Annotated in this window: 55 protein-coding genes, 2 pseudogenes and 3 riboswitches (1 of these 60 cut by a window edge); of the genes and pseudogenes, 16 read left to right on the top strand and 41 right to left on the bottom strand. The window is 44.5% G+C overall.

Annotated elements, in window-relative coordinates:
- The 7 genes from cbpB to fadH all read right to left on the bottom strand — a co-directional run.
- On the bottom strand, positions 1-167 hold the 5' portion of the coding sequence (cbpB, locus tag K3G25_RS02755; protein WP_003154608.1) for a cyclic-di-AMP-binding protein CbpB. 277 nt of this gene lie to the left of the window's left edge; 167 of the gene's 444 nt are visible here — the first part of the coding sequence; the start codon lies at positions 165-167; its stop codon lies off the left edge, out of view.
- Positions 168-310: 143 nt separating this feature from the next.
- Positions 311-502, bottom strand: a complete 192-nt coding sequence (abbA, locus tag K3G25_RS02750) for an antirepressor AbbA (protein WP_003154609.1) — start codon at positions 500-502, stop codon at positions 311-313.
- A gap of 140 nt (positions 503-642) precedes the next feature.
- Positions 643-1,161 carry a ribonuclease H-like YkuK family protein gene (locus K3G25_RS02745; RefSeq protein ID WP_012117439.1) on the bottom strand — a complete coding sequence of 173 codons (519 nt, stop codon included), beginning with the start codon at positions 1,159-1,161 and terminating at the stop codon, positions 643-645.
- A gap of 122 nt (positions 1,162-1,283) precedes the next feature.
- Positions 1,284-1,523, bottom strand: a complete 240-nt coding sequence (locus K3G25_RS02740; protein WP_003154613.1) for a YkuJ family protein — start codon at positions 1,521-1,523, stop codon at positions 1,284-1,286.
- 442 nt (positions 1,524-1,965) lie between these two features.
- Complete coding sequence (locus tag K3G25_RS02735) at positions 1,966-3,186, bottom strand: EAL domain-containing protein (protein ID WP_014417611.1); 1,221 nt, start codon at positions 3,184-3,186, stop codon at positions 1,966-1,968.
- A 132-nt stretch (positions 3,187-3,318) separates the two neighbouring features.
- Positions 3,319-3,873, bottom strand: a complete 555-nt coding sequence (locus K3G25_RS02730; protein ID WP_154817639.1) for a hypothetical protein — start codon at positions 3,871-3,873, stop codon at positions 3,319-3,321.
- Between the two features lie 113 nt (positions 3,874-3,986).
- Positions 3,987-4,751, bottom strand: coding sequence for a 2,4-dienoyl-CoA reductase (gene fadH, locus K3G25_RS02725; protein WP_003154618.1), 765 nt, complete (start codon positions 4,749-4,751; stop codon positions 3,987-3,989).
- Positions 4,752-4,894: 143 nt separating this feature from the next.
- Between fadH and K3G25_RS02720 the strand changes: the two genes are divergently transcribed.
- The 4 genes from K3G25_RS02720 to K3G25_RS02705 all read left to right on the top strand — a co-directional run bounded on the left by K3G25_RS02720 (position 4,895) and on the right by K3G25_RS02705 (position 8,282).
- Positions 4,895-5,758 carry a metallophosphoesterase gene (locus K3G25_RS02720; protein ID WP_232489574.1) on the top strand — a complete coding sequence of 288 codons (864 nt, stop codon included), beginning with the start codon at positions 4,895-4,897 and terminating at the stop codon, positions 5,756-5,758.
- 74 nt (positions 5,759-5,832) lie between these two features.
- Positions 5,833-6,327, top strand: a complete 495-nt coding sequence (locus K3G25_RS02715; RefSeq protein WP_088056573.1) for a L,D-transpeptidase family protein — start codon at positions 5,833-5,835, stop codon at positions 6,325-6,327.
- Positions 6,328-6,402: 75 nt separating this feature from the next.
- Positions 6,403-7,695, top strand: coding sequence for an MFS transporter (locus tag K3G25_RS02710; RefSeq protein ID WP_014417606.1), 1,293 nt, complete (start codon positions 6,403-6,405; stop codon positions 7,693-7,695).
- A 122-nt stretch (positions 7,696-7,817) separates the two neighbouring features.
- A complete protein-coding gene (locus K3G25_RS02705) occupies positions 7,818-8,282 on the top strand; it encodes a YkyB family protein (RefSeq protein ID WP_014417605.1) in 465 nt (154 codons plus the stop codon).
- 42 nt (positions 8,283-8,324) lie between these two features.
- Here K3G25_RS02705 and cheV read toward each other — a convergent pair whose 3' ends face one another.
- Positions 8,325-9,236 (bottom strand): chemotaxis protein CheV, encoded by a 912-nt coding sequence (gene cheV, locus K3G25_RS02700; RefSeq protein WP_232489573.1) that lies wholly within the window; start codon positions 9,234-9,236, stop codon positions 8,325-8,327.
- Positions 9,237-9,424: 188 nt separating this feature from the next.
- Between cheV and K3G25_RS02695 the strand changes: the two genes are divergently transcribed.
- Complete coding sequence (locus K3G25_RS02695) at positions 9,425-9,586, top strand: hypothetical protein (RefSeq protein ID WP_007409608.1); 162 nt, start codon at positions 9,425-9,427, stop codon at positions 9,584-9,586.
- Between the two features lie 200 nt (positions 9,587-9,786).
- Positions 9,787-11,000, top strand: a pseudogene (locus K3G25_RS02690) (aminotransferase A).
- On the opposite strand, the gene K3G25_RS02685 reads toward K3G25_RS02690, so the two are convergent.
- Together K3G25_RS02685 and K3G25_RS02680 are read right to left on the bottom strand one after the other, a co-directional pair.
- Entirely contained in the window at positions 10,981-12,801 is a 1,821-nt protein-coding gene (locus K3G25_RS02685) for a PAS domain-containing protein (RefSeq protein WP_232489572.1), read from the bottom strand. The pseudogene K3G25_RS02690 and the gene K3G25_RS02685 overlap by 20 nt on opposite strands.
- A 177-nt stretch (positions 12,802-12,978) precedes the next feature.
- The gene (locus K3G25_RS02680; protein ID WP_232489571.1) at positions 12,979-15,111 is read right to left on the bottom strand and encodes a peptidoglycan D,D-transpeptidase FtsI family protein; all 2,133 of its coding nucleotides are present in this window, start codon (positions 15,109-15,111) and stop codon (positions 12,979-12,981) included.
- Positions 15,112-15,447: 336 nt separating this feature from the next.
- Here K3G25_RS02680 and K3G25_RS02675 point away from each other — a divergent pair, with 336 nt between their 5' ends.
- On the top strand, positions 15,448-16,224 hold the full coding sequence (locus K3G25_RS02675; protein WP_061862140.1) for a CAP domain-containing protein: 777 nt from the start codon (positions 15,448-15,450) through the stop codon (positions 16,222-16,224).
- Between the two features lie 35 nt (positions 16,225-16,259).
- Here K3G25_RS02675 and K3G25_RS02670 read toward each other — a convergent pair whose 3' ends face one another.
- The 9 genes from K3G25_RS02670 to K3G25_RS02630 form a co-directional block, all read right to left on the bottom strand.
- Positions 16,260-17,126: an NAD(P)-dependent oxidoreductase gene (locus K3G25_RS02670; RefSeq protein WP_108654833.1), complete on the bottom strand. Its 867-nt coding sequence runs from the start codon at positions 17,124-17,126 to the stop codon at positions 16,260-16,262.
- 81 nt (positions 17,127-17,207) lie between these two features.
- On the bottom strand, positions 17,208-19,175 hold the full coding sequence (locus K3G25_RS02665) for a methyl-accepting chemotaxis protein (protein WP_109567368.1): 1,968 nt from the start codon (positions 19,173-19,175) through the stop codon (positions 17,208-17,210).
- Positions 19,176-19,301: 126 nt separating this feature from the next.
- Positions 19,302-20,330, bottom strand: a complete 1,029-nt coding sequence (gene splB, locus K3G25_RS02660; protein WP_003154644.1) for a spore photoproduct lyase — start codon at positions 20,328-20,330, stop codon at positions 19,302-19,304.
- Between the two features lie 84 nt (positions 20,331-20,414).
- Positions 20,415-20,654, bottom strand: coding sequence for a splAB operon transcriptional regulator SplA (locus K3G25_RS02655; protein WP_003154646.1), 240 nt, complete (start codon positions 20,652-20,654; stop codon positions 20,415-20,417).
- 87 nt (positions 20,655-20,741) lie between these two features.
- On the bottom strand, positions 20,742-22,457 hold the full coding sequence (gene ptsP / locus K3G25_RS02650; RefSeq protein ID WP_100261745.1) for a phosphoenolpyruvate--protein phosphotransferase: 1,716 nt from the start codon (positions 22,455-22,457) through the stop codon (positions 20,742-20,744).
- Positions 22,457-22,723 carry a phosphocarrier protein HPr gene (locus K3G25_RS02645; protein WP_003154654.1) on the bottom strand — a complete coding sequence of 89 codons (267 nt, stop codon included), beginning with the start codon at positions 22,721-22,723 and terminating at the stop codon, positions 22,457-22,459. The genes ptsP and K3G25_RS02645 overlap by 1 nt, the downstream gene beginning before the upstream one ends.
- Before the next feature lie 96 nt (positions 22,724-22,819).
- The gene (ptsG, locus tag K3G25_RS02640) at positions 22,820-24,916 is read right to left on the bottom strand and encodes a glucose-specific PTS transporter subunit IIBC (protein WP_007409599.1); all 2,097 of its coding nucleotides are present in this window, start codon (positions 24,914-24,916) and stop codon (positions 22,820-22,822) included.
- Between the two features lie 231 nt (positions 24,917-25,147).
- Positions 25,148-26,014 (bottom strand): glucose PTS transporter transcription antiterminator GlcT, encoded by an 867-nt coding sequence (glcT, locus tag K3G25_RS02635; protein ID WP_012117426.1) that lies wholly within the window; start codon positions 26,012-26,014, stop codon positions 25,148-25,150.
- Positions 26,015-26,064: 50 nt separating this feature from the next.
- Positions 26,065-27,030, bottom strand: a complete 966-nt coding sequence (locus K3G25_RS02630) for a LacI family DNA-binding transcriptional regulator (RefSeq protein ID WP_015417354.1) — start codon at positions 27,028-27,030, stop codon at positions 26,065-26,067.
- Positions 27,031-27,129: 99 nt separating this feature from the next.
- Between K3G25_RS02630 and K3G25_RS20695 the strand changes: the two genes are divergently transcribed.
- A complete protein-coding gene (locus K3G25_RS20695; RefSeq protein WP_014721086.1) occupies positions 27,130-27,255 on the top strand; it encodes a hypothetical protein in 126 nt (41 codons plus the stop codon).
- A 57-nt stretch (positions 27,256-27,312) separates the two neighbouring features.
- On the opposite strand, the gene K3G25_RS02625 is transcribed toward K3G25_RS20695, so the two are convergent.
- The 6 genes from K3G25_RS02625 to K3G25_RS02600 all read right to left on the bottom strand — a co-directional run bounded on the left by K3G25_RS02625 (position 27,313) and on the right by K3G25_RS02600 (position 33,783).
- Entirely contained in the window at positions 27,313-28,407 is a 1,095-nt protein-coding gene (locus tag K3G25_RS02625; protein WP_232489570.1) for a M24 family metallopeptidase, read from the bottom strand.
- 113 nt (positions 28,408-28,520) lie between these two features.
- Positions 28,521-30,434 (bottom strand): heavy metal translocating P-type ATPase, encoded by a 1,914-nt coding sequence (locus K3G25_RS02620; protein WP_232489569.1) that lies wholly within the window; start codon positions 30,432-30,434, stop codon positions 28,521-28,523.
- A 242-nt stretch (positions 30,435-30,676) separates the two neighbouring features.
- Positions 30,677-31,171 (bottom strand): endospore biogenesis thiol-disulfide oxidoreductase StoA, encoded by a 495-nt coding sequence (gene stoA, locus K3G25_RS02615; protein ID WP_061862136.1) that lies wholly within the window; start codon positions 31,169-31,171, stop codon positions 30,677-30,679.
- Between the two features lie 62 nt (positions 31,172-31,233).
- Positions 31,234-32,574, bottom strand: a complete 1,341-nt coding sequence (locus K3G25_RS02610; protein WP_003154663.1) for a polysaccharide biosynthesis protein — start codon at positions 32,572-32,574, stop codon at positions 31,234-31,236.
- 115 nt (positions 32,575-32,689) lie between these two features.
- The gene (locus K3G25_RS02605) at positions 32,690-33,313 is read right to left on the bottom strand and encodes a cell wall hydrolase (RefSeq protein ID WP_014417591.1); all 624 of its coding nucleotides are present in this window, start codon (positions 33,311-33,313) and stop codon (positions 32,690-32,692) included.
- Positions 33,314-33,588: 275 nt separating this feature from the next.
- Entirely contained in the window at positions 33,589-33,783 is a 195-nt protein-coding gene (locus K3G25_RS02600; RefSeq protein ID WP_179156011.1) for a hypothetical protein, read from the bottom strand.
- A 163-nt stretch (positions 33,784-33,946) separates the two neighbouring features.
- On the opposite strand from K3G25_RS02600, the gene K3G25_RS02595 reads away from it, so the two are divergent.
- The gene (locus K3G25_RS02595) at positions 33,947-34,132 is read left to right on the top strand and encodes a YkvS family protein (protein WP_003154669.1); all 186 of its coding nucleotides are present in this window, start codon (positions 33,947-33,949) and stop codon (positions 34,130-34,132) included.
- A 71-nt stretch (positions 34,133-34,203) separates the two neighbouring features.
- Here the strand turns inward: K3G25_RS02595 and K3G25_RS02590 are convergent, their stop codons facing one another.
- Positions 34,204-34,479 (bottom strand): DUF3219 family protein, encoded by a 276-nt coding sequence (locus tag K3G25_RS02590; RefSeq protein WP_014417589.1) that lies wholly within the window; start codon positions 34,477-34,479, stop codon positions 34,204-34,206.
- 698 nt (positions 34,480-35,177) lie between these two features.
- On the opposite strand from K3G25_RS02590, the gene K3G25_RS02585 reads away from it, so the two are divergent.
- Positions 35,178-36,932 carry an AIPR family protein gene (locus K3G25_RS02585; protein WP_017417662.1) on the top strand — a complete coding sequence of 585 codons (1,755 nt, stop codon included), beginning with the start codon at positions 35,178-35,180 and terminating at the stop codon, positions 36,930-36,932.
- 1,187 nt (positions 36,933-38,119) lie between these two features.
- On the opposite strand, the pseudogene K3G25_RS02580 reads toward K3G25_RS02585, so the two are convergent.
- Positions 38,120-38,332: pseudogene (locus K3G25_RS02580) on the bottom strand (7-cyano-7-deazaguanine reductase); the annotation flags it as partial.
- A 136-nt stretch (positions 38,333-38,468) separates the two neighbouring features.
- Complete coding sequence (locus K3G25_RS02575; protein WP_182072644.1) at positions 38,469-39,215, bottom strand: SDR family NAD(P)-dependent oxidoreductase; 747 nt, start codon at positions 39,213-39,215, stop codon at positions 38,469-38,471.
- Between the two features lie 168 nt (positions 39,216-39,383).
- Between K3G25_RS02575 and K3G25_RS02570 the strand changes: the two genes are divergently transcribed.
- Positions 39,384-39,740 carry a winged helix-turn-helix transcriptional regulator gene (locus K3G25_RS02570; RefSeq protein ID WP_003245808.1) on the top strand — a complete coding sequence of 119 codons (357 nt, stop codon included), beginning with the start codon at positions 39,384-39,386 and terminating at the stop codon, positions 39,738-39,740.
- 288 nt (positions 39,741-40,028) lie between these two features.
- Here K3G25_RS02570 and queF read toward each other — a convergent pair whose 3' ends face one another.
- From queF to K3G25_RS02540, 6 genes are all read right to left on the bottom strand, one after another.
- A complete protein-coding gene (gene queF, locus K3G25_RS02565; protein WP_003154673.1) occupies positions 40,029-40,523 on the bottom strand; it encodes a preQ(1) synthase in 495 nt (164 codons plus the stop codon).
- Between the two features lie 17 nt (positions 40,524-40,540).
- A complete protein-coding gene (gene queE / locus K3G25_RS02560; RefSeq protein ID WP_029974820.1) occupies positions 40,541-41,272 on the bottom strand; it encodes a 7-carboxy-7-deazaguanine synthase QueE in 732 nt (243 codons plus the stop codon).
- Positions 41,265-41,705: a 6-carboxytetrahydropterin synthase QueD gene (queD, locus tag K3G25_RS02555; protein ID WP_007611020.1), complete on the bottom strand. Its 441-nt coding sequence runs from the start codon at positions 41,703-41,705 to the stop codon at positions 41,265-41,267. The genes queE and queD overlap by 8 nt, the downstream gene beginning before the upstream one ends.
- A complete protein-coding gene (gene queC, locus K3G25_RS02550) occupies positions 41,706-42,365 on the bottom strand; it encodes a 7-cyano-7-deazaguanine synthase QueC (protein ID WP_003154679.1) in 660 nt (219 codons plus the stop codon).
- A 96-nt stretch (positions 42,366-42,461) separates the two neighbouring features.
- A riboswitch (PreQ1 riboswitch) is annotated at positions 42,462-42,506 on the bottom strand.
- 108 nt (positions 42,507-42,614) lie between these two features.
- Positions 42,615-43,736: a hypothetical protein gene (locus tag K3G25_RS02545; protein WP_159354079.1), complete on the bottom strand. Its 1,122-nt coding sequence runs from the start codon at positions 43,734-43,736 to the stop codon at positions 42,615-42,617.
- Between the two features lie 97 nt (positions 43,737-43,833).
- A complete protein-coding gene (locus tag K3G25_RS02540; protein WP_205160651.1) occupies positions 43,834-44,871 on the bottom strand; it encodes a YkvI family membrane protein in 1,038 nt (345 codons plus the stop codon).
- A 400-nt stretch (positions 44,872-45,271) separates the two neighbouring features.
- Here K3G25_RS02540 and clpE point away from each other — a divergent pair, with 400 nt between their 5' ends.
- From clpE to motB, 3 genes are all read left to right on the top strand, one after another.
- Entirely contained in the window at positions 45,272-47,368 is a 2,097-nt protein-coding gene (gene clpE / locus K3G25_RS02535) for an ATP-dependent protease ATP-binding subunit ClpE (protein WP_017417653.1), read from the top strand.
- Between the two features lie 169 nt (positions 47,369-47,537).
- Positions 47,538-48,353 (top strand): flagellar motor stator protein MotA, encoded by an 816-nt coding sequence (gene motA / locus K3G25_RS02530; protein WP_007408461.1) that lies wholly within the window; start codon positions 47,538-47,540, stop codon positions 48,351-48,353.
- Entirely contained in the window at positions 48,325-49,110 is a 786-nt protein-coding gene (gene motB, locus K3G25_RS02525; protein ID WP_017417652.1) for a flagellar motor protein MotB, read from the top strand. The genes motA and motB overlap by 29 nt, the downstream gene beginning before the upstream one ends.
- Before the next feature lie 35 nt (positions 49,111-49,145).
- Here motB and K3G25_RS02520 read toward each other — a convergent pair whose 3' ends face one another.
- Complete coding sequence (locus K3G25_RS02520; protein ID WP_003154686.1) at positions 49,146-49,592, bottom strand: MarR family transcriptional regulator MhqR; 447 nt, start codon at positions 49,590-49,592, stop codon at positions 49,146-49,148.
- A gap of 198 nt (positions 49,593-49,790) precedes the next feature.
- On the opposite strand from K3G25_RS02520, the gene K3G25_RS02515 reads away from it, so the two are divergent.
- Complete coding sequence (locus K3G25_RS02515) at positions 49,791-51,308, top strand: sporulation kinase KinD (RefSeq protein ID WP_029974827.1); 1,518 nt, start codon at positions 49,791-49,793, stop codon at positions 51,306-51,308.
- A gap of 210 nt (positions 51,309-51,518) precedes the next feature.
- Here K3G25_RS02515 and K3G25_RS02510 read toward each other — a convergent pair whose 3' ends face one another.
- The 6 genes from K3G25_RS02510 to K3G25_RS02485 form a co-directional block, all read right to left on the bottom strand.
- The gene (locus K3G25_RS02510) at positions 51,519-51,779 is read right to left on the bottom strand and encodes an aspartyl-phosphate phosphatase Spo0E (RefSeq protein WP_003154690.1); all 261 of its coding nucleotides are present in this window, start codon (positions 51,777-51,779) and stop codon (positions 51,519-51,521) included.
- Between the two features lie 279 nt (positions 51,780-52,058).
- Positions 52,059-52,595 carry a 1,2-dihydroxy-3-keto-5-methylthiopentene dioxygenase gene (locus tag K3G25_RS02505; RefSeq protein ID WP_115940842.1) on the bottom strand — a complete coding sequence of 179 codons (537 nt, stop codon included), beginning with the start codon at positions 52,593-52,595 and terminating at the stop codon, positions 52,059-52,061.
- A gap of 15 nt (positions 52,596-52,610) precedes the next feature.
- A complete protein-coding gene (locus K3G25_RS02500; RefSeq protein ID WP_095061345.1) occupies positions 52,611-53,240 on the bottom strand; it encodes a methylthioribulose 1-phosphate dehydratase in 630 nt (209 codons plus the stop codon).
- Positions 53,198-53,902, bottom strand: coding sequence for a 2-hydroxy-3-keto-5-methylthiopentenyl-1-phosphate phosphatase (gene mtnX / locus K3G25_RS02495; protein WP_029974832.1), 705 nt, complete (start codon positions 53,900-53,902; stop codon positions 53,198-53,200). Before mtnX ends, K3G25_RS02500 begins: the two co-directional genes overlap by 43 nt.
- Positions 53,899-55,113 (bottom strand): 2,3-diketo-5-methylthiopentyl-1-phosphate enolase, encoded by a 1,215-nt coding sequence (mtnW, locus tag K3G25_RS02490; protein ID WP_029974834.1) that lies wholly within the window; start codon positions 55,111-55,113, stop codon positions 53,899-53,901. Before mtnW ends, mtnX begins: the two co-directional genes overlap by 4 nt.
- An 81-nt stretch (positions 55,114-55,194) precedes the next feature.
- Positions 55,195-55,294, bottom strand: a riboswitch (SAM riboswitch).
- Between the two features lie 36 nt (positions 55,295-55,330).
- The gene (locus tag K3G25_RS02485) at positions 55,331-56,527 is read right to left on the bottom strand and encodes a pyridoxal phosphate-dependent aminotransferase (protein ID WP_014417575.1); all 1,197 of its coding nucleotides are present in this window, start codon (positions 56,525-56,527) and stop codon (positions 55,331-55,333) included.
- 91 nt (positions 56,528-56,618) lie between these two features.
- On the opposite strand from K3G25_RS02485, the gene K3G25_RS02480 reads away from it, so the two are divergent.
- Complete coding sequence (locus K3G25_RS02480) at positions 56,619-57,398, top strand: carbon-nitrogen family hydrolase (protein WP_029974836.1); 780 nt, start codon at positions 56,619-56,621, stop codon at positions 57,396-57,398.
- Positions 57,399-57,490: 92 nt separating this feature from the next.
- Positions 57,491-57,645, top strand: a riboswitch (SAM riboswitch).
- Positions 57,646-57,671: the final 26 nt, after the last annotated feature.

Here is a 57,671-nt window from a genome sequence, read left to right as displayed (position 1 = left end):
CGGTACGAAGCGTCGAGGACGGGAATGGCGGTATAGCCGGTTTTGGTCAGCACTAAAAGAGCATGCTCAAGGTTGTTACCGACTTGAACGTGCGCCACTTTATCCGCCTCGATCATAAATTGTCCGACTGTTGCATCAAGAAGCTGATCTGATTGTAAGCTAATCATGTCACTTCGACCCCTTTACATTTTTCATCAAAGCATGTATTCCCTATATTGCAATAATATAAACATTATCATTTTTTGTCGAAAAGTTTCCGTCAATAAAAAAGATACTCTTTGCAATCGAGTATCAATTTATAGGCCGCTGATTAATTTTCATTCCGAAAACGGTCATAGAGCGTTACGAGTTTTTTATAAGTGGTTCCATCAACGCTTTTTGACCCTGCTTCTATATCGTTGATTTCGCTGGTCAAAAGCTCAATGGCATATTCTTGATTGATCAGGATATTCAGCAGAAGTTTCTGTTCTTCTTCCGTAAATCGTTCACTGATAAGACTCATACGTAATCAGGCCCCCTATTTTTAACTGAATACCTCTGAAAGCAAGGTGAAATTTGCTTTCAGCTCTACCGCTAGAATAAGTAAACAGAAAAAAATCGTCAACCGCATAATTCGACATTTTGCGGATTCTGTATGAAATATTATTTTGTGTAACGATTGGCATAACTGAATGCTGTGCAGGAATCGGGCTTGATTTTCGCTTCAATGCCCATCGAGGTAATGCGGCCGGTCATTTCTTGTATCAATTCTTTTGTCAGCCCTTTTTGACCGATATCCAGATGCACTTCAAATGAAAGATCCGCCCCTTCATCCGCAAAAGGCAAGAGTAAATCTGTCATTTCCATAAGACGGCCGTCGAGGATATGCGCAGCCATCTCCTGGCTGAACGCGGTTTCCAGCGAAATTTTTTCGCGAAGGCTATGTATCGGTCTTGCAAGATCGTGATTTTTCAAACAGCCCCAAGCTCCCTTGCCTGTACGGTGCAAGTGTATAGCCGTAATAAACTTTGTGAAGTCGCGGTAAACTTGTGAATCAGTCCCTACAGACAGCACGTATGCTGAACGGGGGTCTTTATTGACAAAGCGTTTCAGCCGCTCCGTCACGTCTTGAAAGGTCATCTGTGCCTCAGAAAGATTATAAAACAGAAAAGAATCAGCCATGTACGGACACTCCTCTTTCCAGAGTCTACAACCAAACGAACAAGCACGTTCCTTTGCATAATTTAATAAAGCTCCGCTTGCGGAAGACCGGAAGCTTGGTCAGCCTGAAAAATCAAATCAAATTACTGAAGGAGCTCAAAAATTTCAATAGAAATCATGTCAATGTTATCAAACGGATATGTGTTAGGTTTTTCACCTTTTTGGAAAACCGTCAGTTCAAACGTTTGATTTTTTTCGAAATATTTAACACTGCAAATTTTTTCGCCGTTAACTTCAAAATAACGCTGCATCGGCTCGTTCGCCGCTTCCGCTGTTTCTTGCAGACTTTGCAGCCGCGTGATGATACCCATTAATTGTGACATTCTAAAAAAAGACTCCTTTCAAAAAACAACTTCAAATCAACAAGTATTTATTATAATACAAGTTCTACAGAGCATCATACCATAAAGTAGACCGGGATGGCATTTTCCCGCTGGATTTTCAAAAAGAAATAAACGGGAAAACCGTGTTTTCGAATAGTTTGAAGCTTTTTTCGGAATGTCATACACCTTTCAAAAAAATTTTTCGCTTTTTGAGCCGCCATTGTCAGATGTATGTGAGAAGAAGCCTTTTTATGCGCAGACGGCATAAAAAAACTTGGCGGGGGTAGCGCCAAGTTTTTTCGGATCTTGATCTGATAGAGGGGTTGGGGAACAGAGAGTAACTTCTCTCTATAACTAAATGATAATGATTATCAGTATCATTGTCAATCGTTTTTTAAAACTTTTTCACACTTATAAAAAAAAGCGGCATACAGCAGCCGCTTTAAAGTAACCCGTCCTGTTCATATAAATAAGAGTAAGGCAGATCGATAAATAAATACATATTGTCATCCATCGGGTATGAAAAGGTTCTGATCATCTCACCCGTCTCAATATCACTGTACAGGTCACTGAAAAAACCTTTTCTTGAATTCCGCATCTTCATGATGTTTTCTAAAAAGTACGGACGCCAGCTCCAGTTTTTCTCCATGTATTCAGGCTGATAAAGCCATTCGCCGGACTGCTTGAACACATTTCCCGTCAGCTGATAGCCTTCTTCATCACACATATAAATTCTGAAGCAGCAGTCGGTCAGGTTTTCCGCCAGTTTTTTAATAAACTCATCGTCCGCCTGATGGGTTTTCTTCAGCTCGGAAACTGCCTGATTGACCCGCTTATAAAAATTCTCAGAGTGTTCATATACCGTTTCCAGCTTCTTTTTTTCTCTCGTGATAAATTGCTGAAACTCCGTTTTCAAGCGTGCTTTTAACAGGCTCCGGTCTATAAAATCCCCGCTCGGCGCCTGCAGATAATAGCCTTGAAAAAATCGGCCTCCGTTTCTCCATGCGTACTGGAGCTGGAAATCAGCTTCTATATCTTCATACAGCAGCGCGGCGCCGATTTTTCTCGCCAGCAATGAAATGCTGTACAGCACATGCTCATATGATGGTGACGGCTGAGATACCTTCAGCGCCTGCAAATCTATTTTCAGAAGGTCCGGTGAAAGGAGCGCGATTCTGTCCAGGTTGCTGCTCTCCTTACCTATATTGTCCACCGCGATTTTAATGCCGTATGTACGATAATAGGCAAGCATATGGTACAGCTGTTCAATGTCGCCTTCGAAATTGTGCTCGGTGATCTCAAGCACAATACGGTTCAATTCGATGCCCTGCTCTTCGTATTCTTTCAAAAGCTCAAGAAAGCTTTCGCCGTGGTCAAGCATCAATACATTCGCATCCTGATTGATAAAAATCAACAGATCACGATCAGCTTCTTTAAACCGCTCCAGCGCCTGCCTGATGACTCTGTCATCGACCTCAAGCTTATATTCTTCCGGAATGCCGGAATCTAAGAAAAACGACCCGAGGCTCTCAATCTCCGCATCTGCCAAAATCCGGCCAAGCACTTCGTAGCCTACGACTCTTTGTTCCTCAGCGTTAAAAATCGCTTGGTAATACGGAATGACATCATCAATATTCGTCAGTATATCAAGTGGGTCCAACATGTTATCACCTGCTTCTCTATCTTTGTCTGATTATACACAATTATATCAGCACCACAAATGTTTAGGTTAGGGGAAAAGGAGGCAGTACGGCAGCAGCTTAAAATAAAAGGGGGATATTTTTAAGATCACTCTTCAGACCGGTTCATTAAGGACGTTATTCATTTGTTTCACAATCACAAATAAAAGGATAAATATAAGAGCATTATAACCGGCAGCTGTCCAAAAATAATGGCTCCAATCAGTGCTGTTAAATATCCAATCATCATCATGTTTCAACTGAAAAAAAGTTCCTTTTTTATCTAAAGTGCCAAATGTAAGAGTTGTTAACCCGCCAATACTCTCGGAAACGTCAACTCCATACATTGAACCGGCATGATCAGTATGATTTATTGGCATATACGTATAATCAGATAAAATTGTTTCCGCCAGCTTGGTTGGCAGAGACACATATAATACAGCCGATGTATCTCCGAGCCCACTCAAATACTCCCTGGCTTTAATACATTTCGTTTCATCAGGAAAATCTATGTGATATAGCTTTTCAAATCTGATTATTTCATCAGATGTAAGATTGGTATTTTGATAATACTCCGGAGTAAAAGCACAAATAATAAAGTACCAAATATTAAAGATGATAGCTAAACTGCTTACAAATAGTACAACGAACCATTTTAATAATTTCTTCAATTAACCGCCCCTTAATCTTTCAAAATTATATCATAATTTTGAATAGAAAATAAAACAAGCGAACGGCGGCTTTAACGTTCGCTTGTTTTGCAAAATCATCAATATCTGAAAAATTAAAACGGATAAGGATTCAGCCATTGTCCCCCGTCCATTGTGATACAATCCCCGTTTATATAGGACGCTTCATCAGATAGCAAAAACGCTGCCAACGCGGCGATTTCTTCCGGTGTGCCCAGCCGGCCGAGCGGCACACTGTTCATAGTGCGGGACACCGCTTTTTCCGATTCAAACAGCTTCTCCGCACCGCCTGTCCGTTCAATCGGGCCGGGGGCTATCGCGTTTGTGCGGATGCCGTATTTGCTCCCCCATTCAACGGCCAGCGTTCTTGTCAGTGACAATACCCCCGCTTTGGCTGCAGCGGAATGAACGACACCCGCTCCCGCTCCCCATGCGTATGTAGCGGCCATATTTAAGATGACGCCCTTCTGCTCCTGCTCGATCCAATGCCTTGCCGCGGCTTGGCTGCAGAAAAATGTGCCGTTTAAAACAATCTCAATAACAGCTTTCCATCCATTGGGCGTCAGCTTCTCTGCCGGGCAAATAAAGTTGCCGGCCGCATTGTTAATCAGCGCATCGAGCCGGCCAAAGACTTTTTTCGCTTCTGTAATCATGTCTGAAGCGGCGGAATCAGAACGGACATCCATTTGAAAACAGGCGACCTGCCCCTCAAAGGTCTCAATTTCTTTTTTTGTTTCCTCAAGTGCTTCATGGTTCCTCCCTGTCACCATGACGTGCCATCCTAATTCAGCCTGTTTTTTCGCCATTGCTTTTCCCATGCCGCTTGAACCGCCTGTAATGATTACCGCTTTCTTATCCATAACAAACCCACCCCTTTTATTGAATGAATAATCATTCATAATTTTATCACAGATGTCTTTCCGCGTCATTACATGCTGAGAAGGGATTTTTCAGCCAAGCTGATGATATAATAGAAAAACTCTGACAAAGGTTGGTTTTACATATGGAGAAAATGACCAGAAGAACATTTTTAAAAAGAGGATTCGGTGTTTTGGGTGCAGCTCTTGCAACGGCTTGCGGAGGTTACGGCTATGCCCGGTATATTGAACCGCGCATGATTGAGATCACCCGGCATACAATCACCAACCGCCTGATCCCCCGCAGCTTTGACAATTTTAAAATCGTTCAATTCAGCGATACGCACCTCAGTGATGTGTTTACATCCGGTGACATGAATAAAGCAGCGGAAAAGATCAATCAGCTGAAACCCGATCTGCTCATCTTTACGGGAGATTTAATTGATAAGCCGCATTTATTTAATGATCACCAGCGTGCACTCGCCGTGCTGCAAAATCTTGAAGCTCCCTTCGGCAAACTTTGTGTTTACGGAAACCATGACCACGGAGGCTACGGTACGAACACGTACAAGGCTCTGATGGAAGCTGCTGATTTTCAAGTGTTTCGAAACGGCTATCGTCAGGTGCAGCTGACAGACGGAAGCCGGATTGAACTCGCGTTTTTGGATGATGTAATGCTCGGAAAACCCGATTATGAAGGCACCCTGTCCCGCCTTTCCGAAGATGCGTTTTCCATTTTAATCGTCCACGAGCCTGATGCCGCTCTCGAGATAGGCGGATATCCCGTAAACCTCCAGCTGTCGGGACACACTCACGGCGGCCAGGTCCAGCTCCCGTTTTTCGGCCCTCTCATTACGCCTCCTTACGGAAAAACGTATACCGACGGCATGTATACGCTGCATGACACAGCCGTTTACGTCAATCGCGGGCTCGGTACGACAAGACTGCCGTATCGATTTTTAGCCAGACCGGAAATCACGCTGTTCACATTGAAAACCGAGCAAAAATAAGACTTTTATCCTGATGCACAGACACCCCCTCCGTAATATGTATATGGAAAAGAGCAAAAAGGAGGGTGATGAAACTGCTGACATATCAAGTGAAACAAGGAGAAACCATCTCAAGCATTGCGCAAGACTTCAGAATAAGCACTGCTGCTCTCCTTCAGGCAAATCCCTCAATCCAATCGGTCATATACGCGGGACAGCACATTATCATACCGAATCTTCCTGACCCATCCACCATTCCCTACTCCATCATCGTGTATATCGGAGCGAAGAAACTGGAGTTATACCGCCTTGGCAGGCTCATCCGTACGTACCCCATCGCAGTCGGAAAAATATTGACGACCACGCCGACCGGAGAATTTTACATCGTGAACCGCCAGCCTAAGCCCGGAGGCCCGTTCGGCGCTTATTGGCTCAGCCTCTCTAAAATTCATTACGGCATTCACGGAACAAATAATCCTTCCTCCATCGGCAAAGCGGTATCAAAAGGATGCATCCGGATGTATAATCAGGACGTCACTAAACTTGCCGCTGCCGTTCCTAATGGAACAAGGGTGACTATTATAAGATAGAAAGATCTTATTTGTTAATGGAACGAGCTGATGATAATATATTACAGTGGGACCTTTAGGGTAAGGAGCGTGTTTATGGATATATTTAAAAATCGCAATTTTGTTCGTCTCTTTTTCGCAGCACTCGCTTCTCAAATGGGAACGACTGTAGGTAATATGGCTTTCGCTTTTTACTTGCTGGACCATTTTTCAAATCAGCCGGCATACACGACTTTGGCTGAGCTGATGTATTCACTGCCGACAGTTTTCGTATTTCTGATTGTCGGTGTCGCAGCTGACCGGCTTGACAGGAAAAAGGTCGCAGAGAATTGTGACTGGATCAGAGCCGGACTGACGATCGTATTGTTTGCCGCATTATACACCGGGAGCATCCCTCTCGTGTTCTGTATTTTGTTCATCAGAAGCGCCGTGACCAAGTTCTTTTTCCCGGCGGAAGCCAGCCTTGTACAAGCTATTCTGCCTAAGGAGCATTACGCGAAAGCGGCGGGACTTAACCAGATCCTGTTCAGCATCTTCATGGTATTCGGCGTCGGTATAGGCGCGTTTATGTATAAAACGATCGGTATTCACGGAGCCATTATCCTTGATTTTGTCAGCTTTATTGTATCAGGCTTTCTGATCCGCGCCTGCCGCATTCCGAAAGAAGCCCGTCAGCCGAACGGCCCTTTTAAATGGGGAGATTCGTTTCTGAAAGACTCGGTCGCTGATTTTAAGGAAGGGATCGTATATATTGTTAAAAACAAATTGCTTGCTTCCCTTATTTTCGGCTTTTTTATCTTTGGTTTTGTCAACGGCGGCTTTGCCGTACTGCCGATGTTTACGATGAAATACGGACTTGCGCCTGATCATTACGAATCACATACTTCCATCTTCACCGTCGCACTCGGCTTCGGCCTGCTTGCAGGAAGTGTGATCGGAACGATGATCGCGAAAAAAGTCAAACCGCATCATTTGATGTCGATTCCTATTTTGGCAGCCGGACTGCTCATTTTTGTCCTCGGCTATACGGATAAGCTGTGGATTTATTATGCGGCGGCTTTCGTCCTCGGCATGTGCATCGGCCCTGTCAATATCGCCATCGGCGGCTGGATGCCGAAAATTGTTCATCCGAAAATAATGGGCCGGGTCAGCGGCTGGCAGGACCCTTTTATGATGTTTGCCCAATCGATTACACTCGGACTGGTTGCCCTGTTATTTCCGAAATTCGTTTCCAATATTGATTACCTTTATTACGGCATGGGAATCGTGATTTTAGCGGTATTTGTGTTCTATTTTATCGCTCTTCCGAAATACAGCGCCGAGGCAGCAGAGGTCGATGTGCAGCAATCATTAAAGGCTGATTCCGAAAAACATGCGAATCCTGTCTAATAAAGGAAAAAGATGCGCCCTTTTCATCAGAAAAAGGCGTATTTTTATAATCAATATTTGCATTTCAACGCTAAAAAAGTATAATCTATATATGAACTTGATCAATGCAAAGGAGAGAAATAATGGACGACCACGCTTATTCGAAAGAGCTGCAGCCAACCATCGAGAATCTTTCAAAAGCTGTTTATACTGTGAACCGCCATGCAAAAACCGCCCCCAACCCTAAATACCTTTATCTGCTGAAAAAACGGGCATTACAAAAGCTTGTGAAAGAAGGCAAAGGGAAAAAAATAGGGCTTCACTTTTCAAATAATCCCAGGTTTAGCCAACAGCAGTCAGACGTACTTATCTCTATCGGAGACTACTATTTTCACATGCCTCCAACAAAAGAAGACTTCCGGCATCTTCCGCATTTAGGTACGTTAAATCAATCGTACCGCAATCCTAAAGCACAAATGTCTTTGACAAAAGCGAAAAACGTATTGCAAAAATATGTGGGCTTAAAGGAAAAACCGCTTGCCGCCAACAGGCAGCAGCCCGCTTATCATAAACCCGTATTTAAAAAACTTGGTGAGAGTTATTTTTAATTCCGCCGCAAAAAAGCCGATGCGTCATGCATCGGCTTTTTTCTATTCAATCACGTACGTATCCACTTTTTTAATGAGCTCGCTGATTTCAGGCTTGCTGATCTGTTCATCCGCTCCGACTACTTCGCCCCGGTGGCGCAGGTCGTCCGTAATCAGGGACGAGAAAATCATAATCGGCACATCAGAGCTTTGCGGGTTATCCTTAAGGAGCTTCGTCAAACGATGCCCGTCCATTTTCGGCATCTCAATGTCACTGATAATCATGTCAATATGGTCTGACAGGTTTTCTCCGTTATCCGTCAGTTCCACGACGTAATCATACGCTTCTTTTCCGTTTTCAAACGTAACGATTTCACTGTACCCCGCCTCAGTCAGCTCATCCGTCAAAAGACGCATCAGAAGCGGCGAATCTTCAACGATGATCAGTTTTTTACCCGCCCGTCTTTCATCAAATCCTTCCTGATGGACATGATAAGTCTCAACTCCCGATGCCGATTCAATATCGTAAATGATCTTTTCATAATCAGGCAGAAAGATCATCGTGTCTTCCAGTTTGATGATTCCCGTTAAATGCCGCTCCATGCCCTGGTTCAGGGAAGTCGGCTTTTCAATCGCCTCCCAGGACACCCTGTGGATTTGTGAAACGGAACCGACGTGAAAGACGATTTTCCGTTTGTTGAATTCCGTTACGATATATTTATCGTCTTTTGCTCCTTCGGTATCAACGCCGAAAAAGGAATACAGACTGATGACGGGAAGAATTTCGCCTCTCAGCTTAATCATCCCTTCTACGTCTTTATGAGACTGAGGCACAGATGTGACATCTACCGGCTGAATGATTTCCCGGACTTTCATCACATTTATGCCAAATGTATTGACGCCTACTTCAAATTTGACGATTTCTAATTCGTTTGTGCCTGAATCCAATAAAATATCGTATTGTTGTAAAGACAATTCAATCCCTCGCTATCCGCATTCAGTATTGTACTGTATATATCGGCTGGAAACGGAAAAAGTGAATGTATTCGGTCCAACTGGCCATGAACTCTTTATAAAAAAATGCTTTTTTCTGATATCCCATTGACTTTTTGACATCGAGTGGTAAAATAGTCAAGGATTTTTCAGGAAGAAGGGTGTAATAAATGGGTACAGTAGTCATATTCGACCAAGATCAAATGACGGTGTTAGAAGATATCAGCAAAACGGCTTACCTGCAAATGAAAAAAGAGGCGAAAGAGCGTCCCGACAAGCCCGCTCCATACATCTTATGGCGGGAAGACGTCAGCTTTGAATACGGGTATTAATGACATTCGCCACATATCACAATAGATAGATCATGATACAATGAAGACAATCATTTCAGCTGGTTGTCTTATTTTTTTCTGAAAGAAGGTATGTTTTCACATATCGGACATATACTCGGGATAGTTCAATAAAAAGATGACAAATGCTCAGCTAGTGGTAAAATAGGAGAAACTCAATATATAGTATAAGGTGATGAATTATGGAACATTTGCTTAATCCGAATGTAAAAGAAATTGAAATTTCAGGAATTCGCAAATTCTCAAATCTTGTAGCTCAGCACGACAATGTCATTTCGCTTACGATCGGTCAGCCGGATTTCTTCACGCCGCACCATGTCAAAGCGGCTGCCAAAAAGGCAATCGACGAGAACGCAACGGCGTATACTCCGAACGCGGGCGGACTTGAGCTGAGACAGGCCGTACAGCTTTATATGAAGAAAAAAGCTGACTTGAATTATGAAGCTGAAACTGAAATCATCGTCACAACCGGGGCAAGCCAAGCGATTGACGCGTCTTTGCGGACGATTTTATCTCCGGGCGATGAAGTTATTCTCCCCGGACCGATATATCCGGGCTACGAACCGATCATCCGCATGTCGGGCGCCGTTCCGGTCCATGTGGATACGACGACACACGGATTTAAGCTGACGGCGCGGCTCATTGAAGAATCGCTGACACCAAAAACAAAATGCGTCATTCTTCCTTATCCGTCAAACCCGACCGGAGTGACATTGTCTGAGGAAGAGCTGCAAAACATCGCAGCCGTCCTGAAGGGCAGAAATGTTTTTGTCCTGTCTGATGAGATTTACAGCGAATTAACCTATGACAGACCGCATTATTCGATCGCGTCTTATTTGAGAGACCAGACGATCGTCATCAACGGCCTGTCAAAATCACACAGCATGACGGGCTGGAGAATCGGTTTCATTTTCGCACCGAAAGAAATTGCCAAGCACATCTTAAAAGTTCACCAATACAGTGTGACATGCGCGTCTTCAATCTCTCAGAAAGCGGCTCTTGAAGCGGTGACAAACGGTGTTGATGATGCGCTTATTATGAGAGAACAGTATAAAAAGCGGCTTGACTATGTATATGACCGTCTTGTCTCAATGGGGCTTGACGTCGTAAAGCCGTCAGGCGCATTTTATATCTTCCCTTCCATTAAGTCATTCGGAATGTCATCGTTTGATTTTAGTATGGCTCTTTTAGAGGATGCAGGTGTGGCTCTAGTGCCCGGCAGCTCGTTTTCAAAATTGGGTGAAGGGTATGTGAGGCTGTCATTCGCATATTCACTGGATACATTGAGAGAAGGCTTGGACCGGCTGGAAGCATTTATTTTAAAAACGAGAGAATCCATGCAGACTATTTAAACAACGGCATAACGCCGTTGTTTTTTATTGTTTCGGGAATGTAATATGAAAGGCCGTGCCTCTATCCGGTTTGCTGTCTACTTGGATAGCTCCCTGGTGGTTTTTAATAAGGTTGAATGTGACCATCAGCCCCAGGCCGGTTCCTTTTTCTTTCGTTGTCAAAAACGGTTCGCCTATTCGTTTCAGCACGTTTTCCGGTATCCCGTCACCCTCGTCTTTCACCGTCACATTAACGGAATACTCATCTTCTGTCATAAGAATGTGAACCGTTCCCCCATCCGGCATCGACTCAACGGCATTTTTAATCAGATTGATAAACACCTGTTTCAGCTGATTTTGATCACCGTTAATATACATGCTGTCATGTTCGTAATCCGTTTTGATAAAAATCCCTTTCAGATTTGCCTGCGTCTCTAAAAGAGCGGTCACTTCACTGATAATTTTCTTTAAGTTTACACGCTCTTTCACGGCGTTTTGCTGAGGTTTGGCAAGCATTAAAAGCTCACTTAAAATTAATTCGATTCTGCTCAGTTCAGAAAACACAATTTCAAAGTAATGTTCGTTTTCCTCCATCGTCGGCTTCATGAGCTGTAAAAATCCTTTGATCGCCGTCAGCGGATTGCGGATTTCGTGAGCGATTCCCGCCGCCAGCTGCCCTGCGATAGACAGCTTTTCCGACTTCAGCATTAATTCCTCCGTCTGCTTCCGCTCAGAAATGTCACGCAGAATGACCTGTACGGCCGTTTCTCCGAAAAACGTCGTCGGAATGCAGACCATTTCCGTGTAAATCAGCCGGTTTTTAAAGGTAAACCACGATTGCTTAATAATTTCTGACTCGGTCTTTCGGTTGATAATATTTTGGATCCGCTGTTTCACGCCGTCATGATCACAGGGATGAAGCTGATCATAGACGTTTTTCCCGATTAAATCTTCATATGTTTCAGCCTCAAACAGCGAAATGCCCGACTCATTCATGAATACCCATTTATCATTGTGAATCACGGCGATCGTATCAATTGAATTCTGAATGAGGAGCTGATAACGCTCTCTGCTTTTTTGCAGAATCGTTTGGAATTTTTTCCGTGAAGAAATATCAATCAGAAGCAGCAATTCCGCCCGCTGATTTTTATATGTCGTCGGTGCCGCCTTTACTTCTAAATGAACGGGCGTGCCGTCGAGCCTTCTCCACGTCTGTTCGATCATTCCGACTTCCATTCCTTTTTGCATCCGCACAATTCGGTTTTTCACAATGTCGTGATACTCTTCTTCAATAAACTCATAAGAGCGCCTGCCGATTACCTCGTCTTTGCTTTCGGCTCCCAGCATGGCAAGCATCGCGTTGTTGGCGTATGCGATTGTGCCGTTGATGCTGACATATAAAGGATTCGGCAGCATTTCGACAAGACGCTCGAATTCGCCGTTTCCAGCCGCATCTTCCGACTGTTGTTCTGCCTTTTGCTTCTTTTGTTCATACATATAAGGCCGGCGGGGCGTCTTCTCTTCAAGCACCTTGATTTTGAGGATGATTTCCCGATCCGTCCCCTCCATTTGCGGTGTGACAATTTCCACACCCGCTTCAAGCCATACGATGGTATGATCTTTTTTAATAAGACGAAAGGTGCAAGGCATCAAATGATGCTCATTATAGAAGTAACTTTCAACCAAAAATTGATCTTCTTCATGCAGGAACGTTTTGAGAAATGATCCGATCATCTCTTCCTGAGAATAACTGAAGTACGATATGCAGTTTGCAGAAATATACATAATACGCCCGTTAGACGTCAAAACGGCATGAAGATCGGTTTTCGATTGAAACTGTTTGACATGCTGAGTATCCTGTTCCACAGAATCCCTCCTTTGCATTATACTCGCACTGCAGGCTGGACACGGACTGATATAAAAAGAAATTCCACTAGATTGATTCGCTAAAAAATGAGCATTCTCCTTCTATTCTTATTGTGAACGTCAATTTTCCTGAATGAAAGAAAGGGCGCACGAGATGTTCGGCCGCCCTTTCTTTTGTTATTTTTTATTGTATTTCTTTTCAAGCTCTTTGTAAGCGTCAATTGCTCCTTTGGCAATGTTTTTACTTACATGATCTTTATCATCTCGAACAGACGGAACGACGACGCTGAATGCCACTCGTGGATGTTCTGATGGATAATAGCCGACAAAGGTCAGGTTATACGTGTCTTTCCCCCACCAGTTTTTGTTCGTGCCGTAATAGTGCGTCTGCGCGGTTCCCGTTTTACCGGAAACATCGGCGCCGGACCCCTGGAATGTTGAATAAGCCGTTCCTTGAGGTGAGCTTGTAACCAATTTCATCCCTTTATGAACTTGGTCAAAATCGCTCGGACTGTTATTTACTTTGTTCAAAATTTTAATATCTCGCTGTTCAATCGCTTTTCCAATCTTGTTTTTGCTGTCCGGTTCATGAATGCTTGTGACGATCCGCGGCTGGACGCGATACCCGCCGTTTGCGATGGCTGAAATATATTGAGCCATTTGAAGCGGCGTATACGTATCAAACTGTCCGATCGCAAAGTCAAGCAGCAATCCCCCGACCATTTGCGGATTTGACTGCATGCCCGCTGATTCCTGCGGAAGATCAATCCCGGTCTTCACACCCAGGCCGAATTGGGCGTAGTAGTTGCGCATTTTCTTAATATCGTCTAATCCGGCAGGCAGCGTGCCGTGCGGGACGTAGGTAATGCCCGCGATATGCATGGCCACATGAAACATATATACGTTTGAACTTCTTTGCAGCGCAGTCAGCTCAGTAATGGCTCCCATTTGTGTCCACGATTGTTTTCTCGTTTTGCCTTTAAATACAAGCGGCGCATCGACAAACGTTTTATAATGCGGGAGGCCGCTTTGGTAACCTGCGAGAACAGTCGCTCCTTTAACAGAAGAGCCCATCTCATATTGGGTCGTAAATGCTCCGATCGCAAAATCCTGTGTTTTATTTGTTTCGAGATCGATTCGTTTCCCCGCCATTGAGAGAATGTCCCCGTTGTTCGGGTCCATCATGACGGCAAATCCTCTGTCAACCATATAGTTGCCTGCGGCTCGGCTTCTTCTCAGCTCTTTTTCAATGACTTTTTCGACTTTCGACTGTAGTTCCATATCGAGCGAGAGCTGCAGATCGTAGCCTCTGCTGCCTTCATCGACGGGCTTTTGGCTGACGACCTCACCTTTGCTGTTTTCCACATACTCTACTTTTTCTTTATGCGCGTTTAAATAGTCTTCATACTGATATTCGATGTAGCTTTTTCCCACTCGGTCATTCAGTGAATAGCCTCTTGTGACATAGTAATCTTTCCGTTCGCCCAACAATCCCTGTTCCGGTGTCGTCACACCGCCGAACAGAGAGTACAGTGTTTTGTCGTACGGATATTTCCGCGTCCAGTCATTGATTACGTCAATGCCGGGGAGCTCTTTCAGGTGCTCGGATACGACGGAAACTTCTTCATATGTCAGGTCGCTTTTCGGTTTTTGCTTGTTGTTTTCATGCTCGTCAAGCAGTGAACCGCTGTTTCCGTTTCCGTTCAGCTTATTCGGGTCCATTGATTTGACGACTTGCGGCTGATAGGCGTTGCCGCTTGAAAAACGCGTATAAATCGCCGCGATTTCCAGCTCTTTTTTATCTTTTTTGATCGCATCAATCTCCTGCTTCGGGACGCGTTCAATCTGGCGTTTGTACACTTCTTGGGATTTCAGGCTGTTTTCTGAATCCTTCATAAGCTTTTCCGCCTTCTTCGGATGTGCGGCAAGCCAGTAATCAATGATATTTCGATCCTTCATAAATTCAGTATCAATGTGAATCAGTGCGGCGAGATTTTTTGCCGTTTTCAATTTGTCCTTTGCCGAGGTTTTTGAGGTGGATACATATACAATTTCGGGCACGGCCTGGTTATCAACCGCCACTCTGTTCCGCTTGTCATACATCTTTCCCCGCGGTGTCGGATAATAGGCGGTTTTTGCGTTTGCCTTCTCCGCATCCTGGCGGTGTTTATCCCCTTCGACAATCTGGACGATGCCGAGTTTAAAAATCAGTGCCGTAAAGAGAAGAAAAACAATCAAAAAATAGAGATTCATTCTCAGCGCTCTGTAACGTTTCGTTTTTTTCTTTGGTTCGCGCGCGACTTCAGCCACTTTCTGTTACACCTCTCAAATCATTGAATATATTTACATAAACAGATTTTAATTGTAACATTTTTGTAAAAGTTGTTACAGCGAAAACGGGTAAAAAAAACTGTCAAGATCAAATTATCTTAAAATATATCTAACACTTCAAATAATTTGAAGAGATGTAACGGATTTTTAAAATAAATACAGATCGTTTTTCCTGATATAAAGCCATTTTTCTGTGCTCAATTACAATTATGACAAACGTTTGTTGTCAAAGGAAATGGCTGCCTGCATTATGACAAAAAAGCTGTGATAAGATTTTTCATGTAGAAAAAAACTTCTCTGGGAGGCTATTAACTTATGAAAAAAGCATTTCTCTTATCTGCCGCCGCGGCAGTCAGTTTGATTACATTCGGAGGCATTCAGCAGGCATCTGCCAAAGAGCTGTCATGCCAGCACGTCGTTACCGTGAAAAAAGGAAACACTGTACAGCATCTGACTCTTCAAGAGGCTGTTGAAAAACTACATATGAAAACGAGCGTGAAAAAGCTGAACGTTAAAAATGAGAAAGAACTGACTCATCTGCTGCAAAAACACGCAAAGCATTCTGATATGACAGTTAAAGACGTTCAAAAAGAAACACCGGCAAAAACGGCTCCGACAGCTGCCGAAAAACCGAAAGCCGATCAAAACCAGACGGCTGACAATGCAAAACAGACAGATAACACAAACAACAGCAGCGAGAAAACTCCTTCTTCTGTCAGTGCGTACGAAAAGAAAGTCGTTGAATTGACAAATGCAGAGAGACAAAAGCAAGGCTTAAAACCTCTGCAGATTGATGAAAAATTAAGCAAATCAGCTCACGCAAAATCACAAGATATGAAAGACAAAAACTATTTCGATCACCAAAGCCCTACTTACGGTTCACCGTTTGATATGATGAAGTCTTTCGGAATCACTTATAAAACCGCCGGTGAAAATATCGCCAAAGGACAGCCGACTCCTGAAGCTGTCGTTAAAGCTTGGATGAACAGTGAAGGCCACAGAAAGAACATCATGAATCCTAAGTTCACTCAAATCGGTGTCGGTTACGTAGAATCAGGAAACATCTGGACACAGCAATTTATCGGAAAATAAATAATAAAAAAGATTGCCCCTGCGGGCAATCTTTTTTATTTCACCCAAAGCTTATAAATGCTTTGAGTTCCGCTGTTTTCTTCACCTTGCGCGGAAAGCTTGTCGTATAATGATTTGGCGAGCGCCAATCCGGGCATCTCTTCTCCCATGAGCTCCGCTTCTTCAAGAGCAATTCCCATGTCTTTAATAAAGTGTTTCACGTAGAATCCTGGTGCAAAATCGCCTTTCAGCATACGGGGAGCGAGGTTGGACAATGACCAGCTTCCGGCAGCTCCGGTTGTAATGCTTTTCAGCACTTGTTCCGGGTTCAGACCGGATTTTTCAGCGTAAGCCATCGCTTCAGCCACTCCGACCATTCCCGCTGCAATCGCGATCTGATTGCACATTTTCGTATGCTGGCCGCTGCCAGCCGGCCCTTGATACTGAATGTTTTCCCCCATAACGGAGAAAAGCGGCAGGCATGCTTCAAACGCTTCTTTTTCTCCTCCGGCCATAATGGCAAGCGTTCCGTTCCTCGCGCCGATGTCTCCGCCGGAAACGGGTGCATCCAGGGCGTGAATGGATTTTTCTTTGGCTTTCTCCGCTATCTTCTTCGCCAGAGACGGTTTTGATGTCGTCATGTCAATGACAAACGCCCCTTCTTTTGCATGACGAAGAATGCCGTTTTCGCCGAAATAGATTTCCTCGACATCACTCGGATAGCCGACCATGGTAATAATGATGTCTGCTTTCTCTGAAAGGTCTTTGACCGTCTCCTGCCAGACCGCTCCCTTATTCAGAATCTCTTCCGCTTTTTGTTTCGTCCGCGTGTAGACTAAAACAGGATAGCCCGCTTCTAAAATGTGCGATGCCATACTGTTTCCCATGACGCCCAAACCGATAAATCCGACCGTTTTGTTCACTGCGCTTTCCTCCCCTGATGCGATTCATAATATCATTCTCTCATGTCTATATTACCATATTATAGGCTGATAGAGTCCGCGTTACAAGGTGAATTTAGAAATAGCGCTGATCAGATCTTCGCTTGCGCTCTTTAACATATCAGTCGATTGCTTCACTTTTTCAAGCGTAACGAGCTGTTCATCAGTAGAAGCATTCACTTCTTCCGCCGCTGCCGCAGATTCTTGAGAAATGGCGGAGATGCTTTGAATCGCTTCTTGAATCGCGGCTTGTTCTTCACTCATTTTTTGAATGTCATTGTAAATATGATCTATACCTTGAACGAGAGACTGCATTTCCGTCGTAATCAGATTGAGGACCTCACCCGTTTCATGAATGGCGCTGTTTTGTTCATCATTCATTCTGCTTGCCTCAATCATCGCGTGTGACGCTTCTTTTGTCTCAGATTGAATCAGCCGGACCGTTTCACTGATATGGCCGGAAGAAAGAGCTGATTGTTCAGCAAGCTTGCGGACTTCTTCAGCGACGACGGCAAAGCCTCGTCCGCTTTCTCCCGCTCTAGCGGCTTCAATACTCGCATTCAGCGCCAAGAGATTCGTCTGGTCTGAAATGGCGGATATTGCCGTCACGACTTCTTCTATGTTTTTCGTTTGTTCTTCCAGGTCATTCAGCATTGCCTCTACTTTTTTCGTTTCTGAATTGGCTTCGTTTGACTTCATCAGCAGCTGCCCGAGCGCGTCCAGTCCTTTGTAGCTGGCATCCTCTGAAGATTTTGAGAGTTGTTTTATGCTGCCTGCGCGATCTGCGATTCCTTTTATTTTGACTGAGAGATTTTCTGATTTTTCGTTGATCGTCTCAACCTCTGACGCTTGCTCTGTCGCTCCGGCGGCGACTTCCTCTATCGCTTTTGCGATTTGTCCGCTCGTTTCATTTGTTTCTTGTGAAATGACGGTTAGCTGGTCAGATGTATCAGACACATTTTCTGAGGAGGCCTTAACCTGTTCGACCATCTCTTTCATATTTTCAACCATTTGATTAAAGTCTTTTGTTAACTCGCCTACTTCATCTTTTGATTTCGTCTGGGCGCGGACGGTTAAATCTCCGGCTGAGACTGAATTTGTTTTGGCGATCAGCTGCTGAATCGGCCCGGTTATCGTTTTTGCTAGTAAATAGCTGAGTCCGATCGTAATCACAAGAGCGATCAGTGACATAAAAATGCTCACCGTGTTCATTTTGTCGGCTACTCCCATCAGCTGATCTTTTTCAAACTGCGTTCCGACTTTCCACCCTGTTTCTTTTACCGTTTGGTAGACGACCATGTTCCCCTGCAGCTCTTTGATGCCTTCTTTATCCGTAGTGATGTCTTTTAACGTCTGATCTTCCGAAATATTTTTTCCCTGTTTTTCCGGATGCGCCAGCAGAGAACCGTTTTCATCCGCCAAAAACGCAAATCCTTTATATGGAACCTTTTGCTCGTTGACCATGCTCTGAATGGAGGACAGCTTCAGATCTAAGCTCGCCACTCCGACGACGGTTCCGCTGTTTTGAATGGCTTTTGACGCCGTCACAATCATGTCTCCCGTCACTGCATCTTTATAAGGGTCAGTCCAGACAACTTTATCGGGTTTTTCGGCCGCCATCTTATACCACGTTCTATTTGTCGGATCATAGTCTTTGGCAAAATGTGCCTTTGGATATGTAAACATTTGTTTGTTTGCGGTTCCGACGTACGCAAGCGCGACATATTTGTCATTCCGTCCGATCTGTTTTAACTCATCGTTAAAAAGCCGCGCGGTTTCTTTCTTCCCATCTGATAGAAAAGACCGGGACAATTCACCGCCTGCTAATCTCATTAATACGGTCTCATCATTTTTCAGCTGAAGCTCAATGTTCTGACCGAGTGAATTGGTGACATTCTCTGTCGTACGTTTTGCTTCCTCCGTCATCATCGGCTTTAATGTCAAATATGAAGAAACCGTTAAAAAAACAACCGTTACGATAAGCATTACCGATACAAACACAGCAATTTTGATGTGCATTTTTTTAAACATAACCATCCCCTCCTGAGAGTTATATCGGTCTTTCGGCCAAGAAAATGAATAAACCTTGAAATAAATATCAAAAATTTCCGCCATTTGGCGCAGCAAAAAAAGAGCCGTCATGCCGACAGCTCCGCCTTACGTAAAATATTCGATTTTCGCTTTCGGGAAATAGGTTTCGATATAAGACTCCAGTGTTTCCCTTAAAGCATGCTCTTCGTCTTTTTGGTATATATACTTGCCGATTCCGTAGCGTCCCCATTTGTATCTGCGCTTTTCTTCATCAAGCTCAAGCTTTGTTTTCGGATAGTTCTTCTCAATCACCCGTTTGGCCGGTTTTGTAAAACGGTGCTGGATCAGTTCAAATGTGATGTCATGCCGAACGTCTTCATCAAGCGCCGCATCAAGTTTCTCAAACAGTTCCTTATAGCCTTCCTCCCAGCCATCGTGAATATAAATCGGCGCCACGATGAAACCGAGCGGATAGCCCGCTTTAGCGACTTTGACGGCGGCTTCTATCCGTTTGTCGAGCGGAGAAGTTCCCGGTTCAAAGTTTTTAATGACATAGTCCGCATTGATGCTGAATCTGAACCTAGTCTTTCCGTTATGTTTTGCATCAAGCAAATGATCGACGTGGTGAAATTTAGTCACGAATCTGAGCTGTCCCAATTCGCTTTGTCCGAAATGTTCAATGGCTCTTTTTAATGTATGTGTCAGATGATCGATTCCTACGATATCAGACGTACAAGAGGCTTCAAATCTTGTAAATTCCGGCGCCCGTTCTTTCATATACTCATCAGCCTGATCCAGAATCTCTTCCACATTGACATATGTCCGGATGTAAGGCTTTGACCCCATCGTCGTCTGCAGGTAGCAATAGTGACAATGCCCCATACAGCCCGTCGCAAATGGAATGGCATATTCGGCGGACGGCTTTGAAGAATCGAATTTCAGTGTTTTCCGGACGCCGATTACCAATGTTGATTTCGCGTTCCGGTATTGCTGCAAGTGATTTTTTCCCGGAATATTCCGGACTTGATTATGCGATGTCGTTTCTCTGATCTCAAGCCCCATGTTTTCAAACTTATTCTTCAGCTCTTGTCCTAACGGGTATTCGAGCGCTCTCGGTTCAATATAAACAAGCTGGGGCACAAACGGCTTCAGCATAGACAGACACTCCCTTTACATATTCTCATGTTGTTACTTTCCGTTGAAAAGAGAGTGAATATGCGTTGTAAACATTTCCTTTGATCAATGATATCGGTCTTCTTCAAAAAGCTCGCTGTAAAGCGCTTCCGCTTCCTCATATGTCGAAAAGACCGCGTCATCTTCGGCCAGCGGATGATAGGTTTCGTATAAAAACAGAGACAGTTCTCCCTCATGATACGGGTGATGGACGATCTCCGCCTCTTTAATATGGGCAACATTGGCGGCATGCGGATTGCGGTAAATCACATAGACCGTATCCCCCGCTGCAAATGATTTTGTCATAATAATCCCTCCTGTTGAAAGTTATTGTTCCCCCCTTTTTTCCGAATATGAAAAAAACCAGACGGCTTACACCGTCTGGCTTTTGTATTACTTATTGAATGTTTCTTTAACGAATGCGACAACCTCTTCTGTCGTGCTCATAGACAAGATTGTTTCTTTGAATGATTCAGCTTCTTTTTTAGAAAGCTTGCTGATCTGCGTTCTTGCCGGAAGGATGGATGTAGCGCTCATTGAGAACTCATCTAAGCCTAAGCCGAGAAGAATCGGAATCGCAATTTCGTCTCCCGCCATTTCTCCGCACATGCCGACCCATTTGCCCTCTTTGTGAGCGGCTTCAATAACAAGGGTGACCAGACGGAGAATCGCCGGATTGTATGGCTGATACAGATAAGCTACGCGCTCGTTCATGCGGTCAGCAGCCATCGTGTATTGGATTAAGTCATTTGTTCCGATACTGAAGAAGTCAACTTCTGTGGCAAACTGATCTGCGATAACGGCTGTAGACGGAATCTCTACCATCATACCGACTTCAATATCGTCAGAAACCGCTACGCCGGCTTCAACGAGTTTTTCTTTTTCTTCGAGAAGAATCGCTTTCGCCTGTTTAAACTCGTTTACTGTCGCAATCATCGGGAACATGATTTTTAAGTTTCCGTATGTACTTGCACGAAGCAGCGCACGAAGCTGAGTTCTGAAGATTTCTTGCTCTTCAAGGCAAAGGCGGATGGCTCTGTAGCCTAAGAACGGGTTCATTTCTTTAGGGAGCTGCAGGTAAGGAAGCTCTTTGTCGCCGCCGATATCCAATGTCCGAACGACAACTGATTTTCCTTCCATACGCTCAAGAACCGTTTTATAAGCGTCAAACTGCTCGTCTTCCGTCGGAAGCTGGTCGCGTCCCATGTAAAGGAATTCCGTACGGTAAAGCCCTACAGCTTCTCCTCCGTTTTCAAGAACGCCTTTTACATCATCCGGGGTGCCGATGTTTGCGGCAAGCTCTACATGATAGCCGTCTTTTGAAACAGTCGGTTCATTGACGAGCTTCGCCCACTCAGCTTTTTGCGCCAGGTAAGCACTGTGCTTTTCTTCATATTTCTTTAACGTTTCACTGGAAGGATCGATGATCACATCACCATCGATGCCGTCTACGATTACCGTAACACCGTTTTCAATTGTCCCTGTAGCCGCTTTTGTGCCGACAACAGCCGGAATTTCAAGCGAACGGGCCATGATCGCGGAGTGTGAAGTGCGTCCGCCGATATCAGTTGTAAAACCTTTTACAAACTGGCGGTTTAATTGCGCCGTATCAGACGGTGTTAAATCTTCAGCCACGATAACAACCTCTTCTGAGATCATGCTCGGGTTCGGAATTTCCACGCCCAGCAGGTGCCCCGTCACACGTTTTGTTACGTCACGGATATCCGCCGCACGCTCTTTCATGTACTCGTTATCCATTGATTCAAACATAGTAACGAACATGGAAGCTGTTTCTTTCAGAGCGAATTCAGCATTGACTGAATCTGTGCTGATTTTCTCCTTTACCGGGTTCAACAGCTCAGGATCACTCAGAACTAAAAGGTGCGCGGAGAAAATGTCAGCTTTGTCTTGTCCCAGTTCTTTTAAAGCATGCTCTTTAATTTTTTCAAGCTCTTCTTTAGAACGTACAATCGCTTCATCAAAACGGCTTACTTCAGCCGCAGCATCAGCAATGTTTTTCTTTTCAACCGTTAAGTCCGGCTCTTCAAGCCGGTATGCTTTCGCAATCGCAATTCCGGCTGAAGCGCCTATTCCTTTTAATTCTTGCATTACTCGCCGAGTCCTTCGCTTTTCATTGTTTCTTCTAAAGCGTTAAGAGCATCGTTTTCGTCAGCGCCTGAAGCGGAAATTGTGATTTCAGCGCCTTTAGCGATACCTAGAGACATAACGCCCATGATTGACTTAAGGTTTACTGTTTTGCCGTTATATTCTAAGTTTACGTCAGCATCGTATTTGCTTGCAGTCTGTACAAGAACTGTCGCAGGACGAGCGTGGATTCCGGAATCTGCTGTTACTTTAAATGTTTTTTGTGCCATGATTATCATTCTCCTTTAAATTAAAGCTATTTTACTACACAATATTATATCATACAGCCGTACTTGTCATCTGACAAGCACGGCGTATTTATATGCTTATTTTCCGATTTTCACAATATCTTTTTGTTCCCGTTTTACGGTACCTTCGGCCGAAAGGGAAATCGCTTCACCCTCGGCAAGATTTGTAAAGACAATCGGTGTCATTAATGAAGGAACATGAGGTTTAACCGCTTCAAGATCAACTTCAAGCAGCTTTTGCCCCGGTTCAACCCGGTCACCCTCAGAAACAAAAGAAGTGAATCCTTCGCCTTTCAGGCTGACTGTGTCGATTCCGAAATGAATGAGGATCTCTCTTCCGCCGTCAGACTGAAGGCCGATCGCATGTTTTGTCGGGAAAACATTCAGCACTTTTCCGCGGACAGGCGATACGACGATTCCTTCTTCAGGAAGAATCGCAAAACCGTCACCCATCATTTTTCCTGAGAACACCTGGTCAGGCACATCAGTAATCGGATGGATTTCGCCGGTGATCGGAGAAGCGAACACTTCTTCACCCTGCTCGTTTCGGAGCGGATCTGCGATAACCTCTTCAACCTGCTGGCTGACTTCTTCTTGCGCGGATACTTTCGGTTCAGGGCGCGGCGTGCGTCCGGCGATAATATCCTGCATCTGTGTTTTTAAACCGTCAGAACGCGGGCCGAAAATGGCCTGAATGTTGTTTCCGACTTCAAGAACGCCTGAGGCGCCAAGCTGTTTCAGACGGGCCTTATCCACTTTCTTCTGGTCGTTGACCGTAACGCGGAGTCTCGTGATACAAGCGTCAAGGTGCTTAATGTTTTCCTGATCACCCATTGCCTGCAGGATTTCATAAGGAAGGTCGCCGGCTTCGCCTGAGGCGCCCGCACCTTCATCCGCAGCCTCTTCTTCACGGCCCGGCGTTTTCAGATTGAACTTTCTGATCGCAAACCGGAAACCGAAGTAGTAAATGACGGCTAATCCTAAGCCGACCGGAATGACAAGCCACCAAGCCGTCCGGTTAGGCAGAATTCCGAACAGGAAGTAGTCAATCAGACCGCCTGAGAAGGTCATACCGATTTTTACATGCAGCAGCTGCATGACCATAAAGGAAAGTCCCGCGAAAACGCAGTGAATCGCAAACAGGATAGGAGCCACAAATAAGAATGAGAATTCAAGCGGCTCGGTAATTCCCGTTAAGAAACTTGTCAGAGCGGCAGAACCCATGATTCCGGCTACAAGTTTTTTCTTTTCAGGCTTCGCTTCATGATAGATTGCAAGCGCTGCCGCCGGAAGACCGAACATCATAAACGGATATTTCCCCGTCATAAATGTTCCCGCCGTCAGCTGCACGCCGTCTTTGATCTGAGCCATGAAAATCCGCTGATCTCCGCGGATGATGTCTCCGGCGGCATCTTTATAGCTGAAAAATTCATACCAGAACGGCGAGTAGAAAATGTGATGAAGACCGAACGGAATCAATGACCGCTCAATCATCCCGAAAATAAAGGCCGCCAAGGTTGGATTCGCTTCCACAAGACCCGTGGAGAAGGAATTCAGACCGTGCTGGATCGGAGGCCAGATCACTAACATAATAAGACCGAGAATTAATGCGGAAATTGATGTGATAATCGGGACGAACCGCTTACCCGCAAAGAATCCGAGGTACTGCGGAAGTTCAATTTTATAAAACTTGTTGAACAATAACGCGGCCAGAACCCCGACGATAATACCGCCGAACACGCCCGTCGCCAAAGTGGGTATCCCCAGCATGTTAATATAGGCCGGATGGTTTTCCGCAAAAAACTTTGCCCGTTCAATTTTGTCAGACGGAATACTGCCGTTTGCCATAAGCACGGCGCTCATGGATACGTTCATGACCAAGTATCCGATAATAGCCGCGATTCCGGCAACACCGTCTCCGTTGGCAAGACCGATCGCAACCCCTACTGCAAAAAGAAGCGGCAGGTTGTCAAATACGATTTGGCCGGCGCTTTCCATGACGTTCGCCACAAGCTGAACGTTATCATTGCTTAAGAAATGCATGACTTGAATCATATCTTTGTTCTGCATGGCATTCCCTAACGCAAGCAAGATCCCCGCAGCCGGTAAAATCGCAACCGGAAGCATAAGAGCACGGCCGATTTTCTGGAGAACGCCGAATAATGCTTTAAACATAAAAGATGTACCTCCTCTGTTAGCTAGTGTGACCTTACAGCGAAAATTCATGACAACGAATTCACTGGCGCAAGTCTTCAGTTTAACCGTTTACATTTGCCCTTTTACACAACAAAAAAGGCATGAGTAAAAAGGGTGTGCAAAATAACGGGATCGTTCTTCCCGTTTTTTTACCCTCAATCACTCATGCCTGATCGAATCAGTGACACGTTTTTAAGGTTTCAACTGAAATTATGAAATTTTATTGGTTAATCGGTACAAATGAAGCGTGAGATAAACCGCTTCCGCCTCATGAACTGGTTTTTTCAGTATTTGCTGCAAGATTTTTATCAGTTTCCAAGCAGTATTGTAGCATAGCGGGTATTCATTTTTCAATAATAACATTAACTTTTCTGGTTCTTTTGTCTGCTCTTCCCGATTAATCCTGTCTATGGTAAATCTGATATGCCGGATCAGCCGCAAATAGTGGACGCTTTCTTTATTCACTTTCATCTGGAAAGATTCCTCAATCACCTGAACGAGGCGGGACATCAGCTGTGAATGCTGATTGACCTCTGAAAGGGGCCGATTCGTCAGGGCGGAATGGATATGCAGAGCGATAAAGCCGATCTCTCCTTCCGGAAGACAGATTCCCGTCTTTTCATTAATCATGCCGACGACTTCACGGGCAATTTGGAATTCTTCCGGATAAAGCGTTTCGGTTTCCATGAGAAACGGGTTTTTAATGTCAAAACCCTGCTGCAGCCGCTTTACCGCAAAGGCGATATGGTCAGTCAGCGCAATATGGATATGCTCATTTAACGGTTGGCTTGTCCGCTTCTTGATATGATAAATGACGTCATTGGAGATGTCGACAAGTGTCTCGTCCACATAACCGAGGAGCTTTTTAAATTGTTTTTGTTCTTTTTCATCCTTTAAGATGAACATCTTGTCATACCCTTTATCTTCAATGACATCCGCTTGTTTTTTTCCAAAGCCGATCCCTTTTCCGATTAAGACGACCTCACTGTATCTATCATGTGTTGCGATGAGCACATTGTTATTTAATACCTTTTCAACTGTAAAGGACCCCTTCATGATCCTCAGCTCCTTTGTCATTCAATACCTCATATCGTACAAAACGAACGGAAAGCGCGTCAATTCTTTTTTTAGACGGTTGATCGTTCAATAAGGCGGTAATCAAGAACTTTCCTTGCCGGAGGCCCGCCGCTGATCCTGTTCTCAAGCATGTGAAAAGCCTGCTTTCCCATTTCTTTTGTTTGTATATCTATTGTGGAAATACCTAACATCTTGCTGATATCATGATTGTCGATGCTCAAAATCGCAAGCTCTTCCGGGATGCGTGTCCCGTTTGCCTTGGCTTCAAGGTAAAGACCTGCGGATACTTGATCATTCGCTGCAAACAGCGCAGTCGGTTTGTCATCCCAGCTCTTCCATCTATGAAAAAGGGCTTTCCCGTCAAGCAGCGTCAGCGCCTTTTCCACAACCAGCTCTTCCCTGTAAGGCTGCCCGATCTTCTTCAGCGCCTCTTTGTATGCGGCAATGCGTACTTGACTGTTTTTTCCCTTTTTTCTGGCCAGGCTGATCGCTATTTTCCGGTGTCCCTTTTCTATCAGATAATCCAGACCGTGCCGAAATGCTTCCCGATGCGGATTACTGATGGAGGAAAGCCCCGCCGCATCAGTGTACTGGCAGAGGATGAGCGGTTCTTTCACGGTAAGCAGATGCTCATCAGGAATTGCTTTGGAGCAGATAATCAGGCCGTCCACTTGGCGCTCCTGTAATTGTGATAAAGCAAAACGTTCTTTTTGCTGCTGATAATCTGTCTGGTATAAAGAAAGATGCACGCCTGACGCTTCGGCAGCCTCGGCAATACCTGCAACAAGGTCTGCAAAATACGGCAGATTCACCGACGGAAGCACAACGCCGATCATATCGGAAAAACCTTTGGATAAATGCACAGCATGAATATTGCGCGTATATCCGAGCGATTGCATCGCTTTTTTCACTCTTTCTCTTTTGTCCTTACTTACATAAGGATGATCGTTTAACACTCTTGATACCGTGGTAACGGAAACCCCGGCAGCGCCGGCAATGTCTCTAATCGTAGCCATGGCGTCCCCCCTTTCTTTTTTTCCCTTGATCTGGAATGCGTTTCATACAGTAAGCTAGAAACAGATACAGCCTATTCGTTTGAAAGGAGAAGAACAGCGATGGGGATTCTTTGCTTAATCGGTTTGTGTCTGGCCATAGTCGGCGGCAGTTACCTTGCCATGCGGCCCCTGAATGAAAAGCATGACATCAAACCATTTCAGCATTTTGATGATTTTTTCATTTAAAAGGTGATAAAAAAGGACGCTGCGTTCCAGAACCGTCCTTTTTTATCACAAAGCTTTCTATTTCAGAATCGTTAATTCTTTCGGATACTGCGTTAATGCTTCGGCGCCGTCTTTTGTGACGAACACATCGTCTTCAATGCGCACGCCGCCGACATCCGGCACGTAAATCCCCGGTTCTATCGTGTAGACCATGCCTTCTTTGAGGAGTGTGTCGTTCGCGCTGCTCATTGATGGATATTCGTGAACCGAAATCCCGAGTCCGTGGCCGAGGCGGTGCGGGAAATAGTCTCCGTATCCTGCTTTTTCAATAATGCCGCGGGCTTTTAAATCAAGATCGCCGATTCTGACGCCGGGTTTGCTTAATTGAAGCGCCGCCTGTTCAGCTTTAAGCACCGTTTCGTAAATCTCTTCCTGTTTCGGGCTGATTGATTGGTATGCGAATGTTCTCGTAATGTCTGAACAGTAGCCGTCAAGAATAACACCCAGATCAAACAGAACGAAATCGCCTTTTTTCAACCGGTCTGCACCCGGATTTCCATGGGGCTGGCCTGATTTTTCCCCGAACAGCACCATCGTTGAAAATGACATGCCCTGCACGCCTTTTTTCTTCAGCTCAAACTCAATCTGCGCGAGTACTTCGGTTTCACTCACACCCTCTTTAAGCGCCGCGACACCGACTTCAACTCCGTAATCCGCGAGTTTTGCCGCTTCCCTGAGAATGCTGATTTCCTTCTCATCTTTTACGAGACGGAATTGGTTGAGCGTTTCTTCTGCCGAAACAAATGCCGCGCCCCCTGAAGCTTGTTTGAGCTGTTCTGAGCGGGAAAGAGAGATCGAATCCTTTTCAACCGCGATGGAATCAAGCCGCACATTTCGTTTTGTGAGCTCGGCTTTGATCAGCTCCCACGGATCTTCGTGATCGCCGTAGCCGATAATACCATGCTCCCACCCGACGCTTCGGGCTTGTCCGGCTTCCATTCCCGGACAAACGAAAAACGGCTCCTGTTCCTGAAACAGGAACAATCCCATTAACCGCTCATGCGGATCCGTGTAAAAATCAGTTAAATAAAATACGTTTTCCTTTGTATGTATAAACGCCGCATCATGTCCTTCTTTTTTCAGCCAAGATGAAACACGTTCTAATCTATTCATTTTTTGCTTTTCCTCCTTACCAAAGTGACTCTTTATTCATTCTATCAGTTTTCCGGCGTTTATGCTGTGAACGAACATTAAAAAAACAGCCGCCCGATGTGCGGCTGTCATGTTTATTTTAATAATCTCAGTCCGTTCAGTATGACCAGAATCGTGCTCCCCTCATGCCCGATCACGCCAAACGGCAGTTCCATCACCTGCAGAAAGTTAGCGCAGATCAAAAGGCAGATGACCGAGAGCGAGAAAACAATATTCTGCTTAATAATCCGGTTCATTTTCCTTGAGAGTCTGCACATTTTCACAAGCTTGTGAAGATCATTTTTCATAAGGACTAAGTCAGCCGTTTCAAGAGCCACGTCCGTTCCCCCGCCCATCGCAATACCGACGTCAGCGATTTTCAGAGCGGGCGCGTCATTAATGCCGTCCCCCACCATGGCGATTGTGCCGTACGTTTCTTTCAGCTTCTTCACTTCTTTTGCCTTTTGGTCCGGCAGACAATCGGCAACAACCGTCGTCATGCCCGCCTCTTTTGCAATGGCAGCCGCAGTTTCAGACTGATCGCCGGTGAGCATGGCTGTTTTAATGCCCAATGATTCAAGCTCAGCCATCACGGCTTTCGCTTCAGGTCGGATTTGATCCTTTAAGGCAAAGCAGCCCGCAATCCGGTCATCTTTTTTAACAAAGACCAGTGTAAAGCCTTTATCCTTTAATTCTTTTCCCGATGTCTGCAAAAAAGCATCTGCCGCATCTTCACCTGCAAATCCCGCTTTTCCGACCATCCATTTGACGCCTTCTATTTCAGCCTGAACACCGAATCCGGACGTCTCGTCAATCGATAGATGTCCTGCGGACGCGGCGCCCTGGCTTTCGGCAAATTCAGCTATCGCTTTTGCAAGCGGGTGGCTTGATTGCTTTTCTATCGCATACACCGCCTGCATGATCTCATCTTCACTCACATTTTCCGCAGCTTGAAATGCCGCGACTGCCGGCTGTCCCTTAGTGACCGTGCCGGTTTTGTCAAAAGCGATCATCCGTACGCTTCCCAGCTGCTCTAAAAACACACTTCCTTTAACCAATAATCCGTTGCGGGCCCCGTTTGAGATAAGGGAAAGCGCAGCGGGCATAATAGAAGCAACAAGCGCGCACGGGGAGGCGACCACCATAAACACCATCGCCCGGTAAAAGGTTTCACTCCAGCTCCAGCCTAAAGCGACATGAGGAACGAATAAAAGCAAAGCCACGGCTAACAGCACGCCTTTGACATAGACACTTTCGAACCGCTCAATAAATGCCTGAGCCGGTGACACGCTGTTTTGGGCTGATTCCACCAGCCGGATGATTTTTCTGAATAAAGACTGTTCATTTGTTTTCGTCACACGGACCGTTAAGGAGCCGTTTCCGTTTACCGTTCCTGTAAACACAGAATCTCCGGCTGTTTTTTCCGCCGGCATCGCTTCACCCGTAAGCGCCGATTCATCGAGGCTCGTCACGCCAGACTCAATGATCCCGTCTGCCGCTACGCGTTCGCCCGGCTTAATGACGATCATGTCACCGATCTTAAGTTCAGCAGCCGGCACCCGCTTTTCCCGTCCGTCCGCAAGCAGGGTCGCTTCCTCCGGTTCCAGTTTCATCAAAGAGGTTAAATCACGGCTGCTTTTATTCATCGTATATGTTTCGAGCGCGCCGCTTAACGAAAAAATAAAGATAAGAACAGCGCCTTCCGCCCAATAACCGATCAGGGCGGAGCCGACAGCCGCAAAAATCATCAGCAGTTCCACATTTAACGCCTTCGTCTCAATGGTATCCTCAATTCCCTCTTTCGCTTTTGCAAATCCCCCGATCAGGAAGGCAAGGATATACAAAGTGACGGACAGGCCTTTTGTTTCGGTAAAAAACCAGGCCGCAAGAATAAGGACGCCGGATACGAGCGCCGCAATGAGTTCTGTATGCTGGAGCCACTTTTTTCCAGCCCGCTCTTCTTGTATGTGCTGTTGTGAATGTGTTTGTGTCATCACTTGTTCATTCATTATGAATTCTCCTCTCTAATTGAGAACGCAAATCATCTTCAATTCCCCGATAAAAGCAAAACAGCCGCCTGACAGGCAGCATTTTCACAGTGTTATCGCAGTGTTTTCTTTATTATAGCATGCCGGCGGAAGATTTCAATTATAATTGTTTTAATTTCTTTTTGATAATAATTATCATTAGTGTTTCTTCAGCTGTTCATTATATGCAAAAAAGGTGCGGGAGGAATTCCTCCCGCACCTTTTTATTTCTCTGACCATTCTTTTAATTGTGAGACGGTCATCGGACCGACGATCTTTTTTTCGATTTCTCCTTTTTCATTCAGCAGAAATGACGTGGGAATCGTCATGACATCGTATTCCTTCATAAGCTCGCCTTTCGTGTCAAGAACAATCGGGAAAGTGAGGTGGTGCTGACTGACAAAGTTTTGAACGGTATTTTTGTTTCGCTCGGCATTCATCAGATTTACCGTTACAAGGCTTACATCATCGGACTGATGCTGTTCATAATACGTTTGGAATTGCGGCAGTTCTTTTTTGCACGGCGGACACCACGATGTCCAAAAATGCAATATCGTTTTCTGCCCTTTATTCGGAATCGATATCTCGTCTCCTTCAATCGTCTTCATCAGAAACACGGCGGGAACTGCCTGTTTTTCTGATGAGGCGTTTGCTTCAGGCATCCAGACGGCGGCAGCTATCAAAAGGACTGCACATACAATTAGGCGGTTTTTATGCATATGATCTTCCTTTCACGCGTTTCGGATAGCTTGCCCTTCCTTATTGAAATGTATCAGCCTTTTCAGCTTTCGATCCGGGGCGCTGTTCTTCCGCCGCCCGTCAAAAACACGGAGACACCGAGGTCTTTGCAGATCGTCGCGTAATGTAAACTTGTCAGAAGAATCATGCCGGTATTCATGCCGAGTATAATGCCGAGCATTTGCAATTCCGGCATAGAACCGAGCACATACATCATCGAAAGCCCTACAATGCTGCTCCATACGTTATGATAAAACGCCGTTTTCACGTGGCCGATACCGATCAGACAGGCCTGAAGCGGCATCACAAACAGGTGAAAAAGAAAAAACGGCCACAAAAGCTGCAAATAATACTGCGCTTCCGGAGACTGAAAAAACAAATGGGTCAGCGGGCCCGCGAACTGAAACATGACCCAGACTGCCGGAATGCCGTAGCCGAATGTAATAAAAATCGCTTGTCTCAGCCGTTTCAGCACAATATCATATTGGGACAGCGCATACGCTTCTGAAATGCTGGGAATCATGACGACCATCAGCGAATGGGCGATAAATGCGGGAAACGAACCGATTGTCATCGCTACACCGGCTAGCATGCCGTATTGATCAATCGCGGCTGTCCCGGCTGCCCCGGACGCCAGCAGCGCTCCTTTCACTAAAAAGGGTTCAATGGCGTTTGTCACCGCATGAAATATACGAAGTCCCGTTGTCGGGATGGATACGGCCAGGAGGCGTTTCCGCACGTCTTTCCCGCGAAGATGAATGTGCTGATGGCCGGAAAGCGCCCTCCGCGCCAAAATAAACTGCGTATACAAGTAAACGAACACCACAACATCGCTTGCGACCAGCACAAATAACGAAATGAGCACGGCCATATCAATTTCAAAAGAGTACCATTGAAAAAAGATAAACAGACAAAGCACTTGAATGATTTTTTTCAAGACATTCGCAACCGCGATTTTTCCCATTTGCTGCACACCCATAAAATAACCTCTGGCGATGGATGTAAAAGCGACGACTGGAATCAGCCCGATGACAATCCCTTTAATAAACGGGTGATACGTATCGAATACAGGAATGAACGGCAGCGCGATGCTTGCGGCCGCGGTTGAAAACGCGGTAAAAACGGCGGTCATTCTGAAGGCATGCCGGAGCATGCTTTCATGCAGCTTCTGATTGGATTCCGCGATGAATTTTGAAATGGAGATCGGAAGCTCCAGACTGGCGATCACGATAATTAAAAAAATGGTGGGCAGAATGCTCATGTAAAGCCCCATCCCATGCTCGCCAAGCTCCCGCGCCAGTATCATATTCACGACAAATTCCAGACATTCCGCGAAAAAGGCGGCGATGGATAAAAGAATGATCCCTTTCACAAATCGATTCATGGTGTCTCTCCTTGTCTCTCGTTCTTCCATCATCATATGAGACAAGTTCTGAAAATATTTTCGATTTCTCAAAATTGAAAAAAGCATAGCCGGGATATTTTTGATCCCGCTATGCTTACATCGCAAATACGTGTCTGCCGATCCGTTCGATAATTTTTCGGGAACGGATCCAGTGGTCAGATGCCGTTTTCGGATTGTAGAAAAACAACGCGTTCGTTTCTCTGCCCGGATGGTCAAGCGCCTCATTTGCGGCGGCGACGGAATCCTTATCCGGCTTTTGATTAATGCTTCCGTTTGCTACCGGTTCAAATGCATTCCTTTGATAGATCACGCCCCGAATGGTATCCGGGAAGCCGTTTTTTTCAGTGCGGTTCAGCACTACGCTGGCTACCGCAACCTTCCCTTTATAAGATTCACCTTTCGCTTCTGCGTGAACGAGACGTGCCAGAAGTTGTCTGTCAGCGCGGGAATACGTTTTTTTCGGCGGCTGATAAGCCGTCTCTTCCGGTTTTGCTTTCTTCTCTTGGTGAGATGACAGCTTTATCGGTTGGATAGAATGCTTATGATCCGTTTTTGAAAGCTTCGGAACCGAGCTTTTTTTATTTAAATCAGCAACCAGTGTGCTGGGTTCTTGCTTTGGCTTCTTCGCAAAAGTAAACAGAGCTTCTGTATGTTCAATTTTTGATGCAGGCATAAAACATAGAAAAAAGACAGCCAAGGCAGCAAATTTTGTCGTCATACGATTTCCTCCTTAAATACTTCACTACCTTAACAAGAGCTGTGCGCAAATTCACGGTTAAAGATTTTCCAGTGCTCCCAATCAGCTTTTATGATGGAAGAAGTTCGTTAACAGCCTTGTTATTGGCAGGAAAACAGCCGTCATTTTCACAACATTAACCAAATAGCAGTAAAAGTATCCATCGGAGGGATTTTACATTTTGTTTACATCTGTTACAGCCAGATGAAATGAGAAACTAAAAAACAAAAAAAAGACTCCTCAAGTGCGAGGAGCCGTCAGCTTCTTGGCTGTTCTAAATACTGGAATATAACATCCCCGCCCTGCTGGGCAATACCGCGGAAATGCTTAAAATCTTCCTGCTTCGACAAAGCCGCTCGAAATGCAAGAAAATGTTCTTTCTGCACCCTGAATTCTTTGATTTCACCGGTGCGCATTTGGTTGATACGTTCTGAAATTTCCTCAGGCAGCAACGAATACAGCCTCCTTTTCTCGGCTTTTTCCCGAAAAACAATATACCATCTTTCCCCCGCCGGGACAATGATTGAGCGGGCTGATACCCATATCGCTTTACTTCTTAAAGAAAATACTGCAAAATATTTTCAAACAGGATTTATGATAAAGGAGAGGAAGCTCGTGAAAATTGCTAAGGTTGGAAACGTCATTGAATTTAAAAACGGATTAACCGGTATTGTTGAAAAAGTAAATGAAAACTCCGTCATCGTTGATGTAACCATCATGGATAATTATCGTGACCTTGAATTAGATTCCCTCACTGTCGTCAACCATAAGAATTATAAAATCATCAGAGACTCCTATTAAACCCCCCGAACATCCGAACCATTTACATATCCCGCACAAAAGCTGCCGCCCGGCAGCTTTTTCAAATGAATTCAGATCTCGGTCATTTCTACATAAAAATCACCGGTCTCATCTTTATTGTAAAGATTTGTGACGGATGTATAGTAGTTGGTTATTTTACCGCGGAATTCAAGCCCGCGCTCGGGCGCCTTGATGTCAAATGTTTTTTCATACAAAAGGACGGCAATATCATGATACGTTTCAGAGGTCACCTTCAATACAAATGAAATCATGCGGCCGTTTTTGCCCGCACTTTCTTTACAATCATACATTTTCAGCCTTACACCGTTTAACTCTAACGGCTCCATAACGAACACTCCTTCTTTTTACAGGACATGCTATCATGCTGACCATTCCTTTACAATTGATCCGCTCCGAATGAGAAAAAACAGCGCAGGTCTTTACAAACATACGTTCCCTATTTTATAATGAAACAGACGAGCTGCCATCCAGCACCCGTCACGTAATGAAGCGGCGAGTACACTCCCCCGGGTTTACTCGTCTTTTTAATACTGAACTTTCATGTACTATTTATTCTTTGGCAGGAAAATCATGCATGGAAAAGGAAAAGTGGAAACTTAATTTAAATATCGTTTTTGTTATACAATGATTACAACTCACCCACTTTAGAAAAACCGCTAGTCAATTTCAATACTTATCTTTCGATGTCATTACCCAAATTCAATATCACATCAATTTAACTCCAAAAAATCTCCTTTTCGATATCAATATCCCCTTTATAGATATTTAACATTAATAATACTCACAAAACCAAACAAGGGGTATATTGTAATAACCCTGATCTACTCTTATTTTCTTAAATAGAAGCGACTTTAAATCACAATACTCTTACATGTGGAATACACTCAACTTATATTTCTAACCAATACATTTCACTCGATATTGTTCAATTCAAACGACCCTCGCAAAAACAAACTTATGGATATAATGTAATTAATTTGATATTGTTATTAACGACTAATTAAAATTGAAAAGAGTGAGAATTTTGAGTAACCAATTGACTTTATTAAATGTTCATTTAGATGATTATATAAATAAAAATGGCAACCAATTTCAAACAAAAGATAAAGCATTTGAGGTGTTCTCAACCGAACAAATATTTAAAAACCAAGACATTGCATTTGACGAAGCATTACTTGGTTTAGTTGGTGATAGTAAGGATTACGGGATTGACGGAGTCTATATTTATTTGAATGATGAATTAATCAATAACCTAGAAGAGGTTGAAATCCAAAGTAAAATGAAACTAGACCTCCATTTTCTTCAATATAAAAATACTAACACCATTAATGAATCTGTGATTGATAAATTTATTGTAGCAACGAACATTATATTTGATTTAGACAAAGATTTAGAATCAATAAAAAAAGCTGTTTCTGAAAATCTTATCGAAAAAATTTATTTAATACATAATATAATTAAGAAAATAGCAATAAAGCATCCAACATTGAACATTAATTTTTATCATGTTTGCAAAGGAGATAAACAAAAGATATATGGCCCCAAGTATAAGAACCATTCATATCTAAATAAAATCAGTATTTTAAGAGAAAAGACACTTCAATCAAATCTAGGCAAAATGAATTTTAATTATAAACTTATTGATGCTGAATACATATTAAACCTTTTACGTAAAGAACCAGACTATTCGCTTGCATTAAAACTAAATGAAAACCCAATTGCTATAGATTACAGAGAATCCGATCAAAGGGGTTATATTGCTTCTGTAAATGTGAAAGAATATTATAAATTTCTATGTGATGGAGATAATACTTTAAGAAAATATCTGTTTGAATCTAACATTCGGGATTTTCAAAACAATACATCTGTAAATAACGACATAGCAGAAACTCTTAGGGAAAAAAATGAATTTGATTTTTGGTGGTTAAATAACGGGATAACTATTATTGCAGAAAATGGGACATTGATTGGAAAAACACTACAATTAGAAAATATCCAGATTGTAAATGGTTTACAGACTTCACATACTCTTTATAACGCCTTCAGCGTTGATCTTCCTAAAAATGATACCCGTTCGATATTATTAAAAATTATAATAACAAATAAAAAAGAAACAATGGACACTATTATCAAGTCAAATAACTCTCATAACCCTGTACCTCCAGCCTTATTAAGAGCTACTCATAAGGTACAAAGAGACATCGAAGATTACTTCTTAGCGAACGGCTACTTTTATGATAGAAGAAAAAATTATTATAGAAATCAAAACAAGCCGATAAAAAAAATAATTTCTATAAATTATCTATCTCAATGTATAACATCAATTGTTGAAAAAAACCCATCAAAAGCAAGATCAAACCCAACAATTCTTACTAAAAAGGAGAGTGATTATAATAGACTTTTCCCAGATAATAGACCGATGGAAACTTACCTTCAATCAATAAAATTGATGAAACGAGTTGAACAATTTATAAAGCAAGTGTTTGCACCAAATGACGATATAGATATTGCTCTATCAACACATTACAATTTCCATATATCTAGGGTGCTTGCTTCTGTAGTATTAGATAAAGCTCGGTTCAATGGCGATAGAGATTTATGTAACATAGACGTAGAACATATAACTGATGAAATAATCTTTACAGCGTATAGCTTTACAAAAGAATTAGTTTTAAAATATTCTGAGGAAATCTCCCAAACAAACTTAACCTACGTTTCAAAACAAATCGCATTAAGTGACTTTATAAATGAAAATATTTCAGACCTAATTACGAAATGAATAACAACATCTTAAGTGTTTTAGGGGGTAACTTGAAATTTTACCCCTTTTTTATCTCTGAGTTTTATCGAAGACTACAAATTAAAAATGACAGTCCCACACTAGATATAGAAGACATGATCTAAAAAAAACCGGTAATTGTGACCCTGTCCAGTCTAAATTGAAAGGTAATTTCTTGGCTAACCTCACCGAATAGTCTCCCTTCTCGTTTATGAACCGATTATCGAATATGTACATCTTCTTTTGAATAGTCTTATTTTTATACAAGTTTAATGGGATTGCTGATTTTAATTGACTCCAGTACCTTCTATCCATTTACCCGTGTTTTAACTTGTATTTTTAGATTTTCATCTCCAATATGCTACAAAATCTTTTTTCAAGCTGGCTGGCTCAAATTCAAAATGACGATCTCTGAAATAGCAAATCTGCTCCGACTGGTCTTTCTGAAGCTTATCCGATCACTCCTCTACTATTTATGCGGACCCCTCTTTTGACACACCTGCTTTTAATCTGCGGAAACTTTCGATAACCATCAAAGAACTGCCGCCCGTTTTCTCCTATGTATCGATTTTCACATTGTGTTTGCGTATACCTTAAAAGCGACTGGATGTGCTTGAATATGCTAGGCCGAATTTAACCATTGGAAATCTTCGGATCGAGCACTCTTCACTTTAATGCAAACAAATTTCCATTTTGAATGACTGCGATATAACACTCCGTATTGCCTATCTTAGGGTACGTAAATCTCTAATCGGCAGGTCGCCTTTTACAAAAAGCTCGACGGCCGCTCGAATTAATTTGCGGTAACCCCGCCCCCTTTTTCTGATCGTTATCTATCGGCTTAGAATCTGTTTGCCTTTGTATAATGTGTAAGTGTTGAATGATTTTTCGACAAGGTCGATGAAACTTTTTTCATCCGTTATTTATTAATTGTGAATATACACTTCGGAAAATGGACAAAAAAATAACCCCGCCTAAAAAGACGAGGTCACTTCAGTCACACTTACGTTCATTATCGACTCTATTTTATTCTAATTACGGGTCACACTGCGCTGTGACTCGGTCACATTTCCGTCTAAAACTGACGCTAAATGTTCGGGTTTTACCGTGACCTCACTCCGTTTCACACTTCGTATCACAACCAGGGGTATTTAGGTTATATTCCGAGACCGTACTCCGTCTGAAAATTAACGGTTGTCAATCGTCTCCGGGTACATATCATGATTCTTCATCCGATGTTCGGCCATTTTTTCATATTTTGTTCCCGGTCTGCCGTAGTTTGTATACGGGTCAATGGAGATTCCGCCTCTAGGCGTGAATTTGCCCCATACTTCAATGCAGCGGGGGTTCATTAATTCGATCAAGTCATTCATGATGATGTTCATGCAATCCTCGTGGAAGAAAAGGCAGGTCAAAGTCTTGTCCCATAAGTACTTGCTCTAGACATTAATCATGAAGTCACACCAATTTCACACCTTACCAAACGATTGATTTTAACCTTTTTTGGGGACTATTTGTAATCTCTACGAAGTGAAATTATACCTGTGCTAGCCCGCCATCTACGAACAATTCAACACCCGTCAAGTAACTGCTTTCGTCTGAAGCAAGGAAAGATACAGCGTTTGCTACTTCTTCAGGTGTCCCAACTTTTCCAGCTGGAACAGTATTTCTGCTATTTTCCATTACTTCTTCAAGTGCATCACCAAAAAGCTCATCGTAGGCAGGTGTAAGAATACCTCCTGGACTAACCACATTTACACGGATTTCAGTACCTTTTAGGTCAAGAATCCAGTTGCGAACCAGTGCTCTTAATGCTGCTTTAGATGCTCCATATACACTAAACGCTGGGTTGCCAATTGATCCAGCAGTAGAGCCCGTTACAATAATAGAACCTACTTTGTCCGGGAATAGTGATAACGCTTTTTGAACAGTAAAGATGGTTCCTTTAACGTTAATGTCGAACGTTCTATCAACCTGCTCTTCAGTAATTTCACCTAATGGAAGGAAGTTGCCGATGCCTGCATTAGCAAAAAGAATGTCCAACTTACCTTTTTCCTGCTTTATCATGTCATATAGTTTGTCTAAGTCTTCAAGCTTAGAAATATCACCTTGAACACCGGTTACGTTCTTGCCAATTTGGTTAACAGCTTTATCAAGTTCGTTTTGTCTACGTCCCGTGATATAAACATATGCACCTTCGTTTACAAATTTTTGTGCTGTAGCAAGACCAATCCCACTTGTTCCACCCGTTACAAGCGCTATTTTACCTTCAAATTTACCCATACTTAACACTCCTTTAGAATTAATATTATTTTATGTCTAGTACCTTTAAGTACTTGAAGAACAACTTATAAGATATAGTATCCTTCAGTAAGCACATTATCGGAAGTACCCACTTTTTTGTGATATAGTAACTAAAAAGTAATAAATGTGGAATGGAGAGCTTTAGACATGAAAAAATTTAGCTGTGGGTTTGAAGTGACAAAGGAAGTTATTGGCGGAAAATGGAAAGGCCTTGTATTATACTTTTTAATGAATGGACCAAAGAGAACGAGTGAATTAAAGCGCATTATCCCAAATATAACTCAGAAAATGCTGATTCAAACACTTAGAGAGCTTGAAGCCAGTGGACTTGTGAGCAGAAAGATGTATAATCAAGTACCGCCGAAGGTTGAATATTCATCCACTGAACTTGGAGAATCTCTTAAACCTATCTTGCAGGAGCTCTGTCAATGGGGAGGCTATTATGCGGAGCAAGAGTATGCAGAAGGTGAATATGAAATTGTACAACCAGAACAACTAAGTTAGGATTGATGTAGCTGCTGAAGTAAATGCTAAACAACTTCAATACCATCACCTAACAGATGAAGAACAGTCAGAAATAAATGAGATATTGATAATAATATTTAATGCCTATGATCTCTAGATAGGCATTTTTTCTTTCGGATAAAAAAGAAAAGACGTACAAATTGTACGCCTTAATCTGCTTCTGTACTATCAATTTTTCACTGCATAAAAGTCACAGTTCAGGTTGCACCAGGTCACACTTTTATTGAGCTTAGTGCGGGTCACACTCCGTATCACACAACGGAATAATTACCGATTATCAATCGTCTCCGGATACATATCATGATTCATCATCCGATGTTCGGCCATTTTTTCATATTTTGTTCCCGGTCTGCCGTAGTTTGTATACGGGTCAATGGAGATTCCGCCTCTTGGCGTGAATTTGCCCCATACTTCGATATAACGCGGATCCATTAATTCGATCAAATCATTCATGATGATGTTCATGCAGTCCTCGTGGAAATCTCCGTGGTTGCGGAAGCTGAAAAGATACAGCTTCAGCGATTTGCTTTCCACCATTTTTTCATCCGGAATATAGCTGATGTAGATAGTTGCGAAGTCCGGCTGTCCCGTTTTCGGGCAAAGCGACGTAAATTCCGGGCAGTTGAATTTAACGAAATAATCACGGTTCACGTGTTTATTCGGAAATGATTCCAAAACCTCCGGCGCATATTCAAATAAATAGTTTGTTCCTTGATTCCCCAGGAGCGTAACTCCTTCTAATTCTGATTCTTTTCTTGTCATATAAATCTCCCTTTCTATTAAACTCCCCGTTTATTGCCCCAAAGCAATGTATGCAGCTGAGGCAGGACTCTGACGAGATTCAGATCCGAATCGGCAGAAACCTTATCAACAAGTGTTTCGTATTTTCCGAGCAGATGTGCGATCAATGCCCGGTCGTCCGTCGTATGGACGTTATCGTTTCCGACCTGAAGGTAAAACGGAATATTCGGATACCGCTTGTGCACGGTTTTCGCGAATTGCAGATCTTCATCATTAAAAATGACGACCTTTAAGCTGACAGCATGCTGTCTATCATTCTCTTGAAGTGAAGTTAAAATGTGGTCAAGCTTTTGAAAGTTCGTTACCATTTTTGAGCTTGGCGGTTTTGGAGAAATTGTCAGGTCATCAATCAGCGTAAACCAATCCTGATAAACGGTCCCTTGAGTTTCAAGCGCTGCACAGATGTTATTTTCCTTCAGCAGTTCAATAAAAGCATCCAGCTGTTTTAACAGGGCCGGGTTGCCGCCTGAGATCGTCACATGAGAAAACGCATCTCCCCCAATGTCCTTAAGCTCCGCAAAAATCTCCTCCGCCGTCATCCAGCGAATATCTTTTTTAGCAGACCCGTCCCAAGTGAAGGCGGAGTCACACCAACTGCAGGAATAATCGCAGCCGGCTGTCCGGACGAACATCGTTTTCTGTCCAATCACCATGCCTTCTCCTTGAATCGTCGGGCCGAAAATTTCTAATACCGGAATTCCTTTAGCCATTCCTATCACCTTTTTTCGGGCGGTATACGCAATAGCTTGTCGGGGTTTCCCTGACAAAAATCTGCACGCAGACCGGCTGATTCTCCAGTGTTTCAAGGTAGGACTGCACCTTATCGTAAATCGTTTTGGCCACGACCTCGGTCGTCGGCAGTGAATATCTGTCATCTTCAGAAAATTCGTCATGGTCATTCAGCAATGTATGGTCATAAGCGCCGTGCACCAATTTCTTCAGCACGCTGAAATTCACGAGAAAGCCTGAATCGTCCAGTTCATCCCCCGCAACTGTAATATTTACTGTATACGTGTGCCCGTGGACTCTGCTGCACGCTCCGGCGCTTTCGCGGGGAATAAAGTGCGCGGCTGAAATGTGCATATCCTTATTCAACTCAAACGAATAAGGATGCTGAACCTGCGGGTAAATTTGAGAAAGCAATTAGTTCCGCTCTCCTTTCATTTTCATATATTCATCATATCCTTTATTGCGGAGCAGGCATGCCGGGCATTCGCCGCATCCGTCTGCAATGATGCCGTTATAGCAAGTCAGTGTGTTATTCTTTACAAAATCAAGCGCGCCGAGCTCATCCGCAAGTTTCCACGTTTCTGCTTTGTTCAGCCACATAAGCGGCGTATGAATGACGAACGGCTTTTCCATCGCCAAGTTGACGGTGACATTGCAGGATTTGACAAACTCGTCACGGCAGTCCGGGTAGCCGCTGAAATCAGTCTCGCAAACACCGGTGATAATGTGGCGCGCGCCGATTTGATACGCAAGAATCGAAGCAAAGGATAAAAATACAAGGTTGCGTCCCGGCACAAAGGTTGTCGGCAGTTCCCCGTCCTTCGCTTCAATTTCGATATCATCTCTTGTCAGCGCATTCGGCGCGAGCTGATTTAAAAGAGACATATCAAGCAAGTGATTTTTGACACCGAGCTTTTCGGCAATCGATTTTGCCACATCGATTTCTTCTTGGTGACGCTGATTATAATGGAATGTAACGGTTTCCACTTCTTCAAAGTTTTGCAAAGCCCATAATAAACAAGTCGTGCTGTCTTGGCCTCCGCTGAACACCACAACTGCTTTTTCTTTTTTCATGTCTTTCTCTCCCTTATCTATCATTCCATAAAAAAAGCGCCTTTTTCGGAGAAGGCGCCCTAAAAAACATAAAAAAACCGTATCCAAGGATACAGCTCGTCCTTAGTTTTTTATAGAGGGTGTAGCTAGAACCTCTCCCGCATCAATACGGATTTTCTTCTTTTTTCACTTTTGCTATCATACCATAATGTTGTTTCCCGTGACAATAAAAAAACAGCCTGAACCCTGTGTCAGGCTGCAAAAGCGGGTTTAAGCCCCGCGTTTTTTCCCCGGAAATACCATCAGCGCAATCCCGATCAGAACAAATAAAGCAGGCCAGAAAACAGAAACCGGAATGATCGGCTGATTCGTCATCATAAAGCAAAGTGCCGTCAAGGTCAGCACCGCAACCGGGATGAGCAGCGCCTTCTCTTTCCCGCCGAACAGCCACAGCTCAAATAAACCGAATGCCGTTGCAAGCAGATAAACAGGCCATGTCACACCGGAGTAGGACCAATTGGTTGCCGTTTCAAAGACAAACAAGATCCCCGTAATCAATAAGATGCCGCCCGGTACGAGAAGTCCCGCGTTTTTGACAGGTTTCGGGCCGAAAATCGGAATGTGAAAAGCGGCGCCCAGCAAAAGAATGAGAGCGGGCCAGCCGCGTTCGCTGATGACTTCATTTGCATTGGTGAATATGCCGAAAATGCCCGCGGCGCACAGAACCGCAGCAGCAGTCAAAAGCCCTCTTTGCCTTCTGCCGAACAGCCAGGCTTCAAACAGGCCGAACGCAACGGCAAAGAGGTAGACAGGAGATGTCACATTTGCGTATGTCCAATCCGTCAGCGTTTCAAACCATAACAAGCCGCCCGTCACAAGCAAAATGCCGCCCGGAATAAGAAGGCCCGATCTTTTTTTCGGCTGCATAAAGGCAGCGGCGTGAAACAAAAGCGCGGCTGCGATGATCAAAAGCGGCCACAGCCCCGGCATCAGCATACCGGCAAAGCATAGTGCTCCCACGGCAGTCAGGATGAAAGCAGGAATCAATACACCTAACTTCCTCCCGCCGAAATACCACAGCTCAAACAGACCGAGAGCAGGCGCCCATATATAAACAGGCCACGTCACGCCTGAATACGTCCATCCCGTTGCCGTTTCAAAACAAAACAGGCAGCCCAGCACAAGAAACATACCGCCCGGAACGAGCAGTCCCGCCTGGTCAGGCGTTTTTTTCGCAAAAATAAATCCCGCGTGAAACCCTGCGGACATTATAATGAAAAGAAACGGCCACGCCGAACCTGCGGATATATATATAACTCCCGCCTTCTGTAAAAAAAACGCAATGCCGATACAAATAAAAATAAATCCCAATAATACACGTCGAGCTTTCATCTCTTACTCCTCCCCATCATTTCCCAATTCATTATACAGAAATGTCAGGAAAAAAGAAGGGGAATTCCCAAAAAATACAGACATTTTCCTTATATCCTTATTTTTCTTTCGGGATTTTTTTGCAAATCAATGCGCCGATAAAAGCGAGGCTCACATACCCAAACACCGGGTAAACGGTGGAAATCAGCTGTCCGTAGCCGATTTGGCTGATAATGAAAGAAAACGCCAAAATGCCGCCGTAAATATATGTACTTTTTATATGAAGAAAACTGTTTAATTGTTTTTCCAATCCGTATAGATTGCCGATGACTGACGTAAACACTTCCCCGAAAATAATAAACAAATAAATGATATGAAGCGAACGCGAATACGAATAGACAACTTGAGCCATCGGAATGTCAAACTCCAGCACATCCGGCAGCACCGATAATGATAAAAAGCTCGCGGCAAGCACCAGTGTCAACAGAACGCCGCCTAAATAAGCCCCCTTTCTGATCACCTTCTCTGAAGACATTTCGTTCGCAAGCGGCACAAGGACGGCTTGGGCGAGCGATAAATTTAACGCGCCGTAAGAGACGGCGGACAAAAGCCAATTCCACTTGTCAGGCCATACCCATTCGTCCGCGTTTCTCGTGCTTGTAAATACAAATGAATCAGCTGTCACGATAAAAGAGAAAGAAATTAAAAGCGGCACAACCAATATATTGACGCCGAACACACCTTTAACACCGCTTGTCATGACGGCAAAGCTCAGTACGATCGTCAGAAGGATCCCCGCTTGTGCGGGCCAGCCAAGCTGTTCATGAAACAGCGCTCCCGCTCCGGACAGCATGACAGAGGTCACTCCCAGCAATATAAACATCATAAACATGTTTACGGCGCGGCCGATGGACTGGCCGAATAAATATGTGTTCAATTCCTGATAAGATGCTGCGTGAATCCGTTTGGAAATGATCATGATTTTGGCGCCTAAATATGTAAACATCAGACCGCTTACCACGATACCGAACAGACCGATCCAGCCAAACTTCAGAAAAAACTCAACGATTTCCCTTCCCGTGGCAAAACCGGCTCCTACAACCGTGCCTACGTATACAAATGCAAGCTGACTTGCAGAACCTTTTGTTTGTCCCATTTCACCCTCCGGCTAAGCGCAGATTTGTCCAGGCCTTTATATATGCTTATGAGACAAGTCGCCTGAAAAGACGAACAAATCGTCCTTCCCCGGAGAAACAGATTCAGCTCTCTCCTCTAAGCAAAAATATTGAAAGAAAAAAAGGGCCGGCGTATACTCTTCATCAAGAAAGGTCAAAGCATTTCATTTCCTTTCTGACTATATTGGTCAAAAATAATCAAACCTCACAAATATCACTTATCATGCTGTAAACATTTATTTTTCGGGGTTTGAAACAAAATACTTGAAAGTCAAAGAAGGTCAGAGTATACTATTAATCAAAGAAGGTCAAAGTTAAGACCTTATTTTCTAATCCGTTTGGTCAAAGATGATCAAACATTTTTCAAGGAGGTTTTGGCAAATGCGTTGTCAACATTGTCAGAAAAACGAGGCGACGATTCGCCTGAACATGCAAGTCAATTCCATTCAAAAACAATTCGTTTTATGTGAAACATGTTATACAGAATTAACCCGAAAACCGTCTATGAGCATGGGGCCGCAATCATTCGGATTCCCGTTTGAGCAAGGTTTCGCTCCCAATCAAAATAAACAGCAGGCCGGCCCTGAAAAAGGCCTGCTCGACGAGCTCGCTCAAAACGTCACAAACGGCGCAAAAGCAGGTCTGATTGACCCTGTAATCGGCCGCGATAATGAAGTGGCGCGCGTAATTGAAATTTTGAACCGCCGGAATAAAAACAATCCGGTGCTGATCGGTGAGCCGGGCGTCGGTAAAACGGCTATTGCAGAAGGCCTCGCGCTTAAAATCGCTGAAGGCGATGTGCCGAACAAATTGAAAAACAAAGAGCTTTACCTGCTTGACGTCGCTTCTCTCGTCGCCAATACAGGGATCAGAGGCCAGTTTGAAGAAAGAATGAAACAATTAATGAACGAATTAAAAGAACGGAAAAACGTCATCTTGTTCATTGATGAGATTCATCTTCTTGTAGGCGCCGGCTCTGCCGAGGGATCAATGGATGCCGGGAACATCCTGAAACCGGCGCTTGCCAGAGGCGAGCTGCAGGTCATCGGGGCGACAACGCTGAAAGAGTACCGCCAGATTGAAAAAGATGCGGCGCTTGAAAGACGCTTCCAGCCCGTCATGGTTCACGAGCCTACAATAGAACAAGCCATCAGCATTCTGGAAGGCATTAAAGATAAATATGAGAAATACCACGGCGTCACATTCAGCAATGAAGCGATAAACGCCTGTGTTACGCTTTCATCCCGTTACATTCAGGACCGCCACCTGCCGGATAAAGCGATCGACTTATTAGATGAAGCCGGCTCTAAGGCGAACCTGGAGCTTGATACCGTAAATGAAGAAGATGCGGCTGAGAGACTCAAAGCAATTGACGCGGAGAAAACAAAAGCGCTTCATGAAGAAAATTATGAGCTTGCCGCGAAACTGCGTGATGAAGAAGCGGCGTTGGAAAAGCAGCTGGCGCATGAAACACCGGCCTCTTCACCTGAAATCGGGGCGGAGCATATTCAAGCCATCATTGAACAGAAAACAGGCATTCCGGTCGGAAAACTCCAGGCTGATGAACAAGTCAAAATGAAGGAACTTGAAGAGCATCTTCATCAGCGCGTCATCGGTCAGGAAAAAGCCGTGAAAAAAGTGGCGAAAGCGGTCAGACGAAGCCGCGCCGGCTTAAAATCCAAAAACAGACCTGTCGGCTCCTTCCTCTTTGTCGGACCGACCGGAGTCGGAAAAACCGAGTTATCAAAGACACTCGCAGATGAACTGTTCGGTACAAAAGATTCCATTATCCGTCTCGATATGAGTGAATACATGGAAAAACACGCCGTATCAAAAATCATCGGTTCACCGCCGGGATATGTCGGACACGATGAAGCCGGTCAATTAACGGAAAAAGTGCGCCGCAATCCGTACAGCATCGTGCTGCTCGATGAGATTGAAAAAGCCCACCCTGATGTCCAGCATATGTTTCTGCAGATTATGGAGGACGGCCGTCTGACAGACAGCCAGGGCAGAACGGTCAGCTTCAAAGATACCGTTTTGATTATGACAAGCAACGCTGGAACCGGCGAAAAACAGGTGAAAGTCGGATTCCAATCTGAAGAGAGCGTCCTGGAAGAACAAACGCTGATTGATTCACTGAGCGCGTTCTTCAAACCGGAGTTTTTAAACCGGTTTGACAGCATTATTGAATTCCAATCCCTGAAAAAAGAACATCTCGTGAAAATCGTCAGCCTGCTTCTCACAGAGCTTGAAGACACATTAAAAGAGCGCGGCATCAGCCTGAGCGTCACCGATGATGCGAAAGAAAAAATCGCTGAAATCGGCTACCACCCCGCTTTCGGAGCACGCCCGCTCAGAAGAACCATCCAAGAATTGATCGAGGACGAAATGACAGATCTCTTATTGGATGACAACGAAATAAAAGCCTTCCATGTCGTAATGGAAGAGGACGGCATCAAAGTCCGGGCACAATAAGAAAAAAGCGGTCCCCTCCTTTCGGGGAGCCGCTTTTTTGTTTCTTTCTCCATGCCGGAAGGGAGAAACTGTGAAGAATTCGGGAACAATTTCTCAATCACCCTAAAGTTCCATGCACTGCCACCGATATTAACCATAGAAAGCTAGTATAAAGGATTTGGTGAAAACTATGGATAAAACATCGATTATCGGTATCATCCTCGCCTTGATTGCTTTAAGCGTGGGCATGGTGCTGAAAGGGGTCAGCTTAAGCGCACTCGCTAACCCGGCAGCTATTCTGATTATTTTGTTCGGTACGATTTCTGCGGTGATCATCGCATTCCCCGGAAAAGAAATCAAAAAAGTGCCTGCCCTTTTTAAAGTGCTGTTTAAAGAAAACAAACAGCTGACAATTGCGCAATTAATTCCTATGTTCTCTCAATGGGCGCAAATCGCCAGACGTGAAGGTCTGCTCGCATTGGAAGCAAGCATTGAAGACGTGGATGACGCATTTTTGAAAAACGGCCTGAGCATGGCGGTTGACGGACAAAGCGCAGAATTTATCAGAGATATTATGACTGAGGAAGTTGAAGCGATGGAAGACAGACACCAGGCCGGCGCAGCCATCTTTACACAAGCCGGCACATATGCGCCGACACTCGGCGTTTTGGGTGCGGTCATCGGCCTTATCGCCGCTCTTTCCAACATGAACAACACCGAGGCGCTCGGACATGCCATCAGTGCGGCGTTTGTCGCCACCCTTCTCGGGATTTTCACAGGATATGTACTATGGCATCCCTTCGCCAACAAACTGAAACGCAAATCAAAGCAGGAAGTCAAACTGCGTGAAATCATGATCGAAGGCGTTCTGTCAGTGCTTGAAGGACAGGCTCCGAAAGTGATCGAACAAAAACTTCTCATGTATCTTCCTGCGAATGAACGCGCAAAAGTCGCTGAACAAGAAGGAGAGGCAAACAATGGCGAGAAAAAAGAAGAAGAAGCATGATGACGAGCATGTGGATGAGTCTTGGCTGATCCCGTACGCGGATTTGCTCACCCTTCTTTTGGCTCTGTTCATTGTATTGTTCGCCATGAGCTCGGTCGATGCGGCGAAATTCCAAATGCTGTCTAAATCATTTAACGCCGTGTTTACCGGAGGCACGGGTGTTCTTGAATATTCAAGCCTCACCCCTCCTGAAAACGAAAAAGACGGCGTTGATCAGTTAAAAAAAGACAAGGAAAAAGATAAAGAACAGAAAAAGAAAGAAAGAGAAGCAGCCGACCGCGAAGAACTTGAAGGCGTGCAAAAGCAAGTCAATCAATTTATAAAAAATAAAAAGCTTGAAACTCAGCTTGAAACAAAGCTGACTAAAGAAGGACTCTTAATTACGATTAAAGACAGTATCTTTTTTGATTCCGGACGGGCGGATATCCGTCAGGAAGATATTCCGCTTGCCAAGGAAATCTCGAATCTCCTTGTGCTGAATCCGCCGAGGAACATTATCATCAGCGGACATACGGACAATGTACCGATTAAAAACTCACAATATCAATCTAACTGGCATTTAAGCGTCATGCGGGCCGTCAACTTCATGGCTATTCTGACAGAAAACCCGAAACTTGACGCAAAAGTTTTCAGCGCCAAAGGTTTCGGAGAGTATAAACCGGCCGTGTCGAACAAAACCGCTGAAGGGCGCAGCAAAAACAGGCGCGTCGAGGTATTGATACAGCCTAGAAACGCCGCGACTGACCAAAATCAGTAATATAAAAAAGGAAGCCTTTCAAATGGCTTCCTTTTTTATTTCTGATGAAAATGTTTAGCGTTTAATCCCACTCTTTTCAGCATTTCCGTACACATTTCTATCTCTTCATCACTCAGCACACTGATCATTTCTTTAATTTCTTCAGCATGATCAGGGAAAATATCGTCCAAAAGACGGATTCCCTTTTCGGAAATCTGTGCGAAAGTCACTCTTCTGTCAGTCGGCGAAGCTTTTCTGATGAGAAGTTCTTTTTTCTCTAATTTGTCAACAACGTATGTAATACTTCCGCTCGCTAATAAAATTTTGTCGCCGATCTGCTGAAGCGGCTGGTTGCCTTTGTGGTACAGCAGCTCAAGCACCGCAAATTCCGTCGGGTTCAGGCCGTGCTTATGAATATGTTTATTCATATGGTCGTTAATAGATCGGTACGCACGTGACAGTACAATAAATAATTTCAATGAGTTTTCTGTTTTATCCGTCATACATTCAATCATCCTTTTACAAAAGAAACCGTTACAGAGAAACATTAATAAACAAAATGAAAAATGTCAACAAAAATGTTTCCAAAATTTCTCTTCTTTTTGTCTGACCTTAATAAAATAATTTGTTTTTCTATCATTTTGGTTATTTTTTCTTATTAAAGAAGTATAAAAATGATATAATACCTCTATTCAAGTGTAATGTTGGAGCGATGCAGAGTGAATACATTTAAAGGTGCCCGGGGAAAGATCAAGCTTTATCTCATATTGGTGATCATCCCGGCACTTATTATCAGCTTTTTCATTTATGAAAAAGAAAAGCAGAAAATAGCCGATAAACACATACAGGAAGCCAGTATGATGCTCAACCTTCACCGCAATAAGCTCAATTATTTAATCGGTGAAACAAAAGCCCGGATGACAACACTTGCGATCGCTGTCGATAAGCCTGTCAATGAAGAAAAGATCATTGACATTCTCGATCAGGCTTTTGAGGATGAACCCAGATTCAGCGGTCTGTATATGCTGAATTCCAAAGGTGATGTCATCGCAAGCACAACTGATCTGAAATCAAAGGTGAATTTGGCCGACAGACCGTATTTTACGAAGGCGAAAAAGACGAAAAAAACGGTCATCACAAATGACTACTCCAGCAGAATTACAGGCCAGCGCATCTTCACGATCTGCGTGCCGGTGTTAGACGCAAAACGGGAAGTCACGGATTATTTAGTAGCCGCCATACAAGTCGATTATTTGAGAAATATGATCAATATGCTGAGCCCTGACGTTTATGTCAAGGCAACCAATCAGAATAAAGTGATATTTGCCAGCGGACGGGCTGATCAATCAGAAGGTGTGAAACCGGTCAGCGGCTATCTGGATGATATTAATTGGAATATCAATGTTTATCCGAAACCGGTTGAGCTGAATGAGCTGACCAAAAGCGTGCTGCTGCCGATGTCCAGTATTGCCGTGCTGCTGAATATTCTGTTCATCCTCGTTCAATATTATCTGCTTAAGCGCAAGACCCAGCTGGAGCGCGCTCAAAATGAAGCGCAGAAATTGGAGCTGATCGGAACGCTTGCCGCCAGCACCGCCCATGAAATACGCAACCCGCTTACAGGGATCAGCGGCTTCATTCAGCTTTTGCAGAAAAAATACAAATCGGAGGAAGATCAGCTGTATTTCTCAATTATTGAGCAGGAGATTAAACGGATCAATCAGATTGTCAGTGAGTTTTTAGTGCTTGGAAAACCCACTGCTGAACGGTTGGAAGTGAACTCGCTGCAGGATATTCTTGATGAGATTATGCCGATTATTTATTCTGAAGGGAATCTGTATAATGTGGAAGTGAATGTGGAGATTCTCGTCAATCGGCCGCTCAAGGTCAACTGCACGAAAGACCATATTAAACAGGTGATTTTAAATGTCGCGAAAAACGCGCTGGAATCCATGCAGGAAGGCGGCCGGCTGTCCATCTATTTAGAAGCCCGCGATCATAAAGCAGTCATTAAGGTGGCCGACAACGGAATGGGCATTTCTGAAGATATGCTTGAGCACATTTTTCTTCCGTTTGTAACGTCAAAGGAAAAAGGCACCGGCCTCGGCCTTGTCGTATGTAAACGAATCATGCTGATGTACGGCGGTTCGATTGACATTCAAAGCGAAGTCGATAAGGGCACAGAGGTCACCATTGCCCTCCCTGCCGCTTCTCGATGAAAAAAACACCCTGGATCGGGGTGTTTTTTATTTAAAGAAGAATATGTGTAAGAGGATATACCAGAGGAACGGCATCATAGCCGGCAGATAGTACGAGGCGCTTCGTGAGCCGTGCCAGCGGAAAAATCTGCTGACTGTACGCGGTCATCTTTCGGATGCGGCGCTTGATCAGGAAGCGCATTCAGTCTTCGTTATCTGTTTTATCATCAATCATTTGTTTGCTTCATATGCAGGCATGACGTCACCGCGGGAGAACAAGCCTATTTTCTTCACAAGGCCCTGTATTCCTTGGTGATGTGTACGATCACGGTTTACCAGCTGCTGATACGCGTTCATCAGACAGTCCAGTTCCTGGCTGTGCCTGATCGTGTCATATCCTGTAAACCCTTGCCTGTTAGCTGCATCTATCATCATTTTTCTTTTTTTATCAATAGATACAAGCAATTTTTCTTGTTCAGAATAACTGCCCATTCACTTCACCCCTCACCGCTAAAAGAATAGGAAACAAGTTTGATTGGGTTATTGAGCATTATTACAGATTATACTTTATTTGTAAACATTTTTTTACTAAATAACTTATTTTTTCATTTCATATTGGAATCTTTAGCATGAATACGAGAATAATACCCATTCGGGTAATGATATAAACAGAATGCGGCATATTCAGGAATTAAAAAACAGACACAGCTGACTTTATATTACAATAAAAAACCTCTCATGCCGGCGGGGCATGAGAGGTTCGGACGTCTATCAGTTTTGCACACTTTCATTTTCGTAAATCGGCACCCAGCCCTCAGTCGTCACAAAGATTCGGATTGCGACGACCCGGCGGTCTTCCTGAAGCGTAAAGTAGTGGCGGATGTTCTCCGGAACTGAAATCAAATCTCCCGGATTTAAACGGACGTCGAAAAATGTGCCGTCTTTGCCTTGAATGACGAAGATGCCGTGTCCGCTGACGATAAAGCGGACTTCATCATCCGTGTGGTGATGTTCTCTTTGGAAATTTTTTAATAATTCATCAAGATTCGGCGTGGTATCTGATAAAGAAATAACATCCTGAGACTGATATCCGCGCCGGGCTGAAATGTCCTGAATCTCCGTGTCAAACGCCGTGAGAATCCGTTCTTTTTCATCTTCGGTTAGATCGTATTTTTCCGAAAGCTCAGACGGAAGTTTTTCAATGTTCCACTGCTCATAGATCACCTCTTGTTCGTCTAAGAAGCGCGCTACTTCTTCCTGATGTTCAATGATCGTATTCTTATCGTCATGAATTCTGATGGTCGCCATTTTCTATTCCTCCTTTTATTTTACCAGCTGCGGACGAAGTGACAGAAGCTTGAGGTGACAGCTGAATAAAAATTCATAGGCTTCCAGCACTCTTTTCGCTTCAAATGCGGTACGTCCCCATGCCGTAATGCCGTGATTGCGGATTAACACCGCGCCTGAGCCGGCGTCCGCATGGTGCGCGAAATTTTCGGCCAATGCCGGGATGTGCGCCGGATTGTCAATGATCGGAACGGTCACGGACGCGTTTTCCTCCCATAATCCGAGCGCCTTAATCATCTCCTGCCCCTGAAAAGTGATTTGTTTTTCATCCCCGTAAAGCTCTGAGATGACATTATTATTGACGGTATGGACATGCAGACAGCAGCCGGCGTCTGTCTTTTGGTATAAGTAAGTATGGAGAAGCGTTTCCGCTGAAGGTTTTAAAGAATGGCCTGTCTCAGCGGGCTTCCCGTATTCATCGATTAAGAGAAAATCTTCGTCTGTTTCTTTTCGTTTGTCTTTTCCGCTCGCCGTAACGAGAAAAGTCAGCGGCCCGTCAGATACTTTGATGGAAAGATTCCCGCTCGTTCCCGGGAACCAGTCTCTTTCGGCCAGCTCGCGTTTTACCTCGGCAAGTTCGCGCCAGCGTTCTTCTTTTGCAGCCATGCCTGCACCTCCCCGATGTTTTCAATGCCTGTTTTCACCTCATGAAAATCTTGAAAAGGCAGATGCCGGAGGCCGAGTTCTTTGCATTCAGTCAAAAGATAATCTCTCGCAAAGCACATATCGGATAACTTTGCAGCCTCGACATCCGTGACCGAATCACCGATCATAACGAGAAATTTCTGCTGATCGGATAGCTTCCGGATGACTGACGGTTTGCAGCAGCCGCATTGATTGGTACAGGCTCCGTCACAGGCGTGCGGCCAGTCTATATGAATATATTCATTGTCAAAGGATGCATGATTGCAGAAAATCCGCTCCTTTTCTACGATCCCTTCCAAAAGCGGATGCACAAAAAAGTCCATTCCCCCGCTTACGATATAAAACGGGAGATCGTTTGAGCGAACAAACGAGACAAAAGCCAAAAAGCCGTCCCGTATTTTCGCATCCTTCAGGATAAAGCCGGTCAGTTCTTCTTTTAAGCTGCTCGGCAGCAGTCCGAACATCCGGCCGACTCCTTCTTGGATTGATATGCTTTTTGACAGAACACCGTCTTTTAATTCAAGCCACTCAGGAGGCGCGAATTCTTTCATCATGCTGACAATGTTGTCGTTCATGGTGACCGTTCCGTCGAAATCACAAATAATCAGCGGTGTGCGGGTCATACGGCTTCCACCCTTCCCCATTTGTCTAATGCGAGCTGAAGATCTTTGCACGACGCGGCTTTTTCTTCAATCGGCTGCGCTTCAAGCACCGCATCAATGACGGCGCGGAACGCTTTTCCGCCGCCCTCGGCTCCTTTCGGGTGGCCGTGAATGCCTCCGCCGGCATTGATGATGTGATCGATGCCGAAATCGCGCATCAATAATGGCACCATACCGGGGTGAATGCCTGCTGACGGGACGGCAAACGACGGATGAAAGACATCGTCTTTTACACATTCATCATGGATTGCAAGCGCGGACTCCTTCGGAAGAGCAACGGTTCCGTAAGGTGACGGAAATAAGCTGAAATCAGCGCCGCAATAGCGGTTCAGCTTGCCGAGCAAAAGCGCATGCGACAAGCCGTAAACGGGAGATGATGTGAACGCGCCGCTGACTGCCGGATGCGCCATGATTGGAAGCGGGATTTCCCTGTCTTCAGCAAGGCTCTGCATCACATCTAAACCGTAAGCGAACACATTCAATAAAAGCGCGTCCGCCCCGAGTTCTGCCGCGCGCCTCGCTTTATCCCGCAATTCAGCGGTCCTTCCCGTAAGGTTTACGGCATACAGCGTTTTATGCCCCGTCTCCTCCCGGGTTTCCTTCAGGACTTGTTTTCCTTCGATAATGCGGGTTTCAAACGGAGCCAGTTCATTTTCAAAGAAAATTTCGTCATCTTTAATAAGATCCACGCCGCCGAGCGCCTGCTGTCTGAGCTGTTCTTTAATGTCGGCGAGATCCCGTCCGATCACGCCTTTAAATATGCTCATCAGAAGCGGTCTTTCAAATTCGCCCAGCAGTTTGCGGATGCCGTATATACCGAATTTCGGCCCGGGAAGGGAGCGTTTAAACCCTTCGGAAAATTCAAGATCAGTCAATTTTATTTTTCCGTCCAGTGACAGCTTTCCGAATACCGTCGTCAGGACGGCCGGAATATCTCTTGAAAAGTTCGCCTCGGGATAGGCGATGGTGATGACGGATTGTGTTTCGTTTTCTGAGGTTCCTTCTTTCTCCTCAACTTTTACGACCCGCCCTTTATGTTTTCTGAGCTGTTCCTGCTTCACCAGGGGCAGGTCAGTCCAGGAGCCTACCGTCAGCCCCGCCGCAATCTGTTCCGCCCGCTTTTCACTGTCCGTTGTGTCTGTCAGAAGATATGTTGCCAATACTTCGCTCATGCGTGAACGCCTCTCTTTCTTTCGCAAAACATAAAAAAACCTCTTCCGTATGAGCAGAAAGAGGCTTCGTGTTATGTCCGAATCTTATCTCTCAGCTCCTGCTGCAAGAATTAGCACCGTGCTTTATCAGTCGGTTGCCGGGCTTCATCGGGCTCGTCCCTCTGCCTGCTCTTGATAAGAATAATGATTTTATAAAGTATTTTGAATTATCGCATTGTTATCCTGATATGTCAATGCTTTTTCGGGTGAAAAGATTCAGTTTCCCGATCCGTTCCGCAGCTTCTTTAAGTCTTTCTTCACTTGTCAGAAGACCGACTCTTATATAGCCTTCCCCCCATTTTCCGAACCCGTTTCCGGCAGCGACCGCGACATCCGCTTTCTCGAGCAACAGGTCTGAAAACGACTGTGACGTATAACCGTCAGGCACAGGGAGCCATGCAAAAAAGGAGCCCGCCGGAGCCGTCACATCCCAGCCGATATCGCGGCAGGCTTCAATCCATGCATTGCGTCTCGATTCATATCTGTCATTTTGCGCTGCGACGCATGCCTGATCCGCTAAAAGAGCGGCTGCCGCCGCCTGCTGCGCCGCGGGAAACAAACTGACAAACATATGATCCTGATAAAGGTTGATCGCTTCGATGACAGAAGCGTTTCCGACGGCAAATCCGACCCGCCAGCCCGCCATATTATAGGTTTTAGACAAGGTATAGATTTCGATTCCCGTCTCTTTTGCGCCTTCGGTCTGCAAAAAGCTCAGCGGTTTATGCCCGTCAAAGCCGACGGCTCCGTACGCGAAATCATGAACGACACAAATGCCGTTTTGCTCCGCAAAACCGACCGTCTCCTCGAAAAACGCCTCTGTCGCCACAGCGCCGGTCGGATTATTCGGATAATTGAGATACAGCAGCTTCGCCTCGCTCCGCACCTTTTCAGGAATTACGCTGTAATCAGGGAGAAACCCTCTTTCCTCCGTCAGCGGCATCATTTCCATTTTCGCTTTCGCAAGAGCGACGCCTGACCAGTAATCAGGATATCCGGGATCAGGCACCAGAATGGTATCTCCAGGGTTTAAAAGACATTGCGGAAGCTCAACAAGTCCCGCCTTGCCTCCGAACAGCACGGCGACTTCCGTTTCCGGATCAAGCGTGACCCCGTACTCCCTTTCATAAAATGCAGCGGCTGCTTTTTTGAAGCTGTAAGCGCCCCGGAATGATGAGTATTTATGATTTTCCGGCCTTTCGACGGCGCGCTTCATTTCTTCAACGATATGCTGAGGCGTCGGCTGATCAGGGTTTCCCTGCCCTAAATTGATGACGTCTCTGCCTTCTTTCAGCTTTTGATTCACTTTTTGCACCAATGATGCGAAAAATTGTTCCGGCAGCTGTTTGAGTACATCTGAGATTTCAAAGTTCATATTTTCACCTTCTAAAAATGTCTTGAAATGATAGTCCATCATCATATATGGTTAAATAAAAAAAGTAAAGAGAAACTTGAGGTGTTAAAAAATGAAATGGACCGTTTCCTGTTTGCAATTTGATATTTCATACGGAAATCCTTCAGAAAACTTTAAAAAAACAGAATCTTTGATTGAGCAAGAAAGCCGCCATGCGGATGTAATCGTGCTTCCTGAGTTGTGGACGACCGGCTATGATCTCACACGGCTAGATCAGCTGGCGGATGAAAACGGCAAAGTTTCGGAACAATGGCTTAAAGAAACGGCAAAAACATACAACGTACACCTCGTTGCCGGATCTTTTGCGGTCAAAGAAGGCGAAAATGTCTATAACACCATGTACATCGCCGATAACAGCGGACAGATCGTGAAGCGGTATCAGAAAGCACATCTGTTTCAGCTGATGGATGAACACCTTTACTTGTCAGCAGGAAACAGTGACGGTTCCTTTGAGCTTGACGGTGTCAAGTGCGCCGGGCTGATCTGCTATGATATCCGTTTCCCCGAATGGATCAGAAAGCATACGTCCCAGGGCGCGAATGTCCTGTTTATCTCTGCTGAATGGCCTCTGCCCCGCCTTGATCATTGGCGAAGCCTGCTTATCGCCAGAGCAATTGAAAACCAATGTTTTGTCGCAGCCTCTAACTGCACGGGGTCCAATCCCGATAATGAATTTGCCGGCCACAGCCTGATTATTGACCCGTGGGGCCGAATTTTAGCCGAAGGAGACCGGACGGAAGGCGCAGTCCGGGCGGAAATTGATGTGTCAGAAAGCGCGGACGTGCGGGGAACCATTCCGGTTTTCCAAGACTTGCGGCGTGATTTATATTAATTTTCAAAAAAACGTTGACAAGAATATCCGGCACCTGCTAATATTTTCATCAACTGATTAATCCGAATTGTGATACAAATCAATATATTTTTCTCTTATCGAGAGTTGGGCGAGGGATTGGCCTTTTGACCCCAACAGCAACCGACCGTAATTCCATTGTGAAATGGGGCGCGTACATTTTGCGCCGAGACGATTGTCTCATAAGGCACGGTGCTAATTCCATCAGATGTTATCTGAGAGATAAGAGGCGGACTGCACTGTTTCAGCCTCCTT

This window comes from Bacillus sp. FCW2 (assembly GCF_021228595.1).
Lineage (GTDB): Bacteria > Bacillota > Bacilli > Bacillales > Bacillaceae > Bacillus > Bacillus velezensis.
This window is presented reverse-complemented; position numbering and strand designations above follow the sequence as displayed.

Bases quoted from the DNA above. Each gene is read 5' to 3' on its own strand.
- abbA (WP_003154609.1), bottom strand. From the start codon at position 502: ATGAGTCTTATCAGTGAACGATTTACGGAAGAAGAACAGAAACTTCTG.
- K3G25_RS02745 (WP_012117439.1), bottom strand. From the start codon at position 1,161: ATGGCTGATTCTTTTCTGTTTTATAATCTTTCTGAGGCACAGATGACC.
- K3G25_RS02740 (WP_003154613.1), bottom strand. From the start codon at position 1,523: ATGTCACAATTAATGGGTATCATCACGCGGCTGCAAAGTCTGCAAGAA.
- K3G25_RS02735 (WP_014417611.1), bottom strand. From the start codon at position 3,186: ATGTTGGACCCACTTGATATACTGACGAATATTGATGATGTCATTCCG.
- fadH (WP_003154618.1), bottom strand. From the start codon at position 4,751: ATGGATAAGAAAGCGGTAATCATTACAGGCGGTTCAAGCGGCATGGGA.
- K3G25_RS02720 (WP_232489574.1), top strand. From the start codon at position 4,895: ATGGAGAAAATGACCAGAAGAACATTTTTAAAAAGAGGATTCGGTGTT.
- K3G25_RS02710 (WP_014417606.1), top strand. From the start codon at position 6,403: ATGGATATATTTAAAAATCGCAATTTTGTTCGTCTCTTTTTCGCAGCA.
- K3G25_RS02705 (WP_014417605.1), top strand. From the start codon at position 7,818: ATGGACGACCACGCTTATTCGAAAGAGCTGCAGCCAACCATCGAGAAT.
- K3G25_RS02695 (WP_007409608.1), top strand. From the start codon at position 9,425: ATGGGTACAGTAGTCATATTCGACCAAGATCAAATGACGGTGTTAGAA.
- K3G25_RS02675 (WP_061862140.1), top strand. From the start codon at position 15,448: ATGAAAAAAGCATTTCTCTTATCTGCCGCCGCGGCAGTCAGTTTGATT.
- K3G25_RS02665 (WP_109567368.1), bottom strand. From the start codon at position 19,175: ATGTTTAAAAAAATGCACATCAAAATTGCTGTGTTTGTATCGGTAATG.
- splB (WP_003154644.1), bottom strand. From the start codon at position 20,330: ATGCTGAAGCCGTTTGTGCCCCAGCTTGTTTATATTGAACCGAGAGCG.
- K3G25_RS02655 (WP_003154646.1), bottom strand. From the start codon at position 20,654: ATGACAAAATCATTTGCAGCGGGGGATACGGTCTATGTGATTTACCGC.
- ptsP (WP_100261745.1), bottom strand. From the start codon at position 22,457: ATGCAAGAATTAAAAGGAATAGGCGCTTCAGCCGGAATTGCGATTGCG.
- K3G25_RS02645 (WP_003154654.1), bottom strand. From the start codon at position 22,723: ATGGCACAAAAAACATTTAAAGTAACAGCAGATTCCGGAATCCACGCT.
- ptsG (WP_007409599.1), bottom strand. From the start codon at position 24,916: ATGTTTAAAGCATTATTCGGCGTTCTCCAGAAAATCGGCCGTGCTCTT.
- glcT (WP_012117426.1), bottom strand. From the start codon at position 26,014: ATGACAAAGGAGCTGAGGATCATGAAGGGGTCCTTTACAGTTGAAAAG.
- K3G25_RS02630 (WP_015417354.1), bottom strand. From the start codon at position 27,030: ATGGCTACGATTAGAGACATTGCCGGCGCTGCCGGGGTTTCCGTTACC.
- K3G25_RS20695 (WP_014721086.1), top strand. From the start codon at position 27,130: ATGGGGATTCTTTGCTTAATCGGTTTGTGTCTGGCCATAGTCGGCGGC.
- K3G25_RS02625 (WP_232489570.1), bottom strand. From the start codon at position 28,407: ATGAATAGATTAGAACGTGTTTCATCTTGGCTGAAAAAAGAAGGACAT.
- K3G25_RS02620 (WP_232489569.1), bottom strand. From the start codon at position 30,434: ATGAATGAACAAGTGATGACACAAACACATTCACAACAGCACATACAA.
- stoA (WP_061862136.1), bottom strand. From the start codon at position 31,171: ATGCATAAAAACCGCCTAATTGTATGTGCAGTCCTTTTGATAGCTGCC.
- K3G25_RS02610 (WP_003154663.1), bottom strand. From the start codon at position 32,574: ATGAATCGATTTGTGAAAGGGATCATTCTTTTATCCATCGCCGCCTTT.
- K3G25_RS02605 (WP_014417591.1), bottom strand. From the start codon at position 33,313: ATGACGACAAAATTTGCTGCCTTGGCTGTCTTTTTTCTATGTTTTATG.
- K3G25_RS02590 (WP_014417589.1), bottom strand. From the start codon at position 34,479: ATGGAGCCGTTAGAGTTAAACGGTGTAAGGCTGAAAATGTATGATTGT.
- K3G25_RS02575 (WP_182072644.1), bottom strand. From the start codon at position 39,215: ATGGGTAAATTTGAAGGTAAAATAGCGCTTGTAACGGGTGGAACAAGT.
- K3G25_RS02570 (WP_003245808.1), top strand. From the start codon at position 39,384: ATGAAAAAATTTAGCTGTGGGTTTGAAGTGACAAAGGAAGTTATTGGC.
- queF (WP_003154673.1), bottom strand. From the start codon at position 40,523: ATGACAAGAAAAGAATCAGAATTAGAAGGAGTTACGCTCCTGGGGAAT.
- queE (WP_029974820.1), bottom strand. From the start codon at position 41,272: ATGGCTAAAGGAATTCCGGTATTAGAAATTTTCGGCCCGACGATTCAA.
- queC (WP_003154679.1), bottom strand. From the start codon at position 42,365: ATGAAAAAAGAAAAAGCAGTTGTGGTGTTCAGCGGAGGCCAAGACAGC.
- K3G25_RS02545 (WP_159354079.1), bottom strand. From the start codon at position 43,736: ATGAAAGCTCGACGTGTATTATTGGGATTTATTTTTATTTGTATCGGC.
- K3G25_RS02540 (WP_205160651.1), bottom strand. From the start codon at position 44,871: ATGGGACAAACAAAAGGTTCTGCAAGTCAGCTTGCATTTGTATACGTA.
- clpE (WP_017417653.1), top strand. From the start codon at position 45,272: ATGCGTTGTCAACATTGTCAGAAAAACGAGGCGACGATTCGCCTGAAC.
- motA (WP_007408461.1), top strand. From the start codon at position 47,538: ATGGATAAAACATCGATTATCGGTATCATCCTCGCCTTGATTGCTTTA.
- motB (WP_017417652.1), top strand. From the start codon at position 48,325: ATGGCGAGAAAAAAGAAGAAGAAGCATGATGACGAGCATGTGGATGAG.
- K3G25_RS02520 (WP_003154686.1), bottom strand. From the start codon at position 49,592: ATGACGGATAAAACAGAAAACTCATTGAAATTATTTATTGTACTGTCA.
- K3G25_RS02515 (WP_029974827.1), top strand. From the start codon at position 49,791: ATGTTGGAGCGATGCAGAGTGAATACATTTAAAGGTGCCCGGGGAAAG.
- K3G25_RS02510 (WP_003154690.1), bottom strand. From the start codon at position 51,779: ATGGGCAGTTATTCTGAACAAGAAAAATTGCTTGTATCTATTGATAAA.
- K3G25_RS02505 (WP_115940842.1), bottom strand. From the start codon at position 52,595: ATGGCGACCATCAGAATTCATGACGATAAGAATACGATCATTGAACAT.
- K3G25_RS02500 (WP_095061345.1), bottom strand. From the start codon at position 53,240: ATGGCTGCAAAAGAAGAACGCTGGCGCGAACTTGCCGAGGTAAAACGC.
- mtnX (WP_029974832.1), bottom strand. From the start codon at position 53,902: ATGACCCGCACACCGCTGATTATTTGTGATTTCGACGGAACGGTCACC.
- mtnW (WP_029974834.1), bottom strand. From the start codon at position 55,113: ATGAGCGAAGTATTGGCAACATATCTTCTGACAGACACAACGGACAGT.
- K3G25_RS02485 (WP_014417575.1), bottom strand. From the start codon at position 56,527: ATGAACTTTGAAATCTCAGATGTACTCAAACAGCTGCCGGAACAATTT.
- K3G25_RS02480 (WP_029974836.1), top strand. From the start codon at position 56,619: ATGAAATGGACCGTTTCCTGTTTGCAATTTGATATTTCATACGGAAAT.